Source organism: uncultured Ruminococcus sp., assembly GCF_934476685.1.
Taxonomy (GTDB): Bacteria; Bacillota; Clostridia; order Oscillospirales; family Ruminococcaceae; genus Hominimerdicola.
Window position 1 is genome coordinate 173,015 of the sequence record NZ_CAKSNX010000004.1, and the last position, 57,431, is coordinate 230,445.

The 57,431-nt window shown below is 40.3% G+C and carries 53 protein-coding genes and 1 pseudogene (1 of these 54 cut by a window edge); 20 read left to right on the forward strand and 34 right to left on the reverse strand.

The window, feature by feature from the left end; all coding sequences use genetic code 11:
- A protein-coding gene (locus Q0E19_RS06390; protein ID WP_294408268.1) for a hypothetical protein crosses the window boundary here: on the reverse strand, window positions 1–274 show its 5' portion. Its footprint begins 26 nt before the window's first position; only the first 274 of its 300 coding nucleotides appear in the window; its start codon is at window positions 272–274; its stop codon lies off the left edge, out of view.
- A gap of 310 nt (window positions 275–584) precedes the next feature.
- Here Q0E19_RS06390 and Q0E19_RS06395 point away from each other — a divergent pair, with 310 nt between their 5' ends.
- The 4 genes from Q0E19_RS06395 to Q0E19_RS06410 are packed head-to-tail and all read left to right on the forward strand — an operon-like array spanning window position 585 to window position 3,289.
- Complete coding sequence (locus Q0E19_RS06395) at window positions 585–953, forward strand: GntR family transcriptional regulator (protein ID WP_294408269.1); 369 nt, start codon at window positions 585–587, stop codon at window positions 951–953.
- Window positions 950–1,810, forward strand: a complete 861-nt coding sequence (locus Q0E19_RS06400) for an ABC transporter ATP-binding protein (protein WP_294408270.1) — start codon at window positions 950–952, stop codon at window positions 1,808–1,810. Before Q0E19_RS06395 ends, Q0E19_RS06400 begins: the two co-directional genes overlap by 4 nt.
- A 5-nt stretch (window positions 1,811–1,815) precedes the next feature.
- Window positions 1,816–2,610: a hypothetical protein gene (locus Q0E19_RS06405; protein WP_294408272.1), complete on the forward strand. Its 795-nt coding sequence runs from the start codon at window positions 1,816–1,818 to the stop codon at window positions 2,608–2,610.
- A gap of 1 nt (window position 2,611) precedes the next feature.
- Window positions 2,612–3,289: a hypothetical protein gene (locus Q0E19_RS06410; protein WP_294408273.1), complete on the forward strand. Its 678-nt coding sequence runs from the start codon at window positions 2,612–2,614 to the stop codon at window positions 3,287–3,289.
- Window positions 3,290–3,350: 61 nt separating this feature from the next.
- Here Q0E19_RS06410 and Q0E19_RS06415 read toward each other — a convergent pair whose 3' ends face one another.
- The 7 genes from Q0E19_RS06415 to Q0E19_RS06445 all read right to left on the reverse strand — a co-directional run bounded on the left by Q0E19_RS06415 (window position 3,351) and on the right by Q0E19_RS06445 (window position 10,820).
- Entirely contained in the window at window positions 3,351–4,376 is a 1,026-nt protein-coding gene (locus Q0E19_RS06415) for an NlpC/P60 family protein (RefSeq protein ID WP_294408275.1), read from the reverse strand.
- Window positions 4,377–4,735: 359 nt separating this feature from the next.
- Entirely contained in the window at window positions 4,736–6,505 is a 1,770-nt protein-coding gene (gene argS, locus Q0E19_RS06420) for an arginine--tRNA ligase (RefSeq protein WP_294408276.1), read from the reverse strand.
- A 16-nt stretch (window positions 6,506–6,521) separates the two neighbouring features.
- Window positions 6,522–6,947, reverse strand: coding sequence for a DUF1934 domain-containing protein (locus tag Q0E19_RS06425; RefSeq protein WP_294408278.1), 426 nt, complete (start codon window positions 6,945–6,947; stop codon window positions 6,522–6,524).
- A 45-nt stretch (window positions 6,948–6,992) separates the two neighbouring features.
- Entirely contained in the window at window positions 6,993–7,802 is an 810-nt protein-coding gene (gene murI, locus Q0E19_RS06430) for a glutamate racemase (RefSeq protein WP_294408279.1), read from the reverse strand.
- Window positions 7,795–8,874, reverse strand: a complete 1,080-nt coding sequence (locus tag Q0E19_RS06435) for a D-alanine--D-alanine ligase family protein (RefSeq protein ID WP_294408281.1) — start codon at window positions 8,872–8,874, stop codon at window positions 7,795–7,797. Before Q0E19_RS06435 ends, murI begins: the two co-directional genes overlap by 8 nt.
- A 124-nt stretch (window positions 8,875–8,998) precedes the next feature.
- Window positions 8,999–9,766 carry a phosphoribosylformimino-5-aminoimidazole carboxamide ribotide isomerase gene (hisA, locus tag Q0E19_RS06440; RefSeq protein WP_294408283.1) on the reverse strand — a complete coding sequence of 256 codons (768 nt, stop codon included), beginning with the start codon at window positions 9,764–9,766 and terminating at the stop codon, window positions 8,999–9,001.
- A 16-nt stretch (window positions 9,767–9,782) separates the two neighbouring features.
- Window positions 9,783–10,820 (reverse strand): transglutaminase domain-containing protein, encoded by a 1,038-nt coding sequence (locus tag Q0E19_RS06445; protein WP_294408284.1) that lies wholly within the window; start codon window positions 10,818–10,820, stop codon window positions 9,783–9,785.
- Between the two features lie 264 nt (window positions 10,821–11,084).
- Between Q0E19_RS06445 and Q0E19_RS06450 the strand changes: the two genes are divergently transcribed.
- From Q0E19_RS06450 to Q0E19_RS06470, 5 genes are read left to right on the forward strand one after another with little or no spacing between them, the layout of a single operon-like run.
- Window positions 11,085–13,025, forward strand: a complete 1,941-nt coding sequence (locus tag Q0E19_RS06450; protein WP_294408285.1) for an aconitate hydratase — start codon at window positions 11,085–11,087, stop codon at window positions 13,023–13,025.
- Between the two features lie 5 nt (window positions 13,026–13,030).
- Window positions 13,031–13,366, forward strand: a complete 336-nt coding sequence (locus Q0E19_RS06455) for a hypothetical protein (protein ID WP_294408286.1) — start codon at window positions 13,031–13,033, stop codon at window positions 13,364–13,366.
- 24 nt (window positions 13,367–13,390) lie between these two features.
- A complete protein-coding gene (locus Q0E19_RS06460; protein WP_294408287.1) occupies window positions 13,391–13,948 on the forward strand; it encodes a DUF6630 family protein in 558 nt (185 codons plus the stop codon).
- Window positions 13,949–13,966: 18 nt separating this feature from the next.
- Complete coding sequence (locus Q0E19_RS06465) at window positions 13,967–14,338, forward strand: hypothetical protein (RefSeq protein ID WP_294408288.1); 372 nt, start codon at window positions 13,967–13,969, stop codon at window positions 14,336–14,338.
- A gap of 31 nt (window positions 14,339–14,369) precedes the next feature.
- On the forward strand, window positions 14,370–15,584 hold the full coding sequence (locus tag Q0E19_RS06470) for an NADP-dependent isocitrate dehydrogenase (protein WP_294408289.1): 1,215 nt from the start codon (window positions 14,370–14,372) through the stop codon (window positions 15,582–15,584).
- 52 nt (window positions 15,585–15,636) lie between these two features.
- Here Q0E19_RS06470 and Q0E19_RS06475 read toward each other — a convergent pair whose 3' ends face one another.
- The 6 genes from Q0E19_RS06475 to Q0E19_RS06500 all read right to left on the reverse strand — a co-directional run bounded on the left by Q0E19_RS06475 (window position 15,637) and on the right by Q0E19_RS06500 (window position 22,277).
- The gene (locus Q0E19_RS06475; protein ID WP_294408290.1) at window positions 15,637–16,272 is read right to left on the reverse strand and encodes a TetR/AcrR family transcriptional regulator; all 636 of its coding nucleotides are present in this window, start codon (window positions 16,270–16,272) and stop codon (window positions 15,637–15,639) included.
- A gap of 138 nt (window positions 16,273–16,410) precedes the next feature.
- Entirely contained in the window at window positions 16,411–17,505 is a 1,095-nt protein-coding gene (gene ychF, locus Q0E19_RS06480) for a redox-regulated ATPase YchF (RefSeq protein WP_294408291.1), read from the reverse strand.
- An 18-nt stretch (window positions 17,506–17,523) separates the two neighbouring features.
- Window positions 17,524–17,754, reverse strand: coding sequence for a hypothetical protein (locus tag Q0E19_RS06485; protein WP_294408292.1), 231 nt, complete (start codon window positions 17,752–17,754; stop codon window positions 17,524–17,526).
- 20 nt (window positions 17,755–17,774) lie between these two features.
- Complete coding sequence (locus tag Q0E19_RS06490) at window positions 17,775–20,576, reverse strand: FtsX-like permease family protein (protein WP_294408293.1); 2,802 nt, start codon at window positions 20,574–20,576, stop codon at window positions 17,775–17,777.
- A 26-nt stretch (window positions 20,577–20,602) separates the two neighbouring features.
- Window positions 20,603–21,079 (reverse strand): hypothetical protein, encoded by a 477-nt coding sequence (locus Q0E19_RS06495; RefSeq protein WP_294408294.1) that lies wholly within the window; start codon window positions 21,077–21,079, stop codon window positions 20,603–20,605.
- 4 nt (window positions 21,080–21,083) lie between these two features.
- Entirely contained in the window at window positions 21,084–22,277 is a 1,194-nt protein-coding gene (locus tag Q0E19_RS06500) for a PLP-dependent aminotransferase family protein (RefSeq protein WP_294408295.1), read from the reverse strand.
- 246 nt (window positions 22,278–22,523) lie between these two features.
- Between Q0E19_RS06500 and Q0E19_RS06505 the strand changes: the two genes are divergently transcribed.
- Window positions 22,524–23,507: a CAP domain-containing protein gene (locus Q0E19_RS06505; RefSeq protein ID WP_294408296.1), complete on the forward strand. Its 984-nt coding sequence runs from the start codon at window positions 22,524–22,526 to the stop codon at window positions 23,505–23,507.
- Between the two features lie 75 nt (window positions 23,508–23,582).
- Here Q0E19_RS06505 and Q0E19_RS06510 read toward each other — a convergent pair whose 3' ends face one another.
- The 14 genes from Q0E19_RS06510 to Q0E19_RS06575 all read right to left on the reverse strand — a co-directional run bounded on the left by Q0E19_RS06510 (window position 23,583) and on the right by Q0E19_RS06575 (window position 37,064).
- Window positions 23,583–23,825 carry an RNA-binding S4 domain-containing protein gene (locus Q0E19_RS06510; protein WP_294408297.1) on the reverse strand — a complete coding sequence of 81 codons (243 nt, stop codon included), beginning with the start codon at window positions 23,823–23,825 and terminating at the stop codon, window positions 23,583–23,585.
- 96 nt (window positions 23,826–23,921) lie between these two features.
- Complete coding sequence (locus Q0E19_RS06515; RefSeq protein ID WP_294408298.1) at window positions 23,922–24,203, reverse strand: HU family DNA-binding protein; 282 nt, start codon at window positions 24,201–24,203, stop codon at window positions 23,922–23,924.
- 58 nt (window positions 24,204–24,261) lie between these two features.
- Window positions 24,262–25,068: a nucleoside triphosphate pyrophosphohydrolase gene (mazG, locus tag Q0E19_RS06520; RefSeq protein WP_294408299.1), complete on the reverse strand. Its 807-nt coding sequence runs from the start codon at window positions 25,066–25,068 to the stop codon at window positions 24,262–24,264.
- A gap of 59 nt (window positions 25,069–25,127) precedes the next feature.
- Window positions 25,128–26,840 (reverse strand): polysaccharide biosynthesis C-terminal domain-containing protein, encoded by a 1,713-nt coding sequence (locus Q0E19_RS06525; protein WP_294408300.1) that lies wholly within the window; start codon window positions 26,838–26,840, stop codon window positions 25,128–25,130.
- 144 nt (window positions 26,841–26,984) lie between these two features.
- Window positions 26,985–27,542, reverse strand: coding sequence for a 2-thiouracil desulfurase family protein (locus Q0E19_RS06530; RefSeq protein ID WP_294408301.1), 558 nt, complete (start codon window positions 27,540–27,542; stop codon window positions 26,985–26,987).
- Window positions 27,445–28,476, reverse strand: a complete 1,032-nt coding sequence (locus Q0E19_RS06535) for a transposase (RefSeq protein WP_294408302.1) — start codon at window positions 28,474–28,476, stop codon at window positions 27,445–27,447. Before Q0E19_RS06535 ends, Q0E19_RS06530 begins: the two co-directional genes overlap by 98 nt.
- A gap of 149 nt (window positions 28,477–28,625) precedes the next feature.
- On the reverse strand, window positions 28,626–30,296 hold the full coding sequence (locus Q0E19_RS06540; RefSeq protein WP_294408303.1) for a hypothetical protein: 1,671 nt from the start codon (window positions 30,294–30,296) through the stop codon (window positions 28,626–28,628).
- Between the two features lie 145 nt (window positions 30,297–30,441).
- Window positions 30,442–31,206: a pyruvate formate-lyase-activating protein gene (gene pflA, locus Q0E19_RS06545; protein ID WP_294408304.1), complete on the reverse strand. Its 765-nt coding sequence runs from the start codon at window positions 31,204–31,206 to the stop codon at window positions 30,442–30,444.
- 80 nt (window positions 31,207–31,286) lie between these two features.
- On the reverse strand, window positions 31,287–31,538 hold the full coding sequence (gene grcA3, locus Q0E19_RS06550) for an autonomous glycyl radical cofactor GrcA3 (RefSeq protein ID WP_294408305.1): 252 nt from the start codon (window positions 31,536–31,538) through the stop codon (window positions 31,287–31,289).
- 28 nt (window positions 31,539–31,566) lie between these two features.
- Window positions 31,567–31,791 carry a hypothetical protein gene (locus tag Q0E19_RS06555; protein ID WP_294408306.1) on the reverse strand — a complete coding sequence of 75 codons (225 nt, stop codon included), beginning with the start codon at window positions 31,789–31,791 and terminating at the stop codon, window positions 31,567–31,569.
- Window positions 31,781–33,856, reverse strand: a complete 2,076-nt coding sequence (gene pflB, locus Q0E19_RS06560) for a formate C-acetyltransferase (protein ID WP_294408307.1) — start codon at window positions 33,854–33,856, stop codon at window positions 31,781–31,783. The genes Q0E19_RS06555 and pflB overlap by 11 nt, the downstream gene beginning before the upstream one ends.
- Window positions 33,857–34,001: 145 nt before the next feature.
- Window positions 34,002–35,312 carry a phosphopyruvate hydratase gene (gene eno / locus Q0E19_RS06565; protein WP_294408308.1) on the reverse strand — a complete coding sequence of 437 codons (1,311 nt, stop codon included), beginning with the start codon at window positions 35,310–35,312 and terminating at the stop codon, window positions 34,002–34,004.
- A gap of 136 nt (window positions 35,313–35,448) precedes the next feature.
- A complete protein-coding gene (gene leuB, locus Q0E19_RS06570; RefSeq protein WP_294408310.1) occupies window positions 35,449–36,531 on the reverse strand; it encodes a 3-isopropylmalate dehydrogenase in 1,083 nt (360 codons plus the stop codon).
- A 161-nt stretch (window positions 36,532–36,692) separates the two neighbouring features.
- Window positions 36,693–37,064, reverse strand: a complete 372-nt coding sequence (locus tag Q0E19_RS06575) for a metal-dependent transcriptional regulator (RefSeq protein WP_294408311.1) — start codon at window positions 37,062–37,064, stop codon at window positions 36,693–36,695.
- A gap of 398 nt (window positions 37,065–37,462) precedes the next feature.
- Between Q0E19_RS06575 and Q0E19_RS06580 the strand changes: the two genes are divergently transcribed.
- The 4 genes from Q0E19_RS06580 (at window position 37,463) to Q0E19_RS06595 (ending at window position 39,634) form a co-directional block, all read left to right on the forward strand.
- Entirely contained in the window at window positions 37,463–37,690 is a 228-nt protein-coding gene (locus tag Q0E19_RS06580) for a hypothetical protein (RefSeq protein WP_294408313.1), read from the forward strand.
- A 235-nt stretch (window positions 37,691–37,925) separates the two neighbouring features.
- Window positions 37,926–38,777: a putative manganese transporter gene (locus Q0E19_RS06585; protein ID WP_294408314.1), complete on the forward strand. Its 852-nt coding sequence runs from the start codon at window positions 37,926–37,928 to the stop codon at window positions 38,775–38,777.
- Between the two features lie 115 nt (window positions 38,778–38,892).
- Window positions 38,893–39,135 carry a hypothetical protein gene (locus tag Q0E19_RS06590; RefSeq protein ID WP_294408316.1) on the forward strand — a complete coding sequence of 81 codons (243 nt, stop codon included), beginning with the start codon at window positions 38,893–38,895 and terminating at the stop codon, window positions 39,133–39,135.
- On the forward strand, window positions 39,098–39,634 hold the full coding sequence (locus Q0E19_RS06595) for a hypothetical protein (protein ID WP_294408317.1): 537 nt from the start codon (window positions 39,098–39,100) through the stop codon (window positions 39,632–39,634). Before Q0E19_RS06590 ends, Q0E19_RS06595 begins: the two co-directional genes overlap by 38 nt.
- Window positions 39,635–39,678: 44 nt before the next feature.
- Here Q0E19_RS06595 and dnaJ read toward each other — a convergent pair whose 3' ends face one another.
- The 5 genes and pseudogenes from dnaJ to Q0E19_RS06620 all read right to left on the reverse strand — a co-directional run bounded on the left by dnaJ (window position 39,679) and on the right by Q0E19_RS06620 (window position 47,428).
- Window positions 39,679–40,827, reverse strand: a complete 1,149-nt coding sequence (gene dnaJ, locus Q0E19_RS06600) for a molecular chaperone DnaJ (RefSeq protein ID WP_294408319.1) — start codon at window positions 40,825–40,827, stop codon at window positions 39,679–39,681.
- 160 nt (window positions 40,828–40,987) lie between these two features.
- On the reverse strand, window positions 40,988–42,859 hold the full coding sequence (gene dnaK, locus Q0E19_RS06605; RefSeq protein ID WP_294408320.1) for a molecular chaperone DnaK: 1,872 nt from the start codon (window positions 42,857–42,859) through the stop codon (window positions 40,988–40,990).
- Window positions 42,860–42,941: 82 nt separating this feature from the next.
- A pseudogene (gene grpE / locus Q0E19_RS06610) lies at window positions 42,942–43,514 on the reverse strand (nucleotide exchange factor GrpE); the annotation flags it as partial.
- 21 nt (window positions 43,515–43,535) lie between these two features.
- Complete coding sequence (gene hrcA / locus Q0E19_RS06615) at window positions 43,536–44,558, reverse strand: heat-inducible transcriptional repressor HrcA (RefSeq protein ID WP_294408321.1); 1,023 nt, start codon at window positions 44,556–44,558, stop codon at window positions 43,536–43,538.
- A gap of 245 nt (window positions 44,559–44,803) precedes the next feature.
- Entirely contained in the window at window positions 44,804–47,428 is a 2,625-nt protein-coding gene (locus Q0E19_RS06620; protein ID WP_294408322.1) for a valine--tRNA ligase, read from the reverse strand.
- Between the two features lie 455 nt (window positions 47,429–47,883).
- On the opposite strand from Q0E19_RS06620, the gene pyk reads away from it, so the two are divergent.
- Window positions 47,884–49,302, forward strand: coding sequence for a pyruvate kinase (gene pyk / locus Q0E19_RS06625; protein ID WP_294408323.1), 1,419 nt, complete (start codon window positions 47,884–47,886; stop codon window positions 49,300–49,302).
- Window positions 49,303–49,359: 57 nt separating this feature from the next.
- On the opposite strand, the gene Q0E19_RS06630 is transcribed toward pyk, so the two are convergent.
- Window positions 49,360–52,014 (reverse strand): cation-translocating P-type ATPase, encoded by a 2,655-nt coding sequence (locus tag Q0E19_RS06630; RefSeq protein WP_294408325.1) that lies wholly within the window; start codon window positions 52,012–52,014, stop codon window positions 49,360–49,362.
- Window positions 52,015–52,218: 204 nt separating this feature from the next.
- On the opposite strand from Q0E19_RS06630, the gene Q0E19_RS06635 reads away from it, so the two are divergent.
- The 5 genes from Q0E19_RS06635 (at window position 52,219) to lysS (ending at window position 57,016) form a co-directional block, all read left to right on the forward strand.
- Window positions 52,219–53,577, forward strand: coding sequence for a MurT ligase domain-containing protein (locus Q0E19_RS06635; RefSeq protein ID WP_294408327.1), 1,359 nt, complete (start codon window positions 52,219–52,221; stop codon window positions 53,575–53,577).
- Window positions 53,564–54,313 carry a glutamine amidotransferase gene (locus tag Q0E19_RS06640; RefSeq protein ID WP_294408329.1) on the forward strand — a complete coding sequence of 250 codons (750 nt, stop codon included), beginning with the start codon at window positions 53,564–53,566 and terminating at the stop codon, window positions 54,311–54,313. Before Q0E19_RS06635 ends, Q0E19_RS06640 begins: the two co-directional genes overlap by 14 nt.
- A 5-nt stretch (window positions 54,314–54,318) precedes the next feature.
- Window positions 54,319–54,714, forward strand: coding sequence for a hypothetical protein (locus tag Q0E19_RS06645; RefSeq protein ID WP_294408330.1), 396 nt, complete (start codon window positions 54,319–54,321; stop codon window positions 54,712–54,714).
- A 171-nt stretch (window positions 54,715–54,885) separates the two neighbouring features.
- Complete coding sequence (gene greA, locus Q0E19_RS06650) at window positions 54,886–55,368, forward strand: transcription elongation factor GreA (RefSeq protein ID WP_294408331.1); 483 nt, start codon at window positions 54,886–54,888, stop codon at window positions 55,366–55,368.
- Window positions 55,369–55,444: 76 nt separating this feature from the next.
- Window positions 55,445–57,016, forward strand: coding sequence for a lysine--tRNA ligase (gene lysS, locus Q0E19_RS06655; RefSeq protein WP_294408332.1), 1,572 nt, complete (start codon window positions 55,445–55,447; stop codon window positions 57,014–57,016).
- Window positions 57,017–57,431: the final 415 nt, after the last annotated feature.

The following is a 57,431-nucleotide window of genomic DNA, read 5'->3' on the forward strand; positions in this document are numbered from 1 at the left end:
TCTCGCCTGTGCTGATAGTATCGTCGATAATATCTTTTCCTCCGCTTATGGTATCATCAATACCGCTCTCAACTCTGCTCATAAGCGTATCTCTGTCCGAAGAGTCGCTGTGACTTGACTCAGACTTTACAGCACTTGATGATGACGCAGCTGATGATGTTACGCTGCCTTTATTTTCCGAAGATGATGACACATTACTGTTTTTAGAAGAGCAGGCTGTCATGCAAACTGCTGCACATACTGCGCTCAATGCCATTACAAGAAATTTTTTCATAACCAAAAATCCTTTCATGATAAATTCAGCCAAACTTATTGACAGAAATATTATTGCACACAAATTTCTATATATTCACTTTACTGCCATAGGGAAAAAGTTCCTGAAAAAAATTTTATTTTAGTACTTGACAAATAAGCAATATTGTTGTATAGTTAGTTACAGAAGTAATTAACCAATAAACTATACAGGTCAAGCTTCTGAACAAAAGAGATGAGATAACGATGATCCGGCAAACACGCAACAGCATTCATATGGCTATGCGCTGAATGCTGTTACGCAGTATGCCGACATCAGAAAGGAGAAAACTATGGAATTCAATCCGGACAACGAAAAGCCTATCTACCAGCAGCTTGCTGAATGGCTGTCAGATCTTATCATTGAAGGCACTGTAAATGAAGGAGAACAGATACCCTCAACGACAGAAATTTCTATAAACTATAAGATCAATCCTGCAACAGCACTTAAAGGTATCAATATTCTCGTAGATAAAAATATCGTATATAAAAAAAGAGGTGTTGGTATGTTTGTTTGCGACGGTGCTGTATCTATATTAAAAAGAGAACGCAGACATGATTTTCAGCAAAATACCGTCAAAGCATTAACTCACGAAGCAAAACGGCTTGGAATAAGCAAAGATGAAATAATTGCTATGATCGAAAGGAGTTTCGGAGAATGAGTATTTTAAAATTAGATAATGTGAGCAAAAGCTATGGCAAAAACTCTGCGCTTAATAACATTTGTCTGGAATTTGAAACGGGCAGGATCTATGGCTTGCTTGGAAGAAACGGTGCGGGCAAATCCACGCTTATAAACGCAATATGCAACAGAGTAACTTCATACAGCGGCAGTATCACTATCGACGGTGAAATCGTCAAAGAAAATAATCACGCACTTGGAAGAATATACGATATGTCAGAAAGTGCAAATATGCCGTATGATATGAAAATATCTTCTATATTTAAAGTGACAAAGGATTTTTATCCTGATTTTGATATTGATTATGCTTATGGTCTTGCAAAACAGTTTGATCTTGATGTCAACAAACGATTAGGCAGACTTTCCACAGGATATAAAACAATATCGAAAATAATAACTGCTCTCAGCAGTGGTGCTGAATATATCTTCCTTGACGAACCTGTTCTCGGACTAGATGCAAACCACAGAGAACTTTTTTACAAAGTTATGGTTGAGAGATTTATTGAAACACAATGCTGCATGGTCGTGTCAACTCATCTGATCGATGAGGCGGCAAATCTTTTTGAACGGGTCATAATTATTGATGACGGAAAAATAACAGTTGACAGCGAAAGTGAAGATCTTCTAAAAAACGGATACTCTGTGACAGGAGCAGCCAAACTTGTAGATATGTATTGTGAAAACAAAGAAGTTATCACAACCAGAGCTGTTGCAGGTATAAAGAGTGCATACATAAAAGGCAAGGCTGAAAATGTTCCAAATGGTCTTGAAGTAACAAAACCGGATATGCAGCAGATCTTTATAAGTCTGACAAGTCCTTCCGATGAAAGGATGTGACTATTATGAGGGAAAAGACTCTTTTAAGGTTTAATATCCAAAAGTATGTAATGCCATTGTCGATAGCTGCTATAATAATTATGCTGCTATGCAGAGTTACATTAGGTATTGGCGAGATCGCTGAATATTCCGATCAAGATGTACTTATAAGAAATTATTACGTTTATTACCTTGACAGTCAGTTTGACAGCACCTATGTTCTATATGCTCTGTCATTTATTTTCGGATGTATTATATATTCCAAAACCTTTAACGTTGGGATATGCAATAGCATTCCAAGAAAAAGCATTTATAAGACTATTGTTTTATGCGGAGCATTATTTGCAGCAGTATTGACAATGATAAAAATCATATCTGTTATTATTCCTTATTTTCTCAGTAACGATATACAAATTAATTTTGCAAATGATCTTTCGGATTTTTATCAGTTCAATACGGCTTTTTCTGATTACCAGTATGGACTTCTTTCAGACGAAAGATATGGTATCTCGGTCTTTATATCTGTATTTTTAAATGCTATACTGTATTTTGCCGCAGGAGCTTCCATAAGATCATTGCTTACGGTGAGCAGAAACAGAGTAATAAAAATATGCATTTTAGGCGCTTATGCAATCGTATATATGATATATCTGACCTGTAAGCTCGAAAATTACAGTTTGATTTTAAAATTGACCGAGAACTCTCCGAACATTATACTATTTATATGCATATCGGTTCAGCTGATAATGATAATCATTTTTAATATTTGCCTGTATGTTTCAAACAAAATAAATGAACCGCAGAGAACGGAGGCAGAATGATATGAAAACACTAAAATTACTTAAAAACGTACAATTAAGATATTGTCTGCCCTACTATGTTCTCAGTATTCTGCTATCATTAACGCTAGCAGGAAATTTTAAAAACATGATTTCAGAAGGCGGATTGCCATATGATCTTATGTTCATAGACATCATACTTGCGTTAATAGCAGTATTTTTTACATTGTCACTTACGTCATACACACTGAAAACTGCATCATTAAATAATGTTTCAAGAAGATCTGCTGTGTTATGCACTGTTGCTTCGATAATAATTTACAGTCTTATTTCTTCAGGTCTGTTGGTTTTGTCGGTAAGAATTATTTATGGCAGAGGGCTATCTGAAGTATTTGATAAAAACTACGAATTTGATCTATTATGCTATTTCCTCAGTAAATTTATGAAGTTTGAAAACACAGGAGAAATATTTATAAGTTTCGGATTGTTTCTAATCTGTGTTATGCTGATAATCGCAGTTTTAAGAGCAGTATTTGCTTATTATGATATATTTGAAAAAGTACTGACTTCATTGGCTGTCAGCAGTATGATTATTGCTGTACTCTGTTTTATGAATAAAAATATTAACTGCTTTTGCATAATGATTATAATTGCTGTAATATTAATGATTATTATTTCAAAATTGATTGTCAAAACTGACAGATACGGCATAAACAATTAATCACAGAAAAAACGCTCGAAGATATAAAACTCCGAGCGTTTTTTAGTATGTTCAGTGTAAATTATATTATGGTTCTTACACAGTTTACCTTTCCGCAGTAACTTAGCTTACTGATATCCTGTATCCTTATTCCGTAATAACTGTTCATAGCATGGATTATTTTTCCGTCGCCTATATACAAAGCAGCGTGACCGTAATTATTGCAGATAATTATATCACCTGTTTTGATATTTTTCATACTTGATGCTTTTCCCTTTTTAGCCTGTACATATGTGCTGTGGGAAATGTCTATTCCTATCTGCTGATACGAAAGCATTGTAAGTCCTGTACAGTCGCAGGCACGATAGCTTGCGCCGCCCCAGACATATCGTCCTCCATTCATACCGATAGCATACTGAACCACCGTCTGTATTTTTGCAGTACGTTCAGATACACGCTGAATATTGGAATCAGTTTTTACATACCGACCTTTATATGTACCCTCATTTATTTTAAGGTATTCACCCTTGCAGCTGTTCATGGACTTTCCTGCTATCGTTACACCTTTGGACGTTGAAAGAACACCCTTTGCATATGTAAGCTTTGAAGTCGTTCCCGACTTTGTCATTTTTCCATTGGAAAGTTTATAAAGCTGAGCTTTTGAATTTATTTTGTAATATGTAAAGCCGTCTGTTTTTACTGTCATGTTCTGCATAGGAGAACATGATGATCCGTTTACAGCATACGCAATTATCTTATAATTTGTTGAGCCTTTAAAATAGCATTTTCCATTGTCAAAAAGTGAAACAACATTTTTGCTTTTTAATGTCTTATAAGAATATGATCTGACGTAATTTCCGTCAACGATAAATTTGAATGATGTACTCGACGGATACGATGACAGGTTATCGACTTTCAGTTCGATCTTATTAGAATAAGTGTGAAGAACTGTAAGCTTGGGTGCTGAAAACTCCGCAGCGGCGCTGGCTGTAATACCAGATGTATTTTTCTCATAGAATTCCGTTGGAGCGAAAAAAGCACAGCTCATAACTATCACAGCTGAACATACGGACGCTAATAATTTTCTGAATTTAATAATATAAACCATTCCTTTCATTGCCTGTTTTACGTACAACAATATTTTACCACACGAATTATTACAGTCAGTCACCATTTTGTAACCATTTAGTAAACATTTCATCCTATTATATGTTATTATTATTAAATTATGCCAATTATTCATACTCAGCAAGCAGCGTTTTTACATATCATGGTTATGAATACACATATATTTAATCATTTATCGATATTATGGCAATATATTTTATTCTCATTGTGATATTGCAGTAAAATCATATCAATATTGTGTATAGTTTGCACAAATAAATTAATATCCGACCATTTGTTGACACAAAAAAATCCGCTGAGATCTTAATGACCCAGCGGATTTTCATATTCAATATTATATTACATTGACTCAGGACAAGTAATTTTAAGCATATCAAGTATATTCTTGATTACCTGCTTAACAGCAAGTGAAAGGGAAAGTCTTGCCTGCATAACGTTCTCTTCTTCGCCCTTTATTCTGCAATTATTATAGAACTTATGATAAAGGGTTGCGATATCAACAGCATACTTTGTTACCTTTGCAGGGTCATATGCTTTTGCAGACTCGTTTATAACATTCGGTAAAGTTGCCATAAGCTTTACAAGTTCAAGCTCCTCAGGCTCTTTGAGAGCAGTCATTGTCTGCTTATCAAATGGCTTTACTTCAACGTTTTCTTCTTTCATTTTCTTGAGCACGGAACAAATTCTAGCATGAGCGTACTGAACATAGTAAACAGGATTCTGACTTGACTCAGAAACAGCAAGGTCAAGGTCAAAGTCGAAATGAGAATTAGGCTCTCTCAGGTTAAAGAAAAATCTTGCTGCATCTATCGGGATCTCATCAAGGAGTGTAGCAAGTGTTATAGCTTTGCCTGAGCGCTTTGAAAGCTTATACTTCTCGCCGTTTCTAACCAGATTTACCATCTGCATTATAACTATGTCAAGCTTATCAGCGTCAACTCCGAGGGCAGTCATAGAAGCTTTGATCCTTGCAATATATCCGTGATGATCTGCGCCGAATATATCTACTGCCTTATCAAACTTTCTGACAGCGAGCTTATTATAGTGGTAAGCAATATCAGGTACAAGATAAGTAGGAACGCCATTTTCACGAACCAGTACTCTGTCTTTTTCATCACCGAAATCAGTAGTCTTGAACCAAAGAGCGCCGTCCTGCTCATAGGTATGACCGCTTGCTTTAAGCATATCGATTATCTTTGCTACTGAACCGTCATTGTGAAGTGTACTCTCTCTGAACCACTGGTCATAATGTATTCTGTACTTTGCAAGATCGTTATGCAGTACCTCAATATTTTTCGGAAGAGCATAGTCAACAAGAGTTTTCTTTCTGTCCTCTTCACTCTGACCGCTGAGAACTGCACCATACTCATCAAAATAGCTCTTAGCGTGTTCAATGATGTCCATTCCTCTGTAAGTGTCATCAGGCATAGGGAACTTTTCGCTGTTGCCGTCCTCGCCGTAGATCTTCTTACAGAAACTCTCCATATCAAGACCTTCTTTGCAGACAGCCATACCGTCATCGCTGCATATCTGCATATATCTCAGTGACAAGGATTTACCAAACTTCTCGATCTGATTTCCTGCGTCATTGATATAAAATTCTCTTGCTACATCATATCCTGCCTTTTCAAGAACCGCCGCAAGACAGTCGCCAATTGCTCCGCCTCTTGCATTGCCTATATGCATAGGACCTGTCGGGTTTGCTGATACAAATTCAACAAGGACGCTTTTGCCCTTGCCCATATCAGTTTCGCCATATTTTTCACCCTCTGCCAGCACTGAGCCGACTACTCCTGCATACCACTGAGGTGAATAGAAAAAGTTTATAAATCCAGGACCTGCAATTTCACACTTCTCAAAAAAAGTGCCGTCAAGTCTGATTTTTGATGCGATAGCCTCAGCTATTTTTCTTGGGTTATTTCTGAAAGGCTTTGCACATACCATGGCTGCATTTGTGGAAACATCACCGTTTTTAGAATCGGCAGGTATCTCCGTATTAAATGCAGGAATAGGTTCTGCGGGGAATGTTCCCTCTGCAACAAGTTCGCCAAGTGCATTAAGAACAAGCTCCTTAACCTGTGAAAAGGCTTCCTGTACTAAGTTTGCCATATATTTTTTCCTCCTGTTACTGTTTTACATCTACTTTTATTTCAAAATCGCCGATATAGCTGGAATTTACATCAATCACATAATGAAGATCCAAAGAACCGCCTTCATCATTAAGCATACTTTTTATATCCTTTGCATTTACGCCAACAGTAAATGAACCATATGGCGTACCATACACACAATGATGCTTTGTTCCCATTTCTATAACAAGATTAGAAGTAACTGCGCCTGTTCTGTCCATTATGACCTTGTCGTCGCCAAATGTTTCAAGCGTAGTTACGCTTCCCTCATAACCAGTCGCTTCAGATTCCTCATAGGATATTCTGTATCCGTTGTCAGTTTTCTCGAATGTGCCTTTTGAAAAAAGCTCCGTCTTTTCACTGCTCTGACCGTCGTTCTGACAGCTTACAAGATTTATTGATACTTCCCTTTTATTGCTCAATACTTTCCCTCCAATCATACTTTCAATGTAATGCTTTGAAATACATCAGAATTTCAGATTGCACTGCGATATCTGAGCATTTATATTCTTTCCGAGAAATTTTTCCACATTCTCGGAAAACAGCTCTACGCTGTCAGTGCAGTACAGTTCGATCTTGCCCTGTTCTTCTCTGTCAGAAAGTGTATCATTATAACTCATAGTCTTTAATGCATACTTTGCAAGCTCAGCGCCCGAAGATATCAGCGTTACATCGCTTCCCATTATATCTGAAATAAGTTCAGTAAGATGCGGATAATGAGTGCAGCCGAGGATAAGAGTATCGACCTTTTCTTTCTTCATTATTTCAAGATATTCCTCAGCAAAAAATCTTGCAGGAGGACAATCCACTGCTGTATATCCGTTTTCCACCAGCGGTACAAAAAGCGGACAGGCTTTTCCGACTACTTTAATATCGGGATTGATACTTCTTATCACCTTGCCGTAAACGCCGCTTTTGACTGTGGCTGACGTAGCTATTATGCCTATTCTGTTATTCTTCGTAGCTGCGCAGGCTGCATGAACGGCAGGCATTACAACGCCGCTTATCTCAACAGAATCAGACTTATCAACATTTGAAAGTACAGAAGAAACCGTTCCGCAGGCAACAAGTATCATCTTGACATTGTGCTGCATAAGGAAATCTATATCCTGTTTTGCATAGCTTATTATAGTTTCACGGCTTTTAGTTCCATATGGTACTCTTGCAGTATCACCGAGATACACTATATCTTCGTGCGGCAGCAGCCTTATAAGCTCCTTTACACAAGTCAATCCGCCTATACCCGAATCGAATACTCCTATGGCAGCGTTATTCATAGTCCACGTCCGATCTTTCAAGCGCATACTTGATAAGCTTATCTTCCTGCTGCTCAGGAGTCATTCCTGCATACTGCATAAGCTGAGGATACATACTTATAGGAGTATGTCCGGGGAGAGTATTTATCTCGTTGAGAATAACATCTCCATTCTCACAAAGGAAGAAATCAACTCTTGAAAGTCCTGCACAACCCATAGCTTTATATGCCTTGACAGCTTCCTGTCTGATATTTTCTATACTTTCTTCAGACATTCTTGCAGGGATATATGTTCTTGACTCTGCATTATTGTACTTAGCGTCAAAATCATAGAATTCATTTGCTGCTGATATCTCACCAACAGTAGATGCAAAAGGCTCATCATTACCCATGACTGCACATTCACATTCTATACCCTTGATCTCTTCTTCAACAACGACCTTCTTATCATGTGAAAAAGCAAATTTTATGCCCGCTTTAAGTTCCTCACGATCATGTGCCTTTGAAATGCCTACTGATGATCCGCAGTTTGCAGGCTTAACATACATAGGATAACCAAGCTTTTTCTCCATTTCATCGCACTTTTCATCAAGCTGTGAAAGTTCAGAAATAATGGTAGATACCCACTTAGCAGTTCTAATGCCATGGCTTTCAAGGATCGTATGGGTAACATCTTTATCCATACAGTCTGCTGACGAGATAAGGTCACAGCCTACGAACGGGATCTCTGCCATCTGGAAAATACCCTGTATAGTTCCGTCCTCACCATTTTTGCCGTGAAGTGCAGGGAAAATAACATCTACCTTAACGTGCTGATAGCTGCCGTCTGCACCGAATGCAACAAAACCTTTATGTACAGGATCAGGACTGAGGATACATGGGACGTTGTCTGGGTGAGTTTCCCAGCTGCCGTCTGCAATATGCTCAGGTGAACCGATATATTTTAACCAATGACCTTTCTTTGTGATGCCTATGCACACAACGTCATACTTATCTTTCGGAATACTTTTTATAATATGCGCCGCAGACACGACGGAAATATCGTGTTCATTTGATTTGCCGCCAAAGATTACGGCTACACGGATTTTTGACATAGCTGTTCTTCCTTTCATATGAATGCATTTAGTAATATATTATTATACCATATATTTATGCGGATTGCAAACAATTATTTTACAAAATCATAAACTTACATCAAATTTATTTGAGATATATTCACTATACACGGCAGACTTCTTCAAAAGGCATTGTTCCGCCGAAAATATCAAGTGCACTGCCTATGGTAAAATCTATCTTCCCTCTGCCGAGAGAACGGAGCTTTTCAAGGTCGTCAAAAGAGGATATGCCCCCTGCATATGTGGAGGGTATATCAAGACAACTTCCCATAAGCGCCGCAAGGTCTTCTTCTATGCCGCCTGCTTTGCCCTCTGAGTCAACGGCATGGATAAGGAACTCGTCACAGAACCCACTGAATTCTTCAAGAGTTTTTTCTGTAAGCTTTACATCGGTGAATTTCTGCCAGCGGTCTGTTACTATGTAATACTCGCCGTTTCTTTTTCGGCATGACAGATCCAAAACAAGATGATCTTTTCCCACAGCTTTAAGTATACTTTTCAGATTATCATAATTCACAGCACCATTTTTAAATACAAAACTTGTTACTATGACGTGTGACGCACCTTTATCAAGAAAATATCCTGCATTATCATTGTTTATACCGCCGCCTATCTGAAGACCGCCTTCAAAGGCTGACAGGGCAAGCTCGGCTTGTCTTACATCTTCTTTGTAAAACTCGCTTGATGCAGGATTAAGAATAATTATATGTCCGCCCGTAAGGTTTCTTGACTTATACAGGCTGCCATAATACGCACCGTCATATTCAGAAACAAAATTCTCCGCAGCATAATTATTGTTGTCACGCAGGCTTCCGCCTACTATCTGCTTTACTGAGCCATTGTGGATATCTATACAAGGTCTGAATTTCATTCAGCTTACCTCCCTTTTACTTACTGCCTATATACACAGCAAGAATAATTTCTCGGTCATATTCTATACGCTGACATCTCAGCTTTATGTTCTTATGTTTATTCAGAATATTATCAAATACATCTGCAAGATCATCACTTATATCCTTTGCAAAATACACAGTATCTATATCGTCCTCAGAGTCCATTTTACTTACAGACGATTTAAGTTCATCATCAAGTCTGAAATACACATTTTCGCTTTTGTTACTTATCTGAGTTTCTATATACTCCTGAGTTTGAGCGAAATTGCTTATAGTGTATATGTTATGTTCTATATATGAATCCTTGAAGTTAGTCGCCTCAGGAAGATCCTGCGTGTCCCACAGGTGCTTTTTCGCCATATAATCTTCCGTTACATTAAAGTATTTGTGCCTTATAAAATCATCAGCACCTCTGTCGGGAATAGGATCGTCCCATGTTACGTCTACATAATACCATTCGTCGTTTATCTGAACCATATTCCAAGCGTGTTCTTCGCCGTCTGTATCCCCTGCTTTCAAAGATATACATGGTATTTCAAGCATATCCATAAACAGCTGAAAAGTTGTTGTATAGCCGCTGCATATGGCCTTGCCTTTCAGCAATGCGCCATAAGGATCAGAAGAGTATTTTCCGTAAGCTCCGAAAACGCTGAGCAGACCTGTATCATACTCACAGTTGGCAACAATATAATCATGTACGGCAAGTTCTTTTTCATAGTCGGACATAGACTCATCTATGATACTGTCGATGATCTCTGCTGCTTTATTTAATATTTCCAGTTGATAGCTGTCAAGAGCGTCTGCATTTCCAGTAATATACGCATTTGATATAGGAGTTGAATCATAGAGTTCATCACTGTTTTCATCGTCAGCAGAACTGTCAGTTATGCTGTTTTGTGAACTTACATTATCAGCGTTTAAAACAGTTTTACTGCTCTGCGTATTCACAGTATTACCGCAGCCCGATAAAAACAAAGCTGCAAAAGAAAGAAGTGAGATGATCTTTTTATATTTTACAGTTGATCTGCTCAAAACAAATGCACCTCCTATATATAAAACACCAGTTTATATTATATAATAAGCGGCAGTCCTTGTCAAGCAGATACACAGCTCAAAAGTGCTTAAAATGAATTTTATAAAAAATAATCTTTCAGATTTTGCTATTCTATACAGCATAATTCATTTTGGGCTTCTGAATTATGCAATAAACTTGACAAAAAGCTTTATTTAGTATAAAATAGTAGTATCATACTTAAATGTATTGGAATAATGCATACGAAAGGATTGTTTTTATCTATGGGACTTACTTTAACTGAAAAGATCCTCAAAGCTCACCTTGTTGACGGCGAGTTCGTAAAGGGCAATGAGATCGGAATTCGTATTGATCAGACTCTTACACAGGACGCTACTGGTACTATGGCTTATCTTGAATATGAGGCTATGGGCGTTCCTCGTGTCAAGACTGAAAAATCTGTTGCTTATATTGACCACAACACACTTCAGTCAGGCTTTGAAAATGCTGATGACCACCGTTTCATCGGTTCAGTCTGCAAAAAGCACGGCATTTATTTCTCACGTCCCGGCAACGGAATCTGTCATCAGGTACACCTTGAGAGATTCGGTATTCCAGGAAAGACTCTTATCGGTTCTGACAGCCACACACCAACAGGCGGCGGAATCGGCATGATCGCTATCGGTGCAGGCGGACTTGACGTTGCTGTTGCAATGGGCGGCGGCGCATACTATATTACATATCCTAACATCGTAAAGGTAAATCTTACAGGAAAGCTCCAGCCATGGGTTTCTGCTAAGGACGTTATCCTTGAAGTACTCAGAAGAATGTCCGTTAAGGGCGGTGTAGGAAAGGTTATCGAGTATTGCGGCGAAGGTGTAAAGACTCTTACAGTTCCTGAAAGAGCTACTATCACCAACATGGGTGCTGAGCTTGGCGCAACAACTTCTATTTTCCCATCAGATGAAAACACCCTTGCATTCCTCAAGGCTCAGGACAGAGCTGATGTATGGACAGAACTGAAAGCTGATGATGACGCTGAATATGACGAGGTCATCGACATCAACCTTTCAGAACTCGTTCCTATGGCTGCATGTCCACATTCACCTGACAATATAAAGACCTGTGCAGAGCTGGGCGATATGAAGATAGATCAGGTTTGTATCGGTTCATGCACAAATTCATCTTATGTTGATATGATGAAGGTCGCTCACATTCTTAAGGACAAAACTGTTCACCCTGACGTATCACTTGCTATTGCTCCAGGATCAAAGCAGGTTCTTAACATGATCGCTGAGAACGGCGCACTTGCTGATATGATCGCTGCCGGTGCAAGAATACTTGAATCTGCCTGCGGTCCATGTATCGGTATGGGACAGGCTCCTAACTCAAAGGGTATCTCACTCAGAACATTCAACAGAAACTTCCTCGGACGTTCAGGAACAAAGGACGGACAGATATACCTTGTATCACCTGAGCTTGCTGCAGCTTCAGCACTTACAGGTGTGCTTACTGACCCTAGAACACTTGGAGAAATGCCTGAGATCAAGGTTCCTGAGCATTTCAAGATAAATGACAATATGGTAGTACCTCCTGTTGACGAGGCTGACATGGATTCAGTTGAAGTCCTCAGAGGACCAAACATCAAGCCTTACCCTGAAACAGCTCCGCTGGTTGAAAGCATTGAATGTCAGGTATCACTTAAAGTCGGCGACAATATCACTACCGACCATATCATGCCTGCCGGTGCAAAAATACTGCCGCTCCGTTCAAATATCCCTGCTATTTCACAGCACTGCTTTACAGTATGTGACGAGGACTTCCCAAGAAGAGCTAAGAACATGGGCAAGTCGATCATCGTAGGCGGTTCAAACTACGGTCAGGGTTCTTCAAGAGAACACGCTGCTCTTGCACCGCTTTATCTCGGAATCAAGGCTGTACTTGTAAAGAGCTTTGCAAGAATCCACAGAGCTAACCTTATCAACGCCGGTATCCTTCCTCTCACATTTGTAAATGAGGACGATTATGAGAAGATCAATCAGGGTGATGAGATCGTGCTTGCTAACGTTCGTGCTGACATCGAAGCCGATAAGACACAGCTTACAGTTGTAAACAAGTCAACAGGCGCTGAGATACCTGTTCTTTGCGAACTCACAGGAAGAACAAAGGATATTATCCTTGCAGGCGGTCTGCTTGACTACACAAGAGAACAGCTTTCAAAATAATCCGTATGCGAAAAGAAATTCATAGCGGTATTGGTTTCGGATTTGCTTTTATGCTGCTGACTATGTATGTGATTTTTAAAGTTACATCAAAAATGGACTTTATCCCCTACCGATACCGTGAATTTCTTATTTTGCCTATTATACTTACAGGCGGTTTGATATTCGTCATCGGAGTAATAATTTACAACAAAATTCTAAAAATAATTACAGGAAAGTTATTAACTGATGCTGATTCAGATGTCGAAAAAGAATATATTACTTTCAAAGTCCAAAGATATGGCATAAGAATGGATATGATAATTTTTCTTGCCGCTGCAGCAGTATATTTTTATTTTAACTGATAAATTTTATCGGAAATATTATTTATGGGACTTTTTTCAAAACTTTTCAGCAGTAACAGATTTGCCGGATCAAAAAGAGATTTTTCATATATTATTGATATCGCTGCATTAATAACAAATAATGACGCTGAAATTATGAGAAATCTGCGTGAATGTGTTGATGATCCTTTAGGATACGGCAGAGAAAATTCTGAAAGATATGCCGAAAGAGGCATTGACATCTCCGATGAAACAGATATCAATGAGATATGCTGGATAGGTATGGTAAACGAACTTGCGGAAAATGGCTATCTTTTTACAGCTGATTTTTCTGAAGAGTCTGATATTGTACTATGGGGACTTTCACAGCTGAAAAATTATAGTCTTATAGAAAAATGTATCAAAGATAACACTCTTGACGAACGTGAATATAATGATGTTGAAGACCTTGCGCAAGAGGTATCACACAACTCTGACAATGTTTGTATCTGTATGATAGATATTGACAGCGACAGCTATGAGCTTATCATAACTAGCCGTAATACTTACAACAAAATATCTGATATCGCAGAAAATAACGGTCATTCAATAAAATCATTTTAATTTTCATAGGTACAGATTATGAAAGATGAAAATTTCCGCTCACTTAAAGAAGATTCCAGAGCAAAAGGCTCAGGAAAGTTTAAGAAGTATCTTATCAACGGACTGATACTTTTATTTTGTCTGGTGATAATCGTTATATGGCTTAAAAGTAAGATCAAAAAGCTATATAAGGCAGTAAAATTTTTATCAGACCCGACCACTGATAAAAAGATGTTTTTCATTATTATGGCGGTCGTTTGTGCAGTGGCTGCAATAATTTATCTTTTATTCAGGAAAGATAAAAAGACTGACAAATTCGACAGTACACTATTTATGAACGCAATAGTTGCTGCAACAGGAATAGTTATGATCTTTATGTTTATTTTTCTTTGCATAAGATCATTGGCATAATTACAAAATACTAACGCAGGAGGAATCTAAAATGGCAAAAATTCAGATGAAAACGCCGCTCGTCGAAATGGACGGCGACGAAATGACCAGAATTATCTGGCAGGAAATCAAGGATATCCTTATTAACCCATACGTTGATCTTAAAACAGAATACTATGACCTCGGTCTTGTTCACAGAAATGAAACCAACGATCAGGTAACTGTTGATTCAGCAAATGCTACTAAGAAGTACGGCGTTGCTGTAAAGTGTGCAACTATCACTCCTAATGCAGCAAGAATGCCTGAGTACAACCTTAAGGAAATGTGGAAATCCCCTAACGGCACTATCAGAGCTATGCTTGACGGTACTGTTTTCAGAACACCTATCCTCGTTAAGGGTATCACACCATACATTCCTACTTGGACAAAGCCTATCACTATTGCAAGACACGCATACGGCGACGTTTATAAGAACGTTGAGATGAAGTGTCCTGAGGGTTCAAAGGCTGAACTTGTTTGCACAGACAAGGACGGAAATGAAACAAGAGAAACTATTTACAACTTTGAGTGCGACGGAATCATTCAGGGACAGCACAACAAGTCAACTTCTATTGCTTCATTTGCAAGAGCCTGCTTCAATTTTGCTCTTGATAAAAAGCAGGATATCTGGTTCGCTACTAAGGATACTATCTCAAAGAAGTACGATCACACATTCAAGGATATCTTCCAGGAGATCTACGATAACGAATATAAAGAAAAATTTGCTGCCGCAGGCATTGAATATTTCTACACTCTTATTGATGACGCTGTTGCTAGAGTTATCCGTTCAAACGGCGGATATATCTGGGCTTGCAAGAACTACGACGGTGATGTAATGTCTGACATGGTAGCTACTGCTTACGGCTCACTGGCAATGATGACATCTGTACTGGTTTCACCTGACGGAATTTATGAATATGAGGCTGCTCACGGAACTGTACAGCGTCACTATTACAAGCACCTCAAGGGTGAGGAAACATCAACAAACTCTGTTGCTACTCTGTTCGCTTGGACAGGTGCACTCCGCAAGAGAGGCGAGCTTGATGAGCTTCCTGAGCTTGTAAACTTTGCTGACTGCCTTGAAAAGGCAACTATTGAAACTATTGAGGACGGTACAATGACCGGTGACCTTTATCTGCTTTCTACACTTGAAAATAAGAAAAAGGTAAATACTGAGGACTTCCTCAAGGCTGTAAATGTCAAGCTTGCTGAAAAGCTTGCAAAATAATAATAGCAATACAGTAAAATCTCCTGTGCTTAACAAAGGCACAGGAGATTTTTTAATCATCATTTTCCGTAACGGGAACAAAAGTAAGCTCTATCCAGCTTTTCACTATAAAGTCCATTATTTTCTGCATATGTTTCAATGCTTTATTCTCATCATTTTCGTGGGTTATCATATGCACAAAAGAGTCTATCTGCATATGGGTAAGCCAATGGAGCATATAAACACTGATTTTCATATCTTTAAGCTGAGTTAGCATACGCTCTGCCATAAGGAGGTAGCTTTGCTCCATGATATCTACCAGCTTATCTGTACAATTCTCATATACAGTACCCTCTGATTTGGTCAGGAGCAGAAGAAAAGTATCACGATTCTCATATATATGATGTATCAGCGCTGCCACCAGTTCGTCATGGTCGCCGTCCTGCTGCTCATAGGGAGTTGGATTTTCAAGCATTTCTACATCTTCCCTAAAATGCTCTTTGATAATGTTACACAAAAGCTTAAAGGGTTCTTCAACTATTGAGGAGAAAAGATCCGATTTATCCTTAAAGAAAAAATATAACGCTCCTGTGGTAACGCCTGCATTTTCACATATTTTTCTCAAAGATGCTTTATTATATCCTTTTTCCATAAATTCAGATTTTGCACTTAAAATCAGTTTTTCCTTAGTTTCACGATCAGCTTTCATTATTTCAGCTCCTTTGAGATAATTACATAACAAAGTTATGTTACCACATATTATGGATTTTGTCAAGTGCAAATAATAAAAAGAACCGCAGGACTAAAAGCTCAGTGCTGTTATCTGCGGTTCTGCATATTATCGGGATCACACGTTAAACTTAAACAGAACTATATCTCCGTCCTGCATAACGTACTCCTTACCCTCCTGACGGGCAAGGCCTTTTTCCTTTACGGCTGCCATAGAGCCATACTTCATAAGGTCATCAAAAGACACAACCTCTGCTCTGATAAATCCTCTCTCAAAGTCTGAATGTATCTTACCAGCTGCCTGAGGAGCTTTTGTACCCTTTGTGATAGTCCATGCTCTTACTTCAGGCTCGCCTGCTGTAAGGAAGGATATAAGTCCAAGAAGTGAATATCCTTCTTTGATAATTCTGTCAAGGCCGGAAGTTTCAAGACCAAGATCAGCAAGGAACATCTGCTTATCCTCTGCGTCCATATCAGAGATCTCAGCTTCTATCTGAGCACAGATAGGAAGTACAGCTGAACCCTCAGCTGCTGCTATCTCACATACTTTCTTGTAATTCTCATTGTTTTCAATATTATTTCTGAAATCATCTTCGCAGAGATTTGCTGCATAGATAACAGGTTTTAATGAAAGCAGTGGAGTTTCCTTAAGTATCTCAAGTTCATCTTCTGTCATATCATATGCTCTTGCAGGCTTTCCCTCTTCAAGGTGAGCTTTCAGCTTTTCAAGAAATTCAACAGCTGCTGCAAGGGAACGGTCGCCCTTCATAGCTTTTTTAGTTCTGTCAAGCTTTCTTTCAATAAGCTCTGCATCGGAGAAAATAAGTTCAAGATCAATAGTTTCGATATCTCTTGCAGGATTTATAGAACCGTCAACGTGAATGATGTTCGGGTCTTCAAAGCATCTTACAACGTGAACGATAGCATCAACCTCTCTGATGTTGGCAAGAAACTTATTGCCCAGTCCTTCGCCCTTTGAAGCGCCCTTAACAAGACCTGCAATATCCACAAATTCAAGAGTTGCCGGAGTAAACTTAACAGGGTGATACATTTCAGCAAGCTTATCGAGTCTTGAATCAGGAACAGATACTATTCCCACGTTCGGCTCAATAGTACAGAACGGATAGTTTGCAGACTCAGCTCCTGCATTTGTGAGAGCATTAAAAAGTGTTGACTTACCTACGTTAGGAAGTCCTACCATACCTAATTTCATATCAATATTCGCCTTTCGTTAAAATTTTACGCCTTCATCTTCATAGCCGTCATCATCGTCGTCAAAATGATCGGCACAGCTGTCCTTGCTTATTTTGTTGTTACAACCGATAGTAACACCATTTTTAACAGGGGAAACAACCAAACCGGCTATCACACCAAGCAAAAAGAGTGCAAGACCTTTCCAGAAATAGCTGACCATTGGTGCAGTTTCCTTTTCTGTAATTTCATTTTCGAGATTTTCAAACATTAAAAACCCTCCTAAAAAATTTATTCAACTGATTTCAGTGATTCTACCATATCGACTTTTTTCAGCTTAAAATGCAGCAGCAGATTTACCAGTGCAGTAAACGCAAATGTCATTACTGCACCGAGAGCATAAGCCCACCACACCAGCGTTCTGTTAAACATAACAAGATCGACTTCTGCGGTTATGACTACAAAATAATGCAGTATTTTTCCTGCCACAAAGCCTATCAGGATTCCGATAACGGCTGAAATATAATTTTCACGGCATATATAATCCGAGGTTTCGTTATCATAAAAACCAAGCACCTTAACAGTAGCTATCTCACGGACACGCTCTGTGATATTGATATTTGCAAGGTTATAAAGCACCACAACTGCCAGCAGACCTGCACAAACGATCAGCAGGACCACAATAGCGTCCAGACTGTCAACGGAATTAAGAAATCCCTTGCTAGAGTCTGTTTTATATGTAAGGCCGTAAAATTCGTTATTTGAGATAAGTTCAGATTTAAAGCTGTCCTCATCAGTGTCTTCTTTAAGATTGACAAAGCCTATATTAAAAGTTGGATCATTATTGAAATAATCACAGTAGGTAGCTCTGTTCATATAAATATAATGCGAAGCATAGTTGACAGTTACAGCTGCGATTTTTAGCTCCGCTGTCTTGCCGTCAGAAACTGCTTTAAGAGTATCCCCTGCCCCAACATCAAGCAGGCTGGCAAGCTTTTGCGTTATTATAACTGTACCGTCCTCGATATTCAGCTTTTCAGAAGTATCAGTGTCACGCAGATGAATATAATTATCCAGCTGACTTTCATCGTATGGCACAAAGAATGAAACCGTTTGTGATGCGCCGTTATTTTCAGCTGTACCCTCGTCCATATGAGCAAGCATATGTTTACCTATCTCATTTATTGAGGAAACCTTTTCTTCAAGCTGGTCAAAAGAATAATCTGAGGTATTCAGAACAAGCAGACCGTCATAAACAAAGACCTCGTTGAACTGTTTATCAGCAATAGTCTTTATGGAATATTTCAGTCCGAAACCTGTAACTATAAGAGCTGTACAGCCTGCCACACCGATAACCGTCATAGCAAAACGCTTTTTATAGCGAAAAAGGTTACGCATAGTTACTTTAGTCAGAAAGCTCAATCTGTTCCATATAAAGCCGATCTTTTCTATAAGCACACGTTTTCCGTTATGAGGCGGCTTAGGACGCATAAGTGCGCTCGGCACAGACCTCAGCTCAGAAATGCACGCATACAGCACAGCAGAACAGGTACACAATACAGACACTGCCCAACAGGCGACAAGATACCAAGGCTTAAAAGGAACATCTATTGATGGTATATTGTACATTATCTTATAGCAGCTGTAAATTATCCGTGGGAAAAGCTGAAGACCAATAACTGTTCCTATACAGCTGCCTGCCGTTGCAGCCACTGCGGAATAGATAAGGAATTTTGAAGCTATCTTTGCAGAAGAATATCCTAGCGCTTTATATGTACCTATCTGTATACGCTGTTCCTCGACCATTCTTGTCATAGTCGTAAGGCATACCAAAGCGGCTACCAGTATAAAGAACACAGGGAATATTTTTGATATAGAATCTACTTTCTGACTATCTCCATAAAATGACGAATAGTCCGTACTTGCCTCAAATCTGTCAAAGGTATAGAAAGCAGGTTCTTGCTGATTAGACAACTGATAATTGGCAGCTTGTATCTGTGCTTTTGCATCTTCAAGCTGTTTTGTATACTTTTTATAAGCACTGTCGCTGCCGGAATTATAATCGTCTAAAAGTTCAGCGGTTATTGTCTGAGCCTGCTGTGCTTTTAGCAAGGCTGACTTTGCAAGCATCTGTGATGCGCTGCCGTCCTGCTGAGAATCATAACTCTTCTGAGCTGACTTTACGCTTTTATCCGCCTCTTTTTTCAACTTTTTCAGATCTGCACCATTAGCGGACAATATACTTTCCAAAGTATCCACCGTAGATTGTGAGGTTTCGATTTTAGCATTTGCATCAGAAACAAGCTTATCATAACGTGAATCAACGCTATCCTCAAATGCCTTTACAGCAGGAGCACTGAGCTTTTTGACTTCATCACGATACTCGTCGGAGAAAATATCATCGGTTTTTATTCCTTCAAGAGTGATATACATTTCAGTATAATAATCGCAGACAAACTCTTCTTCACGCAGAAAAACATTGCTGACAACTGTACCGTTTCCGACACTTGCCGCATCACGTTCGTAACCGATATACAAAGGTGACGCAACAATACCAACGATCTTATACTCTTCATCTGCCAAAGTTTCTGAAAGATTTTTCGAGGTATCAGGTTCAGCAAATTTAAGTGTTTCTCCTATCTTAAAAGTATCGGGAGAAGACATTTTTACCTCGACCGCACACTCACCGTCATTTTCAGGAAGTCTACCCTCAACAACTACCGGCTTATTCATTTTATTCTTGCTGTCATCTTTAAGAGTATCATTAAATGACAAGCATTTAAGCACAAGATTCTGATTATTATAGAAATAGAAAACTTCCTTTGAATAGCTCGCCGCTGCACCTTTTACATTATCGGCTTTTTTTACAGCTTCAACGTCCTGCGATCTTACGCCGATAGTTGACATCAGCTTCATATCCATAAGATTGTTTTCTTTAAAATATGTCTGCGCTGTGCTGACCATGTCGGGCATTGTGGCTTTTATTCCTGAAAAAAATCCGCAGCCTAGTGCAACTATGAGAAATATAGAAAGAAATCTGCCGAAAGAATGTTTTATCTCACGCAATGTGTCTTTTATAAGCGCATTTTTCAAGGCAGATATCCTCCTTTATCATAGTTTTACAGGTCATCAGAAAACGGATCGTCATTATCGTCTGAATAATCCACAAGACCTATCCGACTGACTCTTACAAAATAAATTATTGCCGAAAGCACAAAGACAGCAGGTGCAAATATGATTATTGCTTTTCCGGCATTCTTATAAAACAGCGCACCTGCAAGCATAAGACTCAGTACACCTGCGAAATCAAGCGTCAGCATACAAAAATATGTCCTCAGCGCTCTTATGGCGGGCAGTTTATCCTCATCGTCTTTCTGTACTCTTGAAAAAGTATCTATATGCTCAGTTCTGAACACAAATACTGACGACAATATTATTACTAAGACAGACATAACAAGATTTGTTACTATCACCTTTCCGCTGACTGCTCCCCTGTCGAAAAGCAACACAAACACATCTCCTCCAACGCACAGCGACAAGGCTGCTGCGTTGAGAGAAGTAAGTATTATCTGAAAAGGTGTAAAGGGTACTTTCATTTAATTATTCACCGAACATTTCCTTTGAAAGTCTGCCAAGCTTTTCACAGCCTGCGATAAGCTGCTCGTCAGTTGGAGTAGAGAAATTAAGTCTGAATGATGCAGTTTTATCAGATTCTGAAACCATAAATGCGTTTCCAGGAACAACTGCGACCTTAAATTCCTGTACAGCTCTTGTACAGAATGAAGTCATATCTGAACCCTCAGGAAGAGTACACCATACAAACAGACCGCCCTGTGGCTTTGTATATGTTATCTTGCTTGAGAAGTTCTTTTCGATCTGCTCAAGCATAAGCTCGCACTTGTGCTTGTAAATCTTTCTGAGTGATGCAAGATGCTCATTCATATCGCACTCAGTAAGGAATCTGTATGCAAGTACCTGTGCCCAGATATTTGTATGAACGTCATCTACCTGCTTACAGATAACCATTTTATTTACTATTTCCTTAGGAGCTGAGATATAGCCAACACGGATTCCAGGAGCAAGGACCTTTGAGAATGTTCTTGAATAAGCAACTACGCCGTCCTTATCCATGCTCTTCATAGACGGGATATTTTCGCCGTCAAATCTGAGGTCGCCGTAAGGATTATCTTCAAGGATAACTGCGCCGTACTTCTTTGCAAGCTCATAGATACCCTTTCTCTTTTCAAGGCTTGTAGTAAGACCTGTCGGGTTCTGGAAGTTTGCAATAACATAGATCACCTTTACTTTGCCAGTTTTGAGAACATCTTCGAGCTCCGCAAGATTCATTCCGTCCTCTTCAAGAGTAATGCCCTTAAGGCACACATTATATGACTTAAATGCGTTAAGTGAACCGATAAAGCTTGGTGCTTCACAGCAGATGATATCGTCAGGATCACAAAGTACCTTAGCTATCATAGCGTTTGCCTGCTGAGCGCCGCTTGTTATAATAAGCTCATCACTTTCAGGATCAAACTCACCCTTTGCTTCAAGATCTTTCTTCAGAAGATCTCTGAGCGGTGTATAACCCTCAGAAAGGCTGTACTGGAGAGCAAGTATAGGATCTTCATTGAAGATCTCGTTAGAGATTCTTGTTATCTCTTTAACAGGGAAAGCCTCAGGAGCAGGGTTTCCAGCGGCAAGAGAAATTACCTCCGGGTCTGATGTAAACTTAAGGATTTCTCTGATTGCAGAAGCCTGAATATGGGATACTTTTTCAGAAAATTTGTAATTCATTGTTATTTACCTCTTTTTATTAATTGATATATAAGATTATTATATCATAGTTTGATACAAAAATAAAGAGTAAGTTATCACTTTTATTTTGAATTGATTTCATTTCATTAACAATTCAAAATAAGTTTAGGCAAATAAACAAATTAACCTATTGTAATATTATCGGCAATATGATACAATATATTTAACATCAAGGAAGTAATTGTGCTTATTTTGCACAACACAGCAGAAGGTCGGGTGAAGAATATGAAAAAGATAATAGCTTTGTTTTCCGCAGTAATAATGACACTTTCGGCAGCCGTTGCTGCACCGTCAATGATAAATTCTGATATTACGGCATCTGCCGCATATACAACAAGCGCTCAGTCAATAAGCGGCTGTACTGTTAAGCTCAGCAAAACATCATATCTTTACAATGGCGGCTCTGCCTGCCCTGCTGTTACTGTAAAAAAAAGATCTTCAACTCTGAAAAAGAATACCGACTATACAGTAAGCTATCAGAACAATAAAAATGTGGGCTGTGCGTCTGTAATAATAAAGGGCAAAGGAAAATACACAGGCACAAAAACTGTCAGATTTTCTATTAAAGCACTTGATGATCCGACGGGGCTTAGCGCATCTTCATCTTCAACAACATCTATAAAACTCAGCTGGAACAAGGTCACATACGCAAGTGGTTATTATGTTCAGAGATATAACAGCTCTTCCAAGAAGTACGAAAACATAACCACTACTTCAAAGACAACATACACAAATACCGGTCTGACTTCGGGAAAAACTTATAAGTATAGGATCTGCGCATACAGAAAGATCGGTTCTACAACTTACAAGACATATTCATCTGCTGTATCAAAGTCAACAATAACACAAAAGCAATACTATAAGAATGAAGTTCTTCGTTTGGTGAACATCGAACGTGCAAAAGCTGGCGTATCTCCTCTTAAAGCAAACACAATGCTTGATTCACTTGCTGACACTCGTGCAGGACAGATAAGAACAAATTTTTCACACACATACAATGGCAAGAATGCAGGTGCAATGCTGAGCAATATGCATTACAGCTGGAACTGCTGGAGCGAGAATATTGCTGCCGGTCAGAAAACTCCGGAACAGGTAGTTAAAGCATGGATGAATTCATCAAGCCACAAGAAAACCATACTCAATCCTGATTACCACAAGCTTGGTGTTGGATACAACAACAATTACTGGGTACAGATATTCACTGATTAATAATGTAATATTCAAAACTCAATACCATCGTAACAGAAGCCGTCGAAATCTCCTCCCGACGGCTTCTGTTTTATATTATTCTATGACCTGATAATTTTCAGCGGCATTTTCTTTTGTGGCATATTCGGAAACATTAAGCACCTTGACTTTTAGAGGTTTCTGTCCCATATTTATCTCGATCTCATCACCGATCTTTACATCATATGATGCTCTTGCTGCTTTGCCATTCACAAAAATTCTTCCGCCGTCGCAAGCTTCATTTGCTACGGTACGTCTTTTTATAAGTCTTGTTACCTTAAGATATTTGTCTAATCTCATTTTACAATTTTAAGAAACAGAGTCTTAAAATTTGCCCTCCCTTCGCCATATTATAAAAAGAACCCAACCTCATCGGTCAGGTTCACAAAAGCAATATTACTTGTTGTCAACAGCTGCCTTAAGAGCAGTACCGGCCTTGAATGCAGGAACTTTTCTTGCAGGAACTTCAACAGGCTCTTTAGTTACAGGGTTCATAGCAACCTTAGCTGCTCTATCTCTTACTTCAAAAGTACCGAAACCGATAAGTGTAACCTTTTCACCCTTTGTGAGTGCTTCTGTGATTGAATCAACTACTGCTGAAAGTGCCTTTTCAGCGTCCTTCTTTGAAGAATATTCGCCTTTCTCTGCGATCACATTAATAAGTTCTGCCTTTGTCATTATTTTATACCTCCATTTTATATTTAACGAATAATTACTCATTCATTAATTACTTAATTTAACTTTCCTTACCGTTTCTCCAAAGTATGTCAAGATCATCAAAACTGATATCTGACATTTTTTCGCCTTTGGATTCGGCTTTTTCAAAACGCTTTATATAGCGTTCGCTGGACTCGCTGAGTGCCTCCTCTGCGTCAAGTCCCAATGCTCTTGCCGTATTGCAGCAGGCAAACAACAAGTCGCCAAGTGCTTCTTTCTGCTGATCTTCATTACCGTCAGCAATAGTTTCATGCAGGCTGTTGCTTTCAGCATTCAGAAGATTAAAAGCTTTCAGCTGACCAGCTTTGTCATGTGAAAAATCATCTCTCGCTCTTGAAGAACGCTTGCCTAACTTCTGCGCTCTCATCAAAGCAGGAAAATTTTTCGGAACGCTTTTCAGCGTATCAGTATATGTTTCCTGTCCTTTGGTTTCCTTCTTTATAGAATCCCAGTTAGTCAGCACCTTATCTACGGTATCAGCCTGAACATCTCCGAAAACGTGAGGATGTCTTACTATAAGCTTCTGACAAAGCTCCGTAATAACATCTTCAAGGACAAAATGCTCCTGTTCCTGCTCGATAACAGTATGGAAAACTACCTGTAAGAGAACATCGCCAAGCTCTTCTCTCATCATTTCAGGAGAATCACAATCTATTGCCTCCATTACCTCATACACTTCTTCAAGGAAATCCTTTTTGATAGATTTATGAGTCTGAACTTTATCCCAAGGACAGCCGTTCTCACTTCTGAGGACAATAACAACGTTCACAAGGTCATCAATATTAAAGCGTTCTTTTGATTTAAGCTCGTTTATTAATTCTTCCACACTTAAAACCTCCCGAAAATAAGGGTGCTTTAATATAATAACCCAAATCCGAAAAAATTTCAAGAGTTTTTCGTGATTTTTTTTGAAAACCCATATTTTATAAGCTTTTTCGGCGTTTCGCACAATAATATCAACGAAAACAAGTACATTATGCCACCAGTTGCCACACAGATAATTGTTATAAATCTATGATTTAAAGCCGTTACCCCCCCATTATTAAGAATTCTTTTACACAGCAAAGCTGTTGCTGCGCACATAGCACCTGCGTATAGCGGTTTAACATATGTTTCCAGCCAACAACATTTAACACCGCCTAAATGATAGGTTTCTCTTACAGTAAGTATGCAAACAAAAGCACTTGAAACTGTTTCTGCTATTGCCGCACCGGTAAGATTTAGCTGTGCATAGGGTATCAATATTACATTTAAAACAAGTTTCAGCACTCCCCCTGCTGCAATTATCACAATAGTTTTTGCAGGGCTTCCCAAGGTTTGCAGGACTGTAAAGCATGGCAGAGTTATTGCAAAAAAGATCACACCTATACCAAGTACTGCGAGAGGCTGAACGGCTGCTTCTATCTCGGCTGTACGTCCGCTGAACAGGAACATAAGCGCCTCTCTGGCAAGGACGCAGATACCTAAGCCTGAGGGTATGGCAATAAGACTTGACACGGTCATCATATTTTTCAAGTAAGCCGCAAAACTTTCTTTATCCTTCCGTGTCCATGCATCAGCAAGGGACGGCAATGCACTTTTACCAAACATAGCTGTCAGTGTGGGAACAAGTCCGTACACCAGAACGGCAAGCCCCTCATATGAACCATACATAAAATTAGGAAGTTCTGATGCACTTACCCCCATATCAAGTAGTTTCTGAAAAGGCAAAAGTGTTTTATCCATAGCTCTGCGTATGCATGGAGCGATAGTCAGCATATCCACCATGCCTGTCATTGTTGTTATGACGGCTGCCATTGCTATCGGCATTGCACTATGCAGCAGTACTTTTGCATGATGTTTTGTGCTGTCGGTTATCAAATCGCTTTTCAGCATTTTTTCGGTTATCCCATCGCCTTTTATTCGTGTTCCGATAACAAGCAGCAAGCAGGCTAAACCGGACGCTAAAGTAGAACCAAGTATTGCTGCCGCTGCCACAAATGGCAATGCAGCCTCTTCGGGTGTTTGTCCGTCTATCAAAGCAAAGCCAAGAAATTTTCCGCTTTGCAGAAAAGCGTTGTTTGCTCTTTCGGCAGTGATAACTGCCGCACCAAGTCCGAATGCTACCTTAAAGATCGTTTCTGCAATCTCAGAAAGGGCAGTCGGCAGCATATTTCTCAAGCCCTCATAATATCCACGCTCCACTGACATAGCGGTGCAGAAAACAACGGAAGGGGCAACACACATAAGTGTAAACCTAGCGGCAGGCTGATTTATCACATATGCAGACAATGGAACAGAAAACAACATTATTATCGCACAGGCGGCTATGCTCATAAGACCAAAAGTGATATGTGCAGACATCTTCTGCTTTCTGAGATTTGAATAACGTCCGAGAGCATAGTTTTCAGCGGACATTTTTGCCATTGCCGACGGTATTCCCGAAACAACTATGGCAAATATCGGAGTAAATATGGAAAATGCGGCTGAGAAATACCCCATTCCTGTTCCGCCGAGAATATGGGTAAGCGGTATCTTATACATTAATCCAAGCACTTTTGTTATTATGACCATACTCAGCAATATGGCTGAGCTTTTAAGAAAGCTTTGCTTTTTCAATGTTTCCCCTCCGTAACAGAATTTCTTTGAATACATTAAATTCTATGCGGAGTTTGTCCTTTATATAACAAAAAAGTCCCACCGATCAGTGGGACTTTCAGCCTGTATCAAAACCCCCATATCCGAACCGGATATGGGGGTTAATCATGCTGTTATTAACCAATATTTATCAAAAAGGATATATAAAAGCGTATTTACACCCCTATTACTGAGGTGTATCGCATACTTTTTAAGGTTCATGGCAGCAAATTTAAGCCTGACCCACTTGCTTACCTGGGAAAGGCCTCTGAAATATGTAAATCTCATAGAGTGCTTTTCTTTTGCGACAGCAAGGGCTTTTTCTGCGCCTGCACGAAACTCCTTGTCAACACTGACACCTTTATTGTTAATCACAACACCGTTCACTATCTCCGCATGACACCTCGGTGTGGGCAGACCGCCCAGCACCTCAGGACAAACCGGAAACACATGATGCCCCTGCACAAAATCGCAGACTTTTTTATTATAATTATTGCCGCCGCTGTACTTACAGTTTTCGCCTAGCAGACAGGCACTTACAATTATCTTAACTTTTGTCCCTCCAATCTCTTTAATAACTTGGAAGTCAGGCTGATGTTCCCCATTGGTAAAAAATATATTCAGATTCTGTTTCGATTCCCAAAGTAATATCGTTCCATTCTGGGGCAATGATATGAACTGCACTTATGATCTTTTCATATGCAATATTTACACGTCGATCCATATCGTCTAATCTTGATCTCATCCATTTCTTTTCTTCATCGTCAACGGGTGAATAAATTCGTTCTTTATACATATTAGTCCAGTTATCACAAAATTCTTCATTTGATTCCAAATATATCAACGCTTTGGTTACAAAATCATCCATTGATGAATATTCCTTTTTGGGAGCTAACACTATTATGATACTTTGTTCACCTTCTGGCTTATTAAAACAAAAATGTCCGAAATGTATTGCTATCATATCCGTGCCTCCTTTACACTTTTTGTGTTCTCCTTTGTGGAAAACTCCGCACTCCGGGTCTGTGGTCGAAGTCATTATTTCTTTTTCTTTTAGTTTCTTATCGCTGTCAAAAGGCTTTTTGCCATGGTCCTCTCGGTCCTCATTTATCTCCTTTAAAAGCTGTTCTTCATATACCTTTGCAGCATCAGGTACAGCTTTCTTTACGGCTTTCTTCAAATTGGCATTTGCCTTTATATGAGTTCCGTCAATGAATACCGCTTCGGGTGAAAGATAGCCTGCACCATTTATCTCTGACAGTATCCAAAAAAATATCTTCTCAACTACTTCTTCATTAAAACGATGTTTAAAATTTCTGCTCAGTGTTGAAAAATGAGGTGTCTGCTCGTTAAAAAGATAGCCGCAGAACCAACGATAAGCTATGTTCATTTTCACCTCTTCCGCTGTTTTGCGTAGAGATGGTATACCATACAAATGCTGTATCAATACCATTTTGAACAGCACGACGGGATCCACTCCCGGTCTGCCATTATCAAGGCAATACAGCTCCTCAACAAAATCATAGATCTTGTCAAAATCCACTGCTTTGTTTATCTTTCTCAGCAAATGATCCTTTGGTACAAATTCCTCTATGCTTATCAGTTCCAGTTGTCTCATATCTTTTGCTTTCTTTTCCAGCATTTTTATCACCCTACTATATTATATCACATTTAAGTGAAAAAGCCTACCTTTTTTAAAAAAAAGGTAGGCTTTTGCGACAGGCTGAAAGTCCCACCGTTAAGTGGGACTTTGAAGTTTTAATATACTTATGCTGTTACGTCCATATCATCATAGCTGATAACATTGCTATCGAAATCATAATCATCAAAATAATTGAAATCAGAATCGTCTAAAACGTAGTCATCATCAAAATCGTAATCATAATCATCATCTGTCAGATCGCTTTCAGCATCTAAAAGATCATTATAAAGCTCGTCACCAAGAACACTCTTAAGATTTGCCTCAAAGCCTGCTGTATCGCAGTTATTGAGATACTCATCAAGCTGTGTTTCGTCAAGAGCGTCATAGACCTTTGCATCTACACCAGGAATGGTTATATCGGAAGCCTCTGTCTTTGTACTGTCGAACTCTACAACTACAAATGACTTTCCGTTTATGCCTATTTCCATATCGAGGTCAGTTTTATCATCAGAAGAGTTTGATGTTACTTCATACCAGCCTGAAACAGCCTCAGAATCACTTGTAAAGTTTGCATCAACTCTTACAGTACCTGTGAATGACTCGCCTGACTCCTTAAGATCCTTAATTGAATAAACAACTTCACCGACCTGCTTATCACTCTCTGTGATAGACATTTTGAATTCGCCGTTTACCGCATTATTATCATCTGACTTTGCAGAGCCATACATAGTCATTTTATCACCGTCGCCGCTGTCAAATGACATATCGATTCCCTCTGCATCATCTGTACTTACGACAACATAATCCAAAGAACCATCTGTATCATTAGGTGTCATTGAAAATCCCATGAACTCGCCGTCGCTGTTCTTATAAGAAACAAAAGTTACAGAATCTGTACCTGTTCCGTCAAGAGTATCGTTAAGATCCTCCTTGATGCTGTCGATAGTTTCCTCATATGTTGGAGGTGTATATGAATAGTCAGATTCAGGATCAGTATTTGTTGTAAGCATTGAGCCATAAACTTCGTTTATATAGCTGTCATAAATACTCTTGAAGTTAGCATCTGTTTTTGCCTTATCAAGAACTGCATTAGCGACCTTGGAAGCGTCAGCCTCAGTTATAACATACTTTGTCTTTGTGTATGTATAGGTGATACCGTCAATATCACCCTTATACTCGCCGTCAGCTGTACCCTCAGGCAGATTTTCCTTTATAGCTGCCTCATAGCCGTCAATGCTTGACTGCATATCCTCTGTGCTGAAATCTATATCAGGGATACTATCCTGAACGCTGTTGAAATCAACGCCCATTTCATCGCTGATAAGGCTTTCAAGGCTTGCCTTGTCAGTCTTGAGGTAAGCGTCTGAAAGTTCAGGAACTTTAGCATAAACTGTATCGCCATCTCTGGTATAAACAGTATTAAGAGTAGCAAGTGTACCATCGCCGTATTTCATTGTAAAATCAGCGCCGGTATTTTTACCCTTCTGCTTTGTGGAAGTATTGATAGAAAAAGGCAGATAAGTTGTATCAGTACCTGTGATTTCCTTAAAACCTTCGCCGAATGTTACCTTTACAGAAGCATCATAAGCAAAATCAAGTTCGCCATTTATGGCTTTCTTTGCATCGTCCATAGTATTGTTAATATTATCAGCGACCTGACTTAATTTAACTTTACCGCTTTCTTCATTTTCAGCAGATGCATTTTTATTTACAAAATAATAGCCAACTCCCGATCCTACGATAGATAAACCGAGAATACCTGCAAGAACAGGTGTAAGAATATTGGTTTTTACCATAACATTTCCTCCATAATTTAACTCAGATCAATGTTCTTAATACAATTAAAAACTATATACTAACTTAAATATATCACACATTTAACAATTTGTCAATAGTATATATATTACAAAACAGTCACAGTATTGCTTTATTCGATCAGAGTTATTTGGACTTCTTATTTTCATCTATACGCTTTTTCAGTTCACTTTTCAGACCGCTTATAACAACATTTCTTGCTCTTACTGCCTCCTGCTTATCAAGCGGAGGTGTATCACCCAGCGGATATTCCATGCCGAGCTGTTCATATTTTGGCTTACCCATAGTGTGATAAGGAAGTACATCAAGCGCTTTGAGCGTTTTTATATCTGCAAGGAACTGTCCCAGACGGAAGAGATACTCGTCATTGTCAGTGATATTCGGCACAACAACGTGTCTTATCCACACTGACACTCCCCTGTCGCTGAGGAAACGTGCAAACGCAAGTATATTCTTGTTGCTTTGACCTGTAAGCTTTTTATGTTCCTCATCGTCGATATGCTTTATATCCAACATTACAAGGTCAGTTGATTTTACCAGTCGCTCATAGTCGGCTATCTTTTTCTCATTAAAAGTTATGCCTGATGTATCCAGACAGGTGTGGATACCCTTTTCTTTTGCTTTTTCAAAAAGCTCAGTGAGAAATTCAAGCTGGAGCATTGGTTCTCCGCCTGTACAGGTTATACCGCCGTCACGCATAAATTCCTTGACTGAATCATATTCTGCAAGAAGTTCATCAACAGTTTTAGTCATACCGCCTTTTACTGACCATGTATCAGGGTTATGGCAGTAAAGGCAGCGCATAGGACAACCCTGAAAAAATATCACAAATCTTATTCCGGGTCCGTCAACAGTGCCAAAGCTTTCGGTAGAATGGATATGCCCTACCATAAGTTTTCATCTCGCTTTCAATATTGCACAAACGGGACGTATAATACATATACGTCCCGCTGCTGAATTTTTAATGATAATTAAAGAGAATTGTGGAATGTTCTTGAAATAACATCATCCTGCTGCTCTTTTGTAAGCTTTACGAAATTTACAGCGTAACCAGAAACTCTGATAGTGAGCTGTGGATACTTTTCAGGGTGCTGCTGTGCATCAAGAAGTGTTTCTCTGTTAAGCACATTTACGTTAAGGTGATGTCCGCCTTTTTCTACATAACCGTCAAGCAGGCCAATAAGATTCTCTACCTGTGCTTCACTTGGATTGTAATTTGCCATATTAAACACTGCCTTTCTTTAGCATTTATTAATCTTCATCATTATCTATTGCATCCTCAGTCGGCTGGCAGCAAGCACCTTTTGTGCCGTCTGCTCCGCAGTCAGAGGTACGGTAAGTTTTAACATTCATACCTTCAGCAAGCTCATCTGCACTTATTGTGATATGACCATCGCCTTCAGCTATAAGCCTGTCTATCATTTCAACAAGCTCGTTTACCTTACCGTCGTCATCAAGGGTCGCATTAATCCCCATTGTTAAGCTCCTTTGCGATGCTCTCGATATCAAGGTCGCCCATAAATACCTGATCGTCCTTTCCGAGTGCGCCAGGTATAATGGAGAATGTGTTTGAGATACCGTCCTGAGCGTGTCTGAACGGAAGCTTAGCTACTGACGAAAGTGAAGAAGCTGCGCCGTGTGTATCTCTTCCGTGCATTGGGTTTGCACCAGGAGCGAGAGGCTGACCCATCTTTCTTCCGTCAGGTGTATTACCTGTCTTCTTACCATAAACAACGTTTGATGTGATAGTAAGGATAGACATTGTAGGAACGCCGTCACGATATGTGTGGTGCTTTCTGATCTTATCCATAAATGTTCTTACGATCTTAACAGCGATCTGGTCAACTCTGTCATCGTTGTTACCATACTTAGGATAATCGCCCTCTACCTCGTAATCTGTTACAAGACCGTCTTCGTCACGGATGCACTTAACCTTTGCATACTTGATAGCTGAAAGTGAATCGGCAACAACAGAAAGACCTGCGATACCTGTTGCGAAGTATCTCTTAACATCTCTGTCGTGAAGAGCCATCTGTACTCTCTCATAAGAATACTTATCGTGCATATAATGGATAACATTAAGTGTATTTACATACAGACCTGCGAGCCATTCCATCATATCGTCATACTTAGCCATTACATCATCATAATCGAGGTAATCGCCTTCAACTGCTCTGTACTTAGGACCAACCTGGATCTTAAGTCTTTCGTCCATACCGCCGTTTATAGCGTAGAGGAGACACTTAGCGAGGTTAGCTCTTGCGCCGAAGAACTGCATCTCCTTGCCGACTCTCATTGAAGATACGCAGCAAGCGATAGCGTAGTCATCGCCGTGTGTAACTCTCATCATATCGTCGTTCTCATACTGGATAGCAGATGACATGATAGATGTCTTAGCACAGAACTTCTTGAAGTTGATAGGAAGCTTTGTTGACCAAAGAACAGTCATGTTTGGCTCCGGTGCAGGACCGAGGTTTGAAAGTGTGTGGAGATATCTGAATGAAGTCTTTGTTACCATTGGTACGCCGTCGATAGAAACGCCGCCGATAGACTCTGTTACCCATGTTGGGTCGCCTGAGAAGAGTGAATTGTACTCAGGTGTTCTTGCGAACTTAACAAGTCTGAGCTTCATGATGAAGTGGTCAACGAGTTCCTGTGCCTGCTCTTCTGTAAGGATACCTCTCTCGATATCTCTCTGAATGTAGATATCAATGAATGTTGAAGTTCTTCCGAGTGACATAGCAGCACCGTTCTGCTCCTTAACAGCAGCGAGGTAACCGAAGTAGAGCCACTGGATAGCTTCCTGAGCGTTCTTTGCAGGACGGGAAATATCGTAACCGTAGATCTCACCGAGCTTCTTGAGTTCGCCAAGAGCTCTGATCTGCTCTGCAAGTTCTTCTCTGAGTCTGATGTTCTTTGAAGTCATTCTTACCAGTGAAGTAGCAAGCTGTTCCTTCTTGTCTTCAACGAGGTAATCAATACCGTAAAGAGCAACTCTTCTGTAATCTCCGATGATTCTTCCTCTGCCGTAAGCATCAGGAAGACCTGTAATGATAGCTGCGTGTCTTGCAAGCTTCATCTCTGGAGTATATGCGTCAAAAACTCCCTGGTTATGAGTTTTTCTGTATTCTGTGAAGATCTTAACTACTTCAGGATCAACAGTATAGCCGTTCTGTTCGCAAGCATTGATAGCCATTCTGATACCGCCGAAAGGCTGGAGTGAACGCTTGAAAGGCTTGTCTGTCTGGAAACCAACGATCTTTTCAAGATCCTTGTTGAGGTAGCCTGCGCCGTGTGAAGTGATAGTTGAAACTATCTTTGTATCCATATCAAGAACTCCGCCTGCGGCTCTTTCCTTCTCGGACAGTTCCATTACCTGATTCCAAAGCTTAGTTGTTGCTTCTGTCGGACCAGCAAGGAAGCTTTCATCACCGTCATATGGTGTGAAGTTCTTCTGAATGAAGTCTCTCAGATTAATGGAAGTGCTTGACCATCTGCCTGGCTTAAAGCCTTCCCATTCCTCGTAAAAATTTCTTTCCATGTTTATCTCTCCCTAACATATAGTGATTGGGTTAACCATGTGCAACTACATATAGTTAATTTACCTTGTATATAGTAACATAATATGAGTATCTTGTCAATAGAAGTTTAAAAATATTACTTTCGGGCAACACTTATTTCATATGTTAGAAACAGCTTCCATAAGTCTGTTTTTTTGTACAGATGATGTCATCTTCTATTTTTAAAAGCCTGTTATACTTAGCTGTGCGCTCTCCTCGGCATGGTGCGCCCGTCTTTATCTGACCTGCATTCAGAGCAACAGAAAGATCGGCAATGAAAGTATCTTCAGTTTCTCCGCTTCTATGAGAAATAACTGCACGATAGCCATGATTTTTGGCAGTTTTTACTGCATCTATTGTTTCTGAAAGCGTACCGATCTGATTTAATTTAATGAGTATCGCATTAGCTGCGCCAAGTTCGATCCCTCTGTTAAGTCTTTCAGAATTGGTGACGAAAAGATCATCACCAACGAGTTGTATACGTCTTCCAAGCCTGTTTGTGATGTTCTTCCAACCGTCCCAGTCCTCCTCATCAAGTGGATCTTCAATGGATCTTACAGGATATTTATCACAGATCAGCACCCAGCGTTCGATAAGTTCCTGTGATGAATAAACATTGCCGCTTTTAGGCAGCTTATAACTTCCCTTTTCCGATGTTTTCCACTCACTTGCGGCAGCGTCCAGTGCCAAAACAAAGTCCTCGCCAGGCACAAAATTCGCCTGTCTGACAGCATCTAAAATTAACTCAATTGCTGCCTCGTCACTGTCAAGGTCAGGTGCAAAACCGCCCTCATCTCCAACTGCTGTTGAAAGCCCTCTTACTTTAAGGATCTTTGCAAGGGTATGGTACACTTCTGCACACCAACGCAATCCCTGTCTGAAATCTGCTGCGCCAACTGGCATTATCATAAATTCCTGAATATCAACATTATTTGATGCGTGCGCTCCTCCGTTAAGAATATTCATCATTGGCACAGGCATTCTGCCGGAGCTTATGCCGCCGATAAATCTGTAAAGCGGTACACCAAGACATTTGGCTGCTGCGTCAGCACAGGCAAGAGAAACTGCAAGTATTGCATTAGCGCCGAAATTAGACTTATCCTTACTGCCATCAAGGGCAGTCATAGCAGAGTCTATAAGCTGAGTATCGGCAGCGCACATTCCTTTGAGCAAAGGTGATATCTTTTCATTGATATTATCCACAGCCTTTGTTACACCCTTTCCGAGGTAACGCTGTTTATCATTATCACGCAGCTCACAGGCTTCAAAAATGCCCGTTGACGCACCGCTTGGCGAACGTCCGATACCGACCACTCCGCCGCAGAGATAGACCTCAGCTTCAACAGTAGGATTTCCTCTTGAATCCAGTATCTCCCTGCCTTTTATTTTTTCTATCCTGCATTTCTGCATATTCATATTTTCATAACAGCCTCTCATAATAATTCTCCTTTACTTTGATAAAATAGCATTATAATTTTAAAAATCACGAAACTATTTTAACCGAAATAAAAGAGATTATAACAAAAGGCAGCGGATATTTCATCACACTGCCTTTCAAAAATTTTTAATTTTATCAGATTCTTTCTGCTATAAGATCTCCCATCTTTTTGCAGCCAACCTGTGTCATACCCTCTGACATGATATCGCCTGTGCGGTAACCCTCGCTAAGAACTTTCTTTACTGCGTTCTCAATAGCGTCAGCTTCCTTATCCATATCGAATGAAAATCTCAGCATCATTGCAGCTGAAAGAATCGTTGCGATAGGATTTGCCTTATCCTGTCCTGCGATATCAGGAGCAGATCCGTGGCTTGGTTCATAAAGTCCGAATTTTGTATCGTTCAGTGATGCAGACGCAAGCATTCCCAGTGAACCTGTAACCATTGCGGCTTCATCTGAAAGAATATCACCGAACATATTCTCAGTAAGGATAACGTCAAACTGCTTAGGATCTCTTACCAGCTGCATTGCACAGTTATCGACCAGCATATGCTCAAGCTCTACTTCCGGATAATCCTTTGCTACTTCATTTACAACTTTTCTCCAAAGTCTTGAAGAATCAAGTACGTTAGCTTTATCGACAGAGGTTACCTTTTTTCTTCTCTTCATTGCTATATCAAAGCCACGCTTAGCGATTCTTCTGATCTCATTCTCGTTGTATGAAAGAGTATCAACGGCAGTTTCAACTCCGTCAACATCTTTTGTTTCTCTTGCGCCAAAATAAAGTCCGCCTGTAAGCTCTCTCATTATCATCATATCAAAGCCGTCGCCGATGATATCATCTCTCAGCGGGCAGGCAAATTTAAGTTCATCATAGAGAACAGCAGGTCTGAGATTTGCAAAAAGTCCCAGTTCCTTACGAATCTTAAGAAGTCCTGCTTCAGGTCTGAGCTGAGGAGCAAGCTTATACCAAGGTGAAGTTGATGTATTTCCTCCGATAGCACCGAGAAGAACTGCATCAGCAGCCTTTGCAGTTGCTACTGCTTCATCAGTAAGAGGCACACCGCAAGCATCGATAGAGCAGCCGCCCATAAGTATATCTGTATACTCAAAGCTGTGTCCGAACTTTTCTGCGACCTTGTCAAGGACCTTTTCTGCTTCTGTTACGATCTCAGGACCGATTCCGTCGCCCTTTATAACAGTAATTTTTTTATTCATTATAGATCACTCCATATAACATAATATATTTTATTGATTAATTATACCATACAACGGCAAAAAAATCAAGCAGCGGCACTGTTTATTTGAAAGTTTTGATACAACAGAAAATCTGTGCAGCCGTACTTAAAGCACAGCTGACACAGATCAGACATAACAAATTATTTTTCAAGCCTTGCGGCATATTTTTTTATTGCCTCAAAAGATTCCTGACTGATAACGTGTTCGATGCGGCAAGCATCTTCAACTGCCACATGAGGGTCAACACCCATAAGCTCAAGACAATGAGAAATAAGTCTGTGACGCTCATACATTTTTTCTGCTATTTCAAGCCCCTTATCAGAAAGTGTTATGTAACCGTCTTTATTGACATTGATATATCCGTTTTCACGAAGATTCTTCATAGCTATGCTGACGCTCGGCTTAGAATAATCAAGTTCATTTACTATATCTATACTGCGCACTTCGCCCTTACGTTCGTGTATGATAAGAATAGTTTCCAAATAATTTTCTGCGGATTCCTGTATTTTCAATTCAAAACCTCCGTTCTTAAACAAATATGCAAAAGCATAAACTGTATTATTTATATTTTAACACATTTTTTATTTTTTTGCAAGCATTTATAAAATCAAAATTTAATTTATACAAGTTTAACAATTTTATCGGTCAAAAACTGTGATAGTCGATAGACATACGATTTTTTTATAAATCTATATCAGGTGTAAACATTTGTGCATAATATACAATTCATTAGTATAATATTTGTGCATTTATACAAACTTAAAATAAATTTATGAAAAAGTGTGCACAAATCCGGATTTTTTTGCTCTTAGTATTATAGAGGGGGATAAAAATCAGAAAAAATAAAAGTCTTAAAAATTTTACAGCATCATACACATCACTAACCTTATGCAAGAATGTGAGAAAAACATTGAAAAACAAAACTACACAGATTTTTACATTTAAAAATTACTCTCAAAACAGCATACAGCAAATAGAAAAGACAATAAAAAAACTTGAGAGTCTTGGCGCAGAAAAGATAACATACCGCCTTGATGACGGTATCTGTACAATGATACTTACTTCGGATAATGAACATTATTACAAAATAAGAAATTACATATCCGAAAAACTCGACATTGTGGATATACTGCTTTAAAAACAACAAAACGGAAGTAAGATCATTTTAAGACATACCACCGATTTTTCGGTTTGGTATATATACTCAGCTGCAGCTTTTCCCATATGCACATTTCGTTTTCCCCTTTTCGGAATGTGCGGGGAGCATGCGGCTATTTTATTTGCGAAAATTTACATTTTATCAATTGACAATGAAGTTTATTTATATTATATTTATATTTTAAGCCTATATAGTTTTGATACAAGGAGGATCTATGATCGACAAAATACTGGACGTTATTCTGGACGCTGTTATAGACAGTGCAAAAGTTCTGCCGTTTTTATTTGCAGTTTATCTGCTTATTGAATATATTGAACACCGCTCTTCTGACAAACTCGGAAAGGCACTTCAGAAAATGGGACCTTTCGGAGCTGTGGGCGGAAGTATTCTCGGTGCTATACCTCAATGCGGATTTTCTGTCGTAGCTTCAAATCTTTACACCGGCAGGCTCATATCAATGGGAACACTTATTGCCGTATATCTTTCAACAAGTGATGAGGCAATACCTCTTCTAATTTCAAATCCTGAATTTGCAGACAAGCTTTGGAAGCTCATACTAATAAAGACATTAGCAGGTATCGCTGCGGGAATTATCGTAGACGTTGTTCTGCGCATAGCCGGCAGAAATCAATCGGAAGAGCCTTTTAAGGAATTATGTGATGACTGCGACTGTGAACATCACAGCATTCTTCATTCTGCGCTTCACCACACGCTGCACATAATTATTTTCATTCTCGTAGTCAACCTTATTCTCGGATTTGTAATGGAGTTTGCAGGTATTGACGCTGTAAAAACAATAATGATGTCAGACAGCGCATTCCAGCCGTTCATAGCGGCAATAGTCGGTTTCATACCAAACTGTGCGGCATCTGTCGTGCTTACGCAGCTTTATATGCAGGATATCGTATCATTCGGTGCGCTTATTTCGGGACTTTGCACAGGGGCAGGAATGGGACTTTTGGTACTCTTCAAAATAAACAAGCACTATCGTGAAAATTTTCTTATCATGGGTATTCTGTATATCTCAGCCGTTGCGACGGGATTTATAACGAATATTATTTTCTGATATTCAGCAGGGACATCACAAAATGTTCCTGCTATTTTTATGCAACTTAGACCATTGACATATTTTATCATAAGATATATAATAGACTTGTAATTTAACTAGAGGAGAATGCTTTATGAAAAGAAAAATTATTCCTTACAACCCTACCGACGAGAAGCTTAAACAGCTTTCAATGGGAATTATAATAACAAATCATACAAACAATTATACAACAACGATTATTGAAATTCCTATAAATAATGGGATCAATGATCTGAAAGTCATTAAATTAAAACGGAGGGATAATTATAACTCTTTTTACTATACGATTCATAAAAAGAATGGGCATATTTTCCGCTCTTCTTTATGTCCTTTGTGATGTCATAATAAAAATATTTATTGATGCTGTTTCTATTGATTTCAATACCTCGGTCATACCGACGTATGTTGCTTTCATTGCTGACGGTATCATCAAGGGAACTGTTATCAGCGCTCTTGCTGTCATATTCACTAGAGATCTGCGCAATTCATCAATAATGCACTTTCCGGCAAACATAAAAAGATTTTATACGATATACTTTATTATTTATTCTATTGCCGCTGTGTTTTATTCGGTTTACATCAATATTTACAGCAAGCCTTTTTATACAGAATCTCTTGACGAGGCATATAACAGCATTTACATACGCAAGTACACCACTGAGCATTACAATGAGCTTTGCAGACAGCTGAAAGATGTTTGCGATAGTTTACAGTTTCATCAAAAGATAGCTCAGATAGTAGGCTGTGCATTGCATATTGCGATTTTAGGAGTATTTCTTATAAAGATACTCAGAGTTTACAAAGACCCATACAAACCGCCTAAAAGGCGCATCTGAATAAAAAAAGCTGCTGCACGATCGTTTGTGCAACAGCTTTTTTATTACTTGAATTTATCCTTAAGTTTGTCAAAGAAAGTTTTACGTTTTGCGTAGTTCTTCTCGCCAAGCGATTTTTCAAACTCTCTGAGCTTTTCTTTTTGTTCTTTGGTAAGATTTCTAGGAACTTCTACGTTGACTCTAACATAGTGATCACCGTGTTCATTTCTATTGACTTTCTTTATACCCTTTCCTCTGAGGCGGAATACAGTGCTTGTCTGCGTTCCCTCAGGAACTGTATACTTAACCTTACCATCAACTGTCGGTACAGTTATCTCGTCGCCAAGAGTTGCCTGAGCATAAGTAAGCGGTATCTCTGTCCATACGTCATATCCGTCTCTTTCAAAGATAGGATCAGGACGAACTGTAACGTTGATATGAAGATCTCCGTTAGGACCGCCGTTAAGACCACTGTTGCCTTCTCCGCCAACTCTGAGGGTCTGTCCGTCATCAATACCTGCCGGGATCTGAATCTCCTTCTCAACAGCTTTCTTTACTCTTCCCTGTCCGTTACAGGTATGGCAAGGTGAATCTACTACCTTACCCTTACCGCCGCAGCGTGAGCATACAGAAGACTGAGAAATATTTCCGAAAGGTGTTCTCTGTGTAACTCTGACCTGACCTGTACCATGACAATCAGGACAAGTCTTAGGTGATGTTCCTGCAGCTGCACCTGAACCGTGACAGTCAGGACACTGTTCTGAACGATTAAGTCTTACCTTGACCTTTTTGCCCTTGCAGGCTTCCATAAAGTCGATCACGATATTAGCACGGATATCCTCGCCTCTTCTCGGAGCGTTAGGATTTGCACTGCGTCCACCGCCAAAACCTCCGCCAAATCCGCCGAAGATAGAATCGAATATATCTCCCATATCGCCAAAGCCGCCGAAACCTGCTCCGCCTCCTGCGCCTGCACCATAGTTCGGGTCTACACCTGCATGACCGAACTGATCGTAACGTGCTTTCTTATCAGGGTCGGAGAGAACCTCGTAAGCCTCATTGACCTCTTTGAATTTATCCTCGCACTCCTTATCTCCAGGGTGAAGATCCGGATGATACTGCTTGGCAAGCTTACGGAATGCTTTCTTTATTTCATCTTCCGAGGCGCTTTTTGACACGCCCAGGACCTCATAGTAATCTCGTTTTTCTGCCATATTGTCGTCCACGCACTTTCATAAGCAACCATGGACTCCCCTCCATTCCCGATAGATTTTATCGCTGAAACCCTGTCTGAAGTGACATTTCCTCAGACAAGGCATTACCTCTGCCCCGAAAATATACGAAACAGAGGTGTTGCCTGAATATTATACGTTATTAGTCAGCGTCTGTGAACTCAGCGTCGATAACATCATCGCCGCCGTTATTGCCGTTGTCAGATGCTCCGCCGTTTGCAGCGCCGCCCATATTCATATTGTTTGGATCAAAGCCCTGCGCACCGCCCTGAGCCTGTGCAGCCTGCTGATAAACCTTAGTTGCAACGCCCTGGAAAGTTTCCTCAAGCTCCTTATGCTTTGCCTTGATAGCCTCGATATCTGTTCCCTTAAGAGCGTCCTTAAGAGCATCGATCTTAGCCTGACAAGCTGACTTGTCAGCAGCGTCTACCTTATCACCGAACTCGTTCAGTGACTTTTCAGCCTGGAATGCAAGCTGATCGGCAGCATTTCTTGCGTCAACCTCTTCCTTCTTCTTTGCATCTTCAGCTGCGAAAGCCTCTGCTTCCTTTACAGCCTTGTCGATATCGTCCTTAGACATATTTGTTGAAGAAGTGATAGTGATGTTCTGTTCCTTGCCAGTACCGAGGTCCTTAGCAGAAACGTGTACGATACCGTTAGCGTCGATATCGAATGTTACTTCGATCTGTGGGATTCCTCTTGGAGCAGGAGCGATACCGTCAAGTCTGAACATACCCAGCTGCTTATTATCCTTAGCGAATTCACGCTCACCCTGAAGTACGTTGATATCAACAGCAGACTGATTGTCGGCAGCTGTTGAGAAGATCTGTGACTTCTTAGTAGGGATAGTTGTATTTCTTTCGATGATCTTTGTGCATACGCCGCCCATAGTTTCAAGACCGAGTGAAAGAGGAGTTACATCGAGGAGGAGCAGACCATCCTTAACGTCACCGCCGAGAACGCCGCCCTGATATGCAGCACCGAGAGCTACGCACTCATCAGGGTTGATGCCCTTGAATGGTTCTTTGCCCATAAACTTTCTTACAGCTTCCTGTACAGCAGGGATTCTTGAAGAACCGCCGACCATAAGTACCTTCTGGAGGTCGTTAGCTGAAAGTCCTGAATCTGAAAGTGCCTGTCTTACAGGTCCCATAGTAGCTTCAACGAGGTCAGCTGTCATCTCATTGAACTTAGCCTGTGTAAGTGTCATTTCAAGGTGCTTTGGACCTGTTGAGTCAGCTGTGATGAACGGTAGTGAGATAGTTGAAGAAGGTGTTGATGAAAGTTCGATTTTAGCCTTTTCAGCTGCTTCCTTCAATCTCTGCATAGCGAGCTTGTCGCCTGTAAGGTCAACGCCCTCAGCTGTCTTGAACTCAGCTACCATCCAGTCAATGATTCTCTGGTCGAAGTCATCACCGCCGAGTCTGTTGTTTCCGGCAGTAGCAAGAACCTCTGTTACACCGTCGCCCATTTCGATGATAGATACATCGAATGTACCGCCGCCGAGGTCATATACCATTACCTTCTGATCGTCTTCCTTATCGATACCGTAAGAAAGAGCAGCTGCTGTTGGCTCGTTGATGATTCTTCTTACATTAAGACCTGCGATCTGACCAGCGTCCTTAGTTGCCTGTCTCTGAGCATCTGTGAAGTATGCAGGAACTGTGATAACAGCCTCTGTTACCTTTTCGCCGAGGTAAGCTTCTGCGTCAGCCTTAAGTTTCTGGAGGATCATAGCTGAGATCTCCTGAGGAGTGTATTCTTTGCCGCCCATCTTAGCCTTATAATCTGATCCCATATGTCTTTTGATCGAAATTACTGTGTTATCGAAATTTGTAACTGCCTGTCTTTTAGCTACCTGTCCTACAAGTCTGTCGCCGTTCTTTGAAACGCCTACTACTGAAGGAGTTGTTCTTGCACCCTCGCTGTTAGGGATAACGACTGCTTCGCCGCCTTCCATTACTGCTACACATGAGTTTGTTGTACCGAGGTCTATACCGATGATCTTTGCCATAAGTCATTCTTCCTTTCTATAAATGCATATAATGCGTAAATTAACTTGATTTATAATACCGTCAGTTGCCTGAACGTTATTTTTATGGGTTTGCAACTACTACCATTGCATATCTGATGACCTTGTCACCTATCTTATATCCCTTCTGGAAAACCTGTGCTACCACATTTTCTCCAAGTTCAGGGTCTTCGATCTGATTTACTGCGTTTGCAATATTAGGATCAAAAGTTTGTCCCACAGGATCAATGATCTCAACGCCAAGCTTTTTAAGTGCGTCGCCGAACTGCTTGAATATCATTTCAACGCCCTGCTTATAAGCTGTATCCTGTGTTTCTGTTCCCAGCGCTCTTTCAAAGTTATCGAATACCGGAAGTATTTCGGAGATCGCACTTCCCTTTGCGGTATCGGTTATCTCTAATCTTTCCTTTGCTGAACGCTTTCTGAAATTGTCGTACTCAGCCATAAGTCTGAGATACTTGTCTTTGCTTTCGTCAAGAGCTTTCTGCAGCTTTTCAGCCTCACTCTCCTCCGTTGCTGTTGTTTCCTCTGTCACCTCTTCGTTCTGAGTTTCTTCTTCAGCGGTGTTCTCTTTTTCCTCTGCCTGAGTTTCTTCAAGCTTTTCTTCTTTATCTATATCCTTTGCCATTTCATACGCCTGCCTTTCTTTTTCCGTACTTTACTTTTCGTCATCAGGATCATCTTCATCCTTTTCCGAGATCATACTTGATATCCTGCTGGTGAAATATTCAAGATACGGTATGAATTTCGCATAGTCGAGCCGCATCGGGCCGATAAGTCCAAGCGCCCCCGCCGTGTGTCCGTCCTTTGAGAAAGGAGCGGTTATAATAGAGGAATTGTGGATAACAAATCCGTCCTTTTCAGGTGCGAACATAATGTTCAGACCATTGAACGTTTCGTCAATAAATCTCCTCAGTTCCTTCTGATTATCTAAGAAAGAAATTATCTCGTGCTGATTGAAATCCTTACAGGTCAGCAGATTTGACTGACCTTTTATTGATATATCAGCGCCCATTTCCTTAGTCATTTTTATAAGTTCTGAAACCAGCGGCGAAAGGGTCATCATATACGTTCCCATAGCCTCTGTTAGTTTTGAAATGTATTCGTCCGACAGCTTACTGAGCGGAACTCCGTTCAGATTTTCCTTTACAAAGTTATCGAAAAATTCCAGCTGTTCATGAGTCAGATCAAATTCAAGTCTGCAAACCTTATTTTTTATTGCACCATTTGAAGTTATCATTAAGATAACGTACATTCGCTTACCTGTCGGTATAACTTCCACCTTAGATATAAGCGAAAACTTTGGTGTTGAGTTTGCAACTACTGTGGCGCACTTTGTAAGCTCTGCAAGAGCAAGTGAAGCGTGTTCCACAAGATCTTCCTCTGTAACAAAATCATCAGGCAGCATTGCGTCAAGTTTGGACTTTTCATCATCGGTCAGAGGGTTTTCCTCCATAAGGCTGTCAACATAAAGCCGATAACCTTTATAAGTCGGTATACGTCCAGCTGACGTATGAGGCTGTTCAAGATAACCTTGTTTTTCAAGTTCAGCCATTTCATTTCTTATAGTAGCCGAAGACGCTTTGACATGAGCCATAATAGCTTTTGAACCTACCGGTTCGCCTGTTACGATGTACTCATCTACAACAGCTGTCAGGATCTTTAGTTTTCTGTCGTCCATTCTTTCACCTGCCTTCAGCTTGATTAGCACTCTTGCTATCTAAGCGTTAGCACTCCATCTCTCTGAGTGCTAAGTATAGTTTATACCTTTTTGACTGATTTGTCAAGGGGTTAAGACTTATTTTTTCACCAAACTTTGAAAATATTACAGTTTAGTATTGTGCACCTTGCACAATATGCGCATACAACATATAGAAAAACAGCACCGTATGCTTCTACATACAGTGCTGTTCAACAAAACTATTATTATCTGTTGTTAAGAGTGGCGATAGATTCGTCGATCTTAGCCATTTTCTCCTCTGCCTTTGCAAGCTTAGCCTTTTCAGCCTCTATGAGCTGTGCAGGTGCTTTCGCAAGGAAGCCCTGATTTGAAAGCTTTTTGCTAAGGAAGTCTATATCCTTCTGAACATTCTTCTTGTCCTTTGTAAGTCTTGCCATTTCCTTTTCAGTGTCGATTATTTCGGAAAGCGGGATAAAGAATCTTGCAGAATCAGTAACCACTGTTGCACAATCCTTTTCATCACACTTATCTACAATAATAACTTCTGAAGCAGACGCAAGTCTTTCAAAGAACATGATGCCCTGTTCAAAAACAGAAGCCTGAGCAGTTTCAATATAAAGCTTAGCCTTTACAGACGGCGGAACATTCATTTCTCCACGGCAGTTTCTTATGCCCTTGATACCTGCCATTATCTTTTCAAATGCAGCCTCGTCATCAGCATAGTTGAGCTTTTCATCATATACAGGGAAATCCTGAACCATGATAGCTGTTCCGTCATTGACAAGAGCCTGCCAGATCTCTTCTGTAATAAATGGCATAAATGGGTGGAGCAGCTTGAGCATACCCTTCATTACCCATACAAGAACAGCCTGAGCGGTTTCCATAGTTTCTCCGCCAGCGGCAATTCTAGGCTTTGTAAGCTCGATATACCAGTCGCAGTAAACATCCCAGATGAAGTCATAAAGCTTTGCAACGGCAACGCCAAGCTCAAACTTATCAAGATTATAGTTTACGTCCTTAGCAAGAGTATTGAACTTTGAAACGATCCATTTATCTTCTACATTCAGATTTTCAGGGAGCTTATCAGCCTTGAAATCATCTGTAAGGTTCATCATAATAAATCTTGCTGCGTTCCAGATCTTATTAGCAAAGTTTCTTGAAGACTTTACCTTGTCCTCAATAAATCTCATATCATTTCCGGGAGCATTTCCTGTTGCAAGCATAAATCTGAGAGCGTCTGCGCCATACTGATCTATAACTACCAGCGGATCTATACCATTGCCGAGAGATTTAGACATCTTTCTGCCCTGTGAATCTCTTACCAGTCCATGGATAAGAACTGTATCAAACGGCTTTTCATCCATGTTCTCCATACCTGCAACGATCATTCTTGATACCCAGAAAGGTATGATATCATAACCTGTAACAAGTGTATTTGTAGGATAGAAATATTCAAGATCTTCTGTCTTGTCAGGCCAGCCAAGTGTAGAGAACGGCCAGAGTGCAGATGAGAACCATGTATCGAGTGTATCAGGATCCTGACGCATTTTCTTGCCGCACTTAGGGCAGCATACTTCGCTTTCCTTTGAAACTACTGTTTCACCGCATTCATCACAGTAGAACGCAGGGATCTGATGTCCCCACCACAGCTGACGTGAAATGCACCAGTCACGGATATCGTTCATCCAGTTAAGGTAGTTCTTTTCAAATCTTTCAGGAACAAACTGAATGCTGTCATCTTCAACAGCCTTGATAGCAGGCTTTGCAAGATCAGCCATTTTAACGAACCACTGGAGTGAAACCCTAGGCTCAACTGTTGTTCCGCAGCGGTAGCAAGTACCTACGTTATGCTCATGCTCCTCAACTTCAACAAGGAATCCGCCCTTTTCAAGATCTTCAACGATCTTCTTTCTTGCTTCGTATCTGTCCATTCCAGCATACTCAGGATAATCGTCAACTATCTTTGCATCTTCCGTCAGAACATTAAGAACAGGCAGATTATGACGCTGACCAACTTCAAAGTCATTAGGGTCATGTGCAGGAGTGATCTTAACTACACCTGTACCGAATTCCATATCAACATAGCTGTCTGCAACGACAGGTATCTCTCTTCCGACCAGTGGAAGTTTAAGAGTTTTGCCTACGATATCCTTATATCTTTCATCCTTAGGATTTACTGCAACAGCTGTATCGCCGAGAAGTGTTTCAGGTCTTGTAGTAGCAAGTTCAACATAACCTGAACCGTCTGTAAACGGATATCTGAGGTGCCAGAAATGACCTGCCTGATCCTCATACTCGACTTCTGCATTTGAAATAGAAGTTTTGCAGTGCGGACACCAGTTGATTATTCTTTCGCCACGATAGATAAGTCCTTTTTCATAATACTTTACAAATACTTCTTTGACAGCCTTTGAACAGCCTTCGTCCATTGTAAAGCGTTCTCTTGACCAGTCGCATGAAGAACCGAGCTTTTTGAGCTGCTCGATAATTCTTCCGCCGTACTGCTTTTTCCAGTCCCATGCTCTTTCAAGAAATCCATCTCTTCCGATATCGTCCTTTGTAAGGCCCTCTTTTCTCATTGCCTCAACTATCTTAGCTTCGGTGGCGATAGAAGCGTGGTCTGTTCCAGGTACCCACAGAGTGCAGTATCCGCTCATTCTCTTCCAACGGATAAGGATATCCTGAAGAGTATTGTCAAGTGCATGACCCATGTGGAGCTGACCTGTGATATTCGGAGGAGGGATAACGATACAGTAAGGCTCTTTCTTCGGATCAGGTTCAGCCTTGAAGTAATCGCCGTCTATCCAATACTTATAGATCTTATCTTCTACCTTATTAGGCTCATAAAGCTTTGAAAGCTCTTTTTTCATAAATAACAATCCTTTCAAATAATATTCAAGAAAACAAGCGTACTGTCTCAGACTCGCACGCCCATTCCCTTACGAAAGGACGGTGTATAAATATCAACTATGCTTTGCAGGGGCGGATATTTTTTTGCATAAATATTCATAACGATACTCCCTTCGCACTGCCTGTACGGCATAACTAAATTTTATTATGACACTTTTTTCAATGCTTGTCAAGTATCTGAGATATTATTGAACGTATTTCTGTATAATTACACAAAAATCAGATAAATAAGAAAAACATACTGCCGAATTTTTACTTTACAGTATGTTCTTTATGAATATACATTTTACTTTAAATTTACTTGACTAAAAATTTAACATATAGTATAATATAATTAGGTTTTGGATATTTTACGATATTCAGAACGAGTAAGGAAAATAAACAGTTAAACTGCAAAACAAAGGGAGAAGATCATATGCGTAAAACTAAAATCGTTTGTACAATCGGTCCTGCTACTGACGACGTAAACATTATGAGAGAACTTATGAAAAACGGCATGGATGTTGCACGTTTCAACTTTTCTCACTCTGACCACGAAGTCCACAGAAAGCGCTTTGAAGTCGTATCAGCCCTGAGGGAAGAACTGGGTCTGAATGTGGCTACTCTTCTTGATACAAGAGGTCCTGAGATAAGAATAAAGGATTTCAAGGATCACAAGCCTGTTACTATAAAAGACGGAGATAAGTTCACCCTTACTACAAGAGATGTAGAGGGTACTTCTGAGATCTGCTCTATTACATTTGAAAATCTTCCTAAGGACGTTTCCGTAGGTACAAAAATACTTATAAATGACGGTGTCATAGAACTTAAGGCAACTAAAGTCGATTCAACAGATATCGAATGTGAAGTTATCCACGGCGGTGTAGTTTCCGACCATAAGGGTATCAACGTTCCAGGTGTCAAGCTTTCAATGCCGTATATTTCGGATTCAGACATGGCTGACCTCGCTTTCGGTGCAAAAATGGGATTTGATTTTATTGCTGCTTCATTCGTGAGAACCGGTGCCGATGTAAATTACCTCAGAAAATTCACACAGTCACTTGGCTGGTTCAATCCGAGAATTATTGCAAAGATCGAAAATGCCGAAGGCGTTGAAAACATAGACGAGATACTTGAAGCTGCTGACGGTATAATGGTAGCCAGAGGAGATATGGGTGTAGAGATACCATTCGAGCAGATCCCTGCTATCCAGAAAGAGATAATCCATAAGGCATACAACGCAGGCAAGCAGGTAATAACAGCTACTCAGATGCTTGAATCAATGATAACAAATCCACGTCCTACAAGAGCAGAGATAACCGACGTAGCAAACGCTATCTACGACGGTACTTCCGCTATCATGCTTTCAGGGGAAACAGCTGCAGGCAAATATCCTGTTGACGCTGTAAAGACAATGGCTCTGATCGCAGAAACAACTGAAAATGATATTGATTATATCAGCCGTTTCAAAAAACGTGATGATACCGAAAATCCAACTATCACAGATGCTATCGCACACGCTACTGTAACTACCGCACATGATCTTAACGCTGCCGCTATACTTACAGTTACCAAGGGCGGCACTACTGCAAGAACACTTTCAAAGTTCAGACCAAACTGCCCTATTATCGGTCTGACAACCGATGTTACCACCTGTCATCAGATGAATCTTTCATGGGGCATTGTTCCTGGTATTATTGAAGAAAAGGATAATACTGACGAACTTATAAGACACGCTATTGACGTATCTCTTGAAATGGGATATCTCAAAAAGGGAGATCTTGTTGTTATAACAGCAGGTGTTCCGCTGGGAATGAGCGGCACTACAAACCTTTTGAAGGTAGAAAAAGCTTAATAAATAATAAAATGCGGAACATAGGCTTATGCTTTTGTTCCGCATTTTTCATATCACTCAGACTTTCTGAGTATTTACAGCTGTCATTACTGTTCTTCGATTTTTTAGCGCATTTATAAGTCCCGACACCACAGGGACAAGAAGAGAAAATCCCGCTGCGATCAAAATATATATCGGGCTTGGGAGAGAAGCTGAAAAAACATCTTTCAGAACAGGCAGACAAAGTCCTGCCACAAGCGCTGCTGCCGACACAAACACTGAAAACAGCAGAAAAGGGTTTGAAAGGTATGGAACTGAGAACAGTGTTTTTTCCTCTGACTTACATTCAAAAACATGGATAAGCTGACTAAGCACAAGGGTTATGAGCGCTCCCGTTCTTGCATTTTCGATAGAACCTGTTCTGCTTAAAGTAACAGTAAAAGTACCAAGTGTGCAAAGTCCTATCAGTATACCCCTGAATATTATTCTCCACAAAAGTCCGCCGCTGAAAAAGCTGTCATCTTCTTTTCTCGGCGGCTTTTTCATTACAGATCTTTCAGGCGGTTCAAGTCCCAGTGCAACTGCCGGCAGGCTGTCTGTAACAAGATTTACAAGAAGTATCTGCGACGGCAGCAGCACCATTGGCAAGCCCATTATTATACCGCCCAGCATTGTAAGCACCTCGCCTATATTGCAGGATATGAGATAGCGTACAAATTTTCTTATGTTCTGATATATCGTTCTGCCGTCCTCAACAGCATTTACAAGGGTTGCAAAGTTATCGTCAAGCAGTATCACATCAGCAGCCTGCTTTGTGACTTCTGTACCTTGAATGCCCATTGATACGCCGATATCGGCTTCCTTTATAGCTGGAGCGTCATTTACTCCGTCACCTGTCATGGCGCAGATATGTCCTTTTGATTTAAAAGCTCTGACTATCCTCAGTTTATGCGCAGGTGTCACTCTGGCAAATACAGAGCAGTTTTCGATTATCTCGCTTAGTTTTTCATCACTCATTTTATCAAGCTCATCACCTGTAAGCGCAAGGTTTCCGCCTTTCATTATCCCAGTCTGACGTGCTATTGCAATAGCTGTGAGCTTATGATCGCCTGTTATCATTACTGTGCGTATGCCCGCTTTTTCACATTGTCTTACTGCTCTCGCAGCCTCTTCTCTCGGAGGATCCTGCATTGCCATAAAGCCTAAGAATATAGTCTTGTCGCCTATTATCTCGCTGAACGCTATCACTCGCAGACCTTCGCTTGCAAGTGCGTCACCTCTCCCTGCGGCGGATATTTTGTCTGCGGCATTAAGCTTTACAAGACTTCCCTTTTCATACCACCAGCCGCAGCTTTTGATTATAACATCGGCACTTCCCTTTACAAAGCTTATTTTTTCACCGCTCTCGTCAGTGCATATAACAGTCATAGAACGTGTTTCGCTGTCAAAAGGTATCTCGTCAACACGTTTCAGACCTGTACTCTCAAAGTTTACTCCTGCGGCAGCACAGGCTGTTATTATTGCACATTCAGTAGGATCACCCTCTGCTGAAAGCACTTCTTTACCTCTGTTTCGTATAAAACGTCCTTCCTGTTTTTTAACAAGTACTGCATTGGTACACACCGCACCGCAGGTCAGCAAGCCTGCAAGAGAAGGAGTAGCCGCTGAAAAGCTTTCGGTATCATTTACAGAAAATTCTCTGCCCTCAGCGTCAATTATTTTAGTGACGGTCATTTTGTTTTTTGTAATAGTTCCTGTTTTGTCTGTACATATTACGGTTGCACAGCCAAGGGTTTCTACTGAATGGAGCTTGTGGACAAGTGCCTGACGTTTAAGCATTTTCCTTACGGCAAGGGCAAGTGCAATAGTAACGGTAGCAGGAAGTCCCTCTGGAATAGCGGCTATGGCTATAGTTATACCTGTCATTGCCATATCAAGTACAGGCTCTCCTCTTATTACTCCTGCAATAAATACAAGTATACATACACCTATGCATATAATGGCGAGAGTTTTTCCCAGTTCGCCAAGCTTTTTCTGCAATGGAGTCTGCTCTTCTTCAATATCGTCAAGCATACGGGAAACTCTTCCCATTTGGCTTCTTTCTCCTGTGGCAACAGCCTCAAGAATTGCTGTTCCTTTTGTGACTACTGTACCGAGATAGGCAAGATAGCCTTTATTAAGTGATGCGAACTCTACCTCTGATGTACGAGGATATTTTGCGGCAGGTTCAGCCTCGCCTGTAAGAGCTGATTCATCACAGCTAAAAGATGAACATTTGATTATATATCCGTCGGCAGGTATCCTGTCCCCTGCTTCAACAGTAAAAATATCTCCTGCAACCACCTGCTGTGCAGGAATTTTCACAAGCTTACCGTCACGGTAGACCCTTGCTGTCGGAGCGGTAAGCTGTTCAAGCTTTTCCAGTGTTTTTTCACAGCGGTATTCCTGAATAAAGCCAAGAAACGCATTGACCACCACTATAAGTATTATCGGTACAGCGTCGGCATACTGTCCCAGTGCAACAGAGATAACCGTTGCGGCAAGAAGTATCATTACCATTACATCATGAAACTGACCTGCAAATATTTTCATGGGACTTTTATGACGTTTTCCGCCGATAGTATTTGCTCCGCCCGTTTCATATCTTTTCTGAGCCTCAGCTGACGTCAGTCCGAACAGATCATTCTGCGACGGCGGTTTTGCTGTAAGATCCTGCTGTAAAATATCCAGCATAATATCATTCCTTTCAATATATAACTCAACCTGTTTTACGGCTTGTTTTATATCTATTCAGCTTGTACCCGAATAATGCAGATATTAAATGATTACTCCTTAGAATATAAAAATCTTAATATTTGATAACTGCTATTGACTTTTGACGTGAATTGTTTTATTATTTAATGGAAGTATATTTTAATAAGTATGGAGCAAAGGAAAATGAGTATAAAAAACACACTTACGATATGGTTCGGAAAGTTCCTTGTAAAAACTCTCCACCTGCTCGGCAAGGACGCAGGAAATGCCCCAGGGTTACTGCTGTGGGAGCTTAACAAGGACTGTCTTAAAGCCTTTAAGGTCGATTGTCCGATAATCGCCGTTACAGGCACTAACGGAAAGACTTCCGTAACCAATTATCTTAATCATATTTTTGAAAGTACAGGTAAAAAGATTATCACAAACAAGCAAGGAAACAACCTTGATACAGGCATATGCTCTCTCCTGCTGAACAACTGTGATATGAAAGGCAGAGTCAAGGCTGATTATCTTGTTCTTGAAATAGATGAATCACACGTTCCTGTTATCTTTTCAAAGCTTAAGCTTGAAACGCTTGTACTGCTGAACTTTTTCAGAGATCAGCTTGACAGAAACGGTGAGGTAGAAACACTTATCCTTAAAGTGAAAAAATTTCTTGAAACCTTTGAGGGCAATGTTGTTCTGAACGCAGACGATCCTAACGTTTCACGTCTTGGTCTTGCTAATCCAAACAACAAGAATATTTATTATTACAGCGTTGAAAGATATGCAGGCGCTACTGAACAGCCTTATGAAGTCGGCGAAGGCAAGTTCTGTCCTGTATGCGGCAAGGAACTTGTTTATGACTACTATCAGTATTCTCATGTGGGCAGATTCTGCTGTCCGGGCTGCGGATTCGGAAAGGTAAAGCCTTATATTACAGCAGAAAATGTAAAGCTTGATGTTCCGTCTGTGGATTTTGAGGGTGAAAGTTACAAGATCAGCCACAACAGCATTTATTATGTATATAATCTTACGGCTGTATATACTGCGGCAAGTCTTTATAATTTTGACAAGTCTGTTCTTCACGAAACCTTTGAAAAGTTTGAAGTCAATAACGGCAGACTTGAAAAATTTGAAGTTGACGGCAGCGACCTTCTTGTAAACCTTGCTAAGAATCCTGTGGGCGCAAATATGACTCTGCGTGTTATGAATGAACATAAGGGTGAAAAGGAACTTCTTTTTGTTCTTAATGATAATCTTGCAGACGGTCATGATGTTTCTTGGATATGGGATATAAACTTCTCGGTATTCAAAGATGTTACAAGGGTTGTGACTTCGGGAACAAGAGCATATGACATAGCTATAAGAATAAAATGTTCGGGATATGATCCTGACAAGATATTCGTTCGCCCTGACCTTGACGACGCTATGAAAGAACTGTTTTCCACAAAGGGCGATAAATATGCCATTGCAAACTACACGGCAATACAGCCGACAAGACGTGCTATAAAGAAATACAAGGCTGAAAAGGAGGGTACAAACACAAATGCAGAAGCTTAAGATACTTCATATGTACCCTGCTATGCTTGATCTGTACGGCGACAGCGGAAACGTTGAGATACTCGGATACAGATGCAAAATGAGAGACATTGAACTGGAAATACACAAACATAATCTCGGTGGCAGGGAAACTGACTTTACTGATTATGACATAATCTATCTCGGCGGCGGTGCAGACTTTGAACAGCAGTTGCTGGCTGACGATCTGTTGGGATTGAAAGATAAGATACAGGCGGCATATGACAAAGGGGTATATTTCCTTATGATATGCGGCGGTTATCAGCTTATGGGGCAATATTACAAAGACTCAAACGGAAAGAAGATACCCGGAATAGGTCTTTTCAGCTATCACACCTGTGCATCGACCAATAAAAGATGCAGATGCATAGGAAATATTGTTATTGAAACCGAACTTGATGGTGAGAAGTACAAGGTAATAGGTTTTGAAAATCACGGCGGACAGACAACGGATATAACTTCACCATTCGGTAAGGTGCTTTTCGGAAACGGAAATGAGTTTGGAAGTCAGGCGGAGGGATACTCTGAAAAGAATGTTACGGCTACTTATCTTCACGGTCCACTGCTTTCCAAAAATCCTAAGCTTGCTGACCACATAATCTCATACTGTATGGAGAGAAAAACGGGTGAAAAATTCACACCGTCTGAAATAAACGACAGGCTTGAAGAGGAATGCCGCAGCCAGCTTTTTGACAGGCTGCTTGGCGGAAAGGGCTGACGCAGATGTTTTCCTTTTTTAAACGCAGCAAGAACGAGAACAGTTCAGATACAGCTGATATTCCGCTGAAAAAGCGCATAAAGGATATGAAGTGCCGAAAGATAAATTTTGTGGATTCGGGATTTGATGAGCTTTGTGAGGCTATGAAAGCAGATGATCTGTCAGTTCTCAAAAAGCTGAAACCTGTGAATTACTATGCGCTTAAAGACCGATATATTATGGGAATGGTATATTCGCAGGAGGATCTGAGTGAGAATTATATTCAGTTTCTGCACTTTGAGTCTGAACACCAGACCGGTAAAAGCGGGATATACCCTCTTGACGGTGATGTAACTTCACGGCTGCTTGCCAAAGTGGGAATAATCGTTGAATTCAAGGAAACGGACGGCAGTAGATCATAAAACAATATCAATGGAGCGTGATCGTATCCGCTCCATTTTTTCAGTATTCACTAAAAATTCAGCCTTTGAACAGGTTTGTATGGCTGTGAAATGCTTGACAAAAGGCTGTAAATAATGTATAATATAGTTTTGATAGTACCCGATAATTTTATTCGATAGGAGTGTTTATAATTGGAAATCAATAAGACAGTTTCAAAAGCTGGTTATGCCAAGCTGCAGGAAGAAAGAGAATATCTTGTAACAGTTAAACGTAAAGAGGTTGCTCAGAAGCTGAAAGAAGCACGTTCATTCGGTGACCTTTCCGAGAACGCTGAGTACGATGAAGCAAAGAATGAACAGGCTATCCTTGAATCAAGGATCAACGAACTTGAAATACTTATTGCCAACGCAACAGTCGTTGAAGATGATGATATTTCTGTACACGAGATCGGTGTTGGCTCATATGTAAAGCTTAAGGATCTTGAATTTGATGAGATAGAGTCACTTCAGATAGTAGGTTCAACTGAATCTGATCCTGACAACGGAAAGATCTCTGATGAATCCCCTATCGGCAAAGCTGCTCTCAAGAAAAAGGTCGGCGACATATTTGAAGTAGAAGCACCTGCCGGAACTCTTAAATTTGAAGTAATCGAGATCAGCAGAGAAGAATACTAAAATTCGATAAATCCAGCCGTTATAAAAAGGCTGTTATTACCAATAAAAATCACAGGCAGCGAAAGGAATGGAATTAATGAGTGAAGAAATGCTTAACAACGCACCTGAAGAAGAAATGACTCAGGAAGAAATTAATTCTCTCAAGAAGATCAGAATGGATAAGCTGGAAGAGCTTAAGGCTGACGGCAGAAATCCGTTTGAAATAACAAAGTACGATGTTACTGCAAGCTGTGCAGAGGCTAAGGCTCAGTATGAAAAGGTCGAAGCTGAATGCAAGGCAGAAGCAGGTGACGATGAAGAAAAGCTTAAAGAACTGCTTGAAGAGAAGAGAATAACTGTAAGCGTTGCCGGACGTGTTATGTCAAGACGTCTTATGGGCAAGGCAAGCTTTTTTGATCTTCGTGACAAGAGCGACAAGGTACAGATCTATGTTCGTATGAACGAGATCGGAAAAGATGAATTTGATCGTTTCAAGAAGGGTGATATCGGCGATATCGTCGGCATTTCAGGCTTTGTATTCAGAACTAAAATGGGCGAAATATCTATTCATGCTCAGTCTGTAACACTGCTTTCAAAGTCACTTCTTCCGCTTCCTGAAAAGTGGCATGGACTTAAAGATCAGGACACAAGATACCGTCAGAGATACACAGACCTTATCTGCAACCCTGATGTAAAGGATACATTTATCAAGCGTTCACAGATCATTTCTTCAATAAGAAGATTTCTTGACGCACAGGGCTTTATGGAGGTTGAAACTCCTATGCTGGTTTCAAATGCAGGCGGCGCTGCTGCAAGACCATTTGAAACACACTACAATGCTCTTGATGAAGATGTAAAGCTGAGAATTTCTCTTGAACTTTATCTGAAAAGACTTATTGTCGGCGGACTTGAAAGAGTTTATGAGATAGGCAGAGTTTTCAGAAACGAGGGTGTTGACGCAAGACACAATCCTGAATTTACGCTTATGGAACTTTATCAGGCATACACTGACTATTACGGAATGATGGATCTGACAGAAAAGATGTTCAGACATCTTGCAATGGAAGTATGCGGTTCAACTACTATCCCTTACGGCGAGCATATGCTGGATCTTGGCAAGCCATTTGAAAGAATGACAATGGTTGACGCTGTAAAGAAGTATGCAGGTGTAGATTTCAGCAAGATCGAAACAACTGAAGAGGCAAAGAAAATCGCTGACGAACATCATGTTGAATATGAGGACAGACACAAGAGAGGCGACATTCTCAATCTGTTCTTTGAGGAATTTGTTGAGGAGCATCTTATTCAGCCTACATTTATTATGGATCACCCTGTTGAGATATCACCTCTTACAAAGAGAAAGCCGGAAGATCCTGATTATGTTGAAAGATTTGAGTTGTTTATCAACACATGGGAGATGTGTAATGCATACTCAGAGCTTAACGACCCTGTTGACCAGAGACAGCGTTTTGTTGAGCAAGAAGAGCTGCTCAAGCAGGGCGATGATGAAGCAAACCGCATAGACGAGGACTTTCTCAGAGCGCTTGAGATCGGTATGCCTCCAACAGGCGGTATAGGTTACGGTATTGACAGACTTGTAATGCTGCTTACCAACTCCCCTGCTATCAGAGATGTACTGCTGTTCCCTACGATGAAGACATTGGAGTGAGAAAGCACCGTAATTACAGGGTTTTCGGGGCATTAAGGTCACATTATTTTGCACCAATGCACCAAATATGCACCATTTTTATGAGGTGCAGCGTAAAGATATGATAAATTATCACCGATATGGCTTTGAGGCTGTGTCGGTGATTTTGTTTATAAAAAAATACCGATATGAATCAAAAATAGATCGTATCGGTATTTTCCTATCACTCATCTGACTTTTCAGAACTGCCGCCATTAAAGATAAGCCTATCCAGTTCTCTAAATTCCTGCAGCTTGAAATCCTTTGTGGCGTCGGCGTAGACGTTCATCGTCGTATCAAAATCTGCGTGACCTAAAACATGTATCGTCTATAATAAATTAGACAGAAAACATTTAGCCGTGGTATAATAGAAAAAAAGGAGGAAAATAAAATGGCA

What these genes read in the sequence shown, in the direction of transcription:
- Q0E19_RS06435 (WP_294408281.1), bottom strand. Translation starts at nt 8,874, where the DNA reads ATGTCAAAAATCCGTGTAGCCGTAATCTTTGGCGGCAAATCAAATGAA.
- Q0E19_RS06475 (WP_294408290.1), bottom strand. Translation starts at nt 16,272, where the DNA reads ATGAAAGCTGATCGTGAAACTAAGGAAAAACTGATTTTAAGTGCAAAA.
- Q0E19_RS06485 (WP_294408292.1), bottom strand. Translation starts at nt 17,754, where the DNA reads ATGTTTGAAAATCTCGAAAATGAAATTACAGAAAAGGAAACTGCACCA.
- pyk (WP_294408323.1), top strand. Translation starts at nt 47,884, where the DNA reads ATGCGTAAAACTAAAATCGTTTGTACAATCGGTCCTGCTACTGACGAC.
- Q0E19_RS06465 (WP_294408288.1), top strand. Translation starts at nt 13,967, where the DNA reads ATGAAAGATGAAAATTTCCGCTCACTTAAAGAAGATTCCAGAGCAAAA.
- dnaK (WP_294408320.1), bottom strand. Translation starts at nt 42,859, where the DNA reads ATGGCAAAGATCATCGGTATAGACCTCGGTACAACAAACTCATGTGTA.
- hisA (WP_294408283.1), bottom strand. Translation starts at nt 9,766, where the DNA reads ATGAAATTCAGACCTTGTATAGATATCCACAATGGCTCAGTAAAGCAG.
- ychF (WP_294408291.1), bottom strand. Translation starts at nt 17,505, where the DNA reads ATGAAATTAGGTATGGTAGGACTTCCTAACGTAGGTAAGTCAACACTT.
- Q0E19_RS06395 (WP_294408269.1), top strand. Translation starts at nt 585, where the DNA reads ATGGAATTCAATCCGGACAACGAAAAGCCTATCTACCAGCAGCTTGCT.
- Q0E19_RS06500 (WP_294408295.1), bottom strand. Translation starts at nt 22,277, where the DNA reads ATGAATTACAAATTTTCTGAAAAAGTATCCCATATTCAGGCTTCTGCA.
- leuB (WP_294408310.1), bottom strand. Translation starts at nt 36,531, where the DNA reads ATGAATAAAAAAATTACTGTTATAAAGGGCGACGGAATCGGTCCTGAG.
- Q0E19_RS06460 (WP_294408287.1), top strand. Translation starts at nt 13,391, where the DNA reads ATGGGACTTTTTTCAAAACTTTTCAGCAGTAACAGATTTGCCGGATCA.
- Q0E19_RS06510 (WP_294408297.1), bottom strand. Translation starts at nt 23,825, where the DNA reads ATGAGATTAGACAAATATCTTAAGGTAACAAGACTTATAAAAAGACGT.
- Q0E19_RS06400 (WP_294408270.1), top strand. Translation starts at nt 950, where the DNA reads ATGAGTATTTTAAAATTAGATAATGTGAGCAAAAGCTATGGCAAAAAC.
- Q0E19_RS06470 (WP_294408289.1), top strand. Translation starts at nt 14,370, where the DNA reads ATGGCAAAAATTCAGATGAAAACGCCGCTCGTCGAAATGGACGGCGAC.
- Q0E19_RS06505 (WP_294408296.1), top strand. Translation starts at nt 22,524, where the DNA reads ATGAAAAAGATAATAGCTTTGTTTTCCGCAGTAATAATGACACTTTCG.
- dnaJ (WP_294408319.1), bottom strand. Translation starts at nt 40,827, where the DNA reads ATGGCAGAAAAACGAGATTACTATGAGGTCCTGGGCGTGTCAAAAAGC.
- pflA (WP_294408304.1), bottom strand. Translation starts at nt 31,206, where the DNA reads ATGGTAGGGCATATCCATTCTACCGAAAGCTTTGGCACTGTTGACGGA.
- Q0E19_RS06410 (WP_294408273.1), top strand. Translation starts at nt 2,612, where the DNA reads ATGAAAACACTAAAATTACTTAAAAACGTACAATTAAGATATTGTCTG.
- Q0E19_RS06645 (WP_294408330.1), top strand. Translation starts at nt 54,319, where the DNA reads ATGTTTTCCTTTTTTAAACGCAGCAAGAACGAGAACAGTTCAGATACA.
- Q0E19_RS06450 (WP_294408285.1), top strand. Translation starts at nt 11,085, where the DNA reads ATGGGACTTACTTTAACTGAAAAGATCCTCAAAGCTCACCTTGTTGAC.
- hrcA (WP_294408321.1), bottom strand. Translation starts at nt 44,558, where the DNA reads ATGGACGACAGAAAACTAAAGATCCTGACAGCTGTTGTAGATGAGTAC.
- Q0E19_RS06540 (WP_294408303.1), bottom strand. Translation starts at nt 30,296, where the DNA reads ATGGTAAAAACCAATATTCTTACACCTGTTCTTGCAGGTATTCTCGGT.
- argS (WP_294408276.1), bottom strand. Translation starts at nt 6,505, where the DNA reads ATGGCAAACTTAGTACAGGAAGCCTTTTCACAGGTTAAGGAGCTTGTT.
- Q0E19_RS06515 (WP_294408298.1), bottom strand. Translation starts at nt 24,203, where the DNA reads ATGACAAAGGCAGAACTTATTAATGTGATCGCAGAGAAAGGCGAATAT.
- Q0E19_RS06455 (WP_294408286.1), top strand. Translation starts at nt 13,031, where the DNA reads ATGCGAAAAGAAATTCATAGCGGTATTGGTTTCGGATTTGCTTTTATG.
- Q0E19_RS06595 (WP_294408317.1), top strand. Translation starts at nt 39,098, where the DNA reads ATGGGCATATTTTCCGCTCTTCTTTATGTCCTTTGTGATGTCATAATA.
- pflB (WP_294408307.1), bottom strand. Translation starts at nt 33,856, where the DNA reads ATGGAAAGAAATTTTTACGAGGAATGGGAAGGCTTTAAGCCAGGCAGA.
- lysS (WP_294408332.1), top strand. Translation starts at nt 55,445, where the DNA reads ATGAGTGAAGAAATGCTTAACAACGCACCTGAAGAAGAAATGACTCAG.
- Q0E19_RS06495 (WP_294408294.1), bottom strand. Translation starts at nt 21,079, where the DNA reads ATGAAAGTACCCTTTACACCTTTTCAGATAATACTTACTTCTCTCAAC.
- Q0E19_RS06585 (WP_294408314.1), top strand. Translation starts at nt 37,926, where the DNA reads ATGATCGACAAAATACTGGACGTTATTCTGGACGCTGTTATAGACAGT.
- Q0E19_RS06590 (WP_294408316.1), top strand. Translation starts at nt 38,893, where the DNA reads ATGAAAAGAAAAATTATTCCTTACAACCCTACCGACGAGAAGCTTAAA.
- Q0E19_RS06415 (WP_294408275.1), bottom strand. Translation starts at nt 4,376, where the DNA reads ATGGTTTATATTATTAAATTCAGAAAATTATTAGCGTCCGTATGTTCA.
- Q0E19_RS06405 (WP_294408272.1), top strand. Translation starts at nt 1,816, where the DNA reads ATGAGGGAAAAGACTCTTTTAAGGTTTAATATCCAAAAGTATGTAATG.
- murI (WP_294408279.1), bottom strand. Translation starts at nt 7,802, where the DNA reads ATGAATAACGCTGCCATAGGAGTATTCGATTCGGGTATAGGCGGATTG.
- Q0E19_RS06555 (WP_294408306.1), bottom strand. Translation starts at nt 31,791, where the DNA reads ATGGGGATTAATGCGACCCTTGATGACGACGGTAAGGTAAACGAGCTT.
- Q0E19_RS06535 (WP_294408302.1), bottom strand. Translation starts at nt 28,476, where the DNA reads ATGAGACAACTGGAACTGATAAGCATAGAGGAATTTGTACCAAAGGAT.
- Q0E19_RS06630 (WP_294408325.1), bottom strand. Translation starts at nt 52,014, where the DNA reads ATGCTGGATATTTTACAGCAGGATCTTACAGCAAAACCGCCGTCGCAG.
- grcA3 (WP_294408305.1), bottom strand. Translation starts at nt 31,538, where the DNA reads ATGGCAAATTACAATCCAAGTGAAGCACAGGTAGAGAATCTTATTGGC.
- eno (WP_294408308.1), bottom strand. Translation starts at nt 35,312, where the DNA reads ATGAGAGGCTGTTATGAAAATATGAATATGCAGAAATGCAGGATAGAA.
- Q0E19_RS06635 (WP_294408327.1), top strand. Translation starts at nt 52,219, where the DNA reads ATGAGTATAAAAAACACACTTACGATATGGTTCGGAAAGTTCCTTGTA.
- Q0E19_RS06620 (WP_294408322.1), bottom strand. Translation starts at nt 47,428, where the DNA reads ATGAAAAAAGAGCTTTCAAAGCTTTATGAGCCTAATAAGGTAGAAGAT.
- Q0E19_RS06640 (WP_294408329.1), top strand. Translation starts at nt 53,564, where the DNA reads ATGCAGAAGCTTAAGATACTTCATATGTACCCTGCTATGCTTGATCTG.